The organism is Flavobacterium terrisoli, from assembly GCF_030167905.1.
Classification (GTDB): domain Bacteria; phylum Bacteroidota; class Bacteroidia; order Flavobacteriales; family Flavobacteriaceae; genus Flavobacterium; species Flavobacterium terrisoli.
Genome location: NZ_JARGNA010000003.1, coordinates 288,358 through 346,028 on the forward strand (window position 1 = coordinate 288,358; position 57,671 = coordinate 346,028).

General features: G+C 38.7%; 51 protein-coding genes and 3 tRNA genes (2 of these 54 only partly in view). 44 read left to right on the top strand and 10 right to left on the bottom strand.

Translation table 11 applies throughout. The features are described 5' to 3' along the window. Positions 1–2,223: the 5' portion of a DUF8696 domain-containing protein gene (locus P1K33_RS05320; protein WP_284651858.1), read on the bottom strand. The gene continues 2,184 nt to the left of window position 1, outside the view; 2,223 of the gene's 4,407 nt are visible here — the first part of the coding sequence; the start codon lies at positions 2,221–2,223; its stop codon lies beyond the left edge, outside the window. Positions 2,224–2,387: 164 nt separating this feature from the next. Then, positions 2,388–2,624 (bottom strand): hypothetical protein, encoded by a 237-nt coding sequence (locus P1K33_RS05325; protein WP_284651859.1) that lies wholly within the window; start codon positions 2,622–2,624, stop codon positions 2,388–2,390. A 57-nt stretch (positions 2,625–2,681) separates the two neighbouring features. Here P1K33_RS05325 and P1K33_RS05330 point away from each other — a divergent pair, with 57 nt between their 5' ends. Beyond that, positions 2,682–3,734 (top strand): DUF2891 domain-containing protein, encoded by a 1,053-nt coding sequence (locus tag P1K33_RS05330; RefSeq protein WP_284651860.1) that lies wholly within the window; start codon positions 2,682–2,684, stop codon positions 3,732–3,734. 42 nt (positions 3,735–3,776) lie between these two features. Then, on the top strand, positions 3,777–5,342 hold the full coding sequence (locus tag P1K33_RS05335) for an NAD(P)/FAD-dependent oxidoreductase (protein WP_284651861.1): 1,566 nt from the start codon (positions 3,777–3,779) through the stop codon (positions 5,340–5,342). On the opposite strand, the gene P1K33_RS05340 is transcribed toward P1K33_RS05335, so the two are convergent. Beyond that, positions 5,343–5,954: a hypothetical protein gene (locus P1K33_RS05340; RefSeq protein WP_284651862.1), complete on the bottom strand. Its 612-nt coding sequence runs from the start codon at positions 5,952–5,954 to the stop codon at positions 5,343–5,345. A gap of 102 nt (positions 5,955–6,056) precedes the next feature. Between P1K33_RS05340 and P1K33_RS05345 the strand changes: the two genes are divergently transcribed. From P1K33_RS05345 to P1K33_RS05365, 5 genes are all read left to right on the top strand, one after another. Then, positions 6,057–7,118 carry a hypothetical protein gene (locus P1K33_RS05345; protein WP_284651863.1) on the top strand — a complete coding sequence of 354 codons (1,062 nt, stop codon included), beginning with the start codon at positions 6,057–6,059 and terminating at the stop codon, positions 7,116–7,118. 84 nt (positions 7,119–7,202) lie between these two features. Next, the gene (locus P1K33_RS05350) at positions 7,203–7,727 is read left to right on the top strand and encodes an RNA polymerase sigma factor (RefSeq protein WP_284651864.1); all 525 of its coding nucleotides are present in this window, start codon (positions 7,203–7,205) and stop codon (positions 7,725–7,727) included. Then, on the top strand, positions 7,724–8,641 hold the full coding sequence (locus tag P1K33_RS05355; RefSeq protein WP_284651865.1) for a FecR family protein: 918 nt from the start codon (positions 7,724–7,726) through the stop codon (positions 8,639–8,641). Before P1K33_RS05350 ends, P1K33_RS05355 begins: the two co-directional genes overlap by 4 nt. After that, entirely contained in the window at positions 8,638–10,938 is a 2,301-nt protein-coding gene (locus tag P1K33_RS05360) for a TonB-dependent receptor plug domain-containing protein (protein WP_284651866.1), read from the top strand. The genes P1K33_RS05355 and P1K33_RS05360 overlap by 4 nt, the downstream gene beginning before the upstream one ends. A gap of 103 nt (positions 10,939–11,041) precedes the next feature. Further along, on the top strand, positions 11,042–12,622 hold the full coding sequence (locus P1K33_RS05365; RefSeq protein ID WP_284651867.1) for an NADP-dependent glyceraldehyde-3-phosphate dehydrogenase: 1,581 nt from the start codon (positions 11,042–11,044) through the stop codon (positions 12,620–12,622). 31 nt (positions 12,623–12,653) lie between these two features. Here P1K33_RS05365 and P1K33_RS05370 read toward each other — a convergent pair whose 3' ends face one another. Beyond that, positions 12,654–13,754 carry a bifunctional methionine sulfoxide reductase B/A protein gene (locus tag P1K33_RS05370; protein WP_372508202.1) on the bottom strand — a complete coding sequence of 367 codons (1,101 nt, stop codon included), beginning with the start codon at positions 13,752–13,754 and terminating at the stop codon, positions 12,654–12,656. Between the two features lie 163 nt (positions 13,755–13,917). On the opposite strand from P1K33_RS05370, the gene idi reads away from it, so the two are divergent. The 29 genes from idi (at position 13,918) to P1K33_RS05515 (ending at position 39,706) form a co-directional block, all read left to right on the top strand. Further along, positions 13,918–14,445: an isopentenyl-diphosphate Delta-isomerase gene (idi, locus tag P1K33_RS05375; RefSeq protein ID WP_284651868.1), complete on the top strand. Its 528-nt coding sequence runs from the start codon at positions 13,918–13,920 to the stop codon at positions 14,443–14,445. A 2-nt stretch (positions 14,446–14,447) separates the two neighbouring features. Further along, complete coding sequence (locus tag P1K33_RS05380) at positions 14,448–14,858, top strand: 6-pyruvoyl trahydropterin synthase family protein (protein WP_284651869.1); 411 nt, start codon at positions 14,448–14,450, stop codon at positions 14,856–14,858. Then, positions 14,858–15,301, top strand: coding sequence for a peroxiredoxin (locus tag P1K33_RS05385; protein ID WP_284651870.1), 444 nt, complete (start codon positions 14,858–14,860; stop codon positions 15,299–15,301). The genes P1K33_RS05380 and P1K33_RS05385 overlap by 1 nt, the downstream gene beginning before the upstream one ends. Before the next feature lie 19 nt (positions 15,302–15,320). Continuing rightward, a complete protein-coding gene (locus P1K33_RS05390; protein WP_284651871.1) occupies positions 15,321–16,283 on the top strand; it encodes a type I phosphomannose isomerase catalytic subunit in 963 nt (320 codons plus the stop codon). Between the two features lie 55 nt (positions 16,284–16,338). Next, positions 16,339–16,608, top strand: coding sequence for a hypothetical protein (locus P1K33_RS05395; protein WP_284651872.1), 270 nt, complete (start codon positions 16,339–16,341; stop codon positions 16,606–16,608). A gap of 75 nt (positions 16,609–16,683) precedes the next feature. Then, a tRNA-Thr gene (locus tag P1K33_RS05400) sits at positions 16,684–16,757 on the top strand. 164 nt (positions 16,758–16,921) lie between these two features. Further along, positions 16,922–17,401: a nucleoside deaminase gene (locus P1K33_RS05405; RefSeq protein WP_284651873.1), complete on the top strand. Its 480-nt coding sequence runs from the start codon at positions 16,922–16,924 to the stop codon at positions 17,399–17,401. A 9-nt stretch (positions 17,402–17,410) separates the two neighbouring features. Further along, entirely contained in the window at positions 17,411–18,814 is a 1,404-nt protein-coding gene (locus P1K33_RS05410) for an FAD binding domain-containing protein (RefSeq protein WP_284651874.1), read from the top strand. After that, positions 18,811–21,063 (top strand): xanthine dehydrogenase molybdopterin binding subunit, encoded by a 2,253-nt coding sequence (locus P1K33_RS05415; protein WP_284651875.1) that lies wholly within the window; start codon positions 18,811–18,813, stop codon positions 21,061–21,063. The genes P1K33_RS05410 and P1K33_RS05415 overlap by 4 nt, the downstream gene beginning before the upstream one ends. Positions 21,064–21,139: 76 nt before the next feature. Then, on the top strand, positions 21,140–22,057 hold the full coding sequence (locus tag P1K33_RS05420) for an XdhC family protein (RefSeq protein ID WP_284651876.1): 918 nt from the start codon (positions 21,140–21,142) through the stop codon (positions 22,055–22,057). Continuing rightward, positions 22,054–23,223 (top strand): molybdopterin molybdotransferase MoeA, encoded by a 1,170-nt coding sequence (locus P1K33_RS05425; RefSeq protein ID WP_284651877.1) that lies wholly within the window; start codon positions 22,054–22,056, stop codon positions 23,221–23,223. The genes P1K33_RS05420 and P1K33_RS05425 overlap by 4 nt, the downstream gene beginning before the upstream one ends. A 30-nt stretch (positions 23,224–23,253) precedes the next feature. Next, entirely contained in the window at positions 23,254–24,000 is a 747-nt protein-coding gene (locus P1K33_RS05430; RefSeq protein ID WP_284651878.1) for a sulfite exporter TauE/SafE family protein, read from the top strand. 2 nt (positions 24,001–24,002) lie between these two features. Continuing rightward, on the top strand, positions 24,003–24,254 hold the full coding sequence (locus P1K33_RS05435) for a MoaD/ThiS family protein (RefSeq protein ID WP_284651879.1): 252 nt from the start codon (positions 24,003–24,005) through the stop codon (positions 24,252–24,254). Between the two features lie 11 nt (positions 24,255–24,265). After that, on the top strand, positions 24,266–25,357 hold the full coding sequence (locus tag P1K33_RS05440) for a HesA/MoeB/ThiF family protein (protein ID WP_284651880.1): 1,092 nt from the start codon (positions 24,266–24,268) through the stop codon (positions 25,355–25,357). Further along, the gene (locus tag P1K33_RS05445; RefSeq protein ID WP_284651881.1) at positions 25,344–25,790 is read left to right on the top strand and encodes a molybdenum cofactor biosynthesis protein MoaE; all 447 of its coding nucleotides are present in this window, start codon (positions 25,344–25,346) and stop codon (positions 25,788–25,790) included. Before P1K33_RS05440 ends, P1K33_RS05445 begins: the two co-directional genes overlap by 14 nt. Position 25,791: 1 nt before the next feature. Further along, a complete protein-coding gene (gene moaCB, locus P1K33_RS05450; RefSeq protein ID WP_284651882.1) occupies positions 25,792–26,706 on the top strand; it encodes a bifunctional molybdenum cofactor biosynthesis protein MoaC/MoaB in 915 nt (304 codons plus the stop codon). Then, positions 26,696–27,700 carry a GTP 3',8-cyclase MoaA gene (gene moaA / locus P1K33_RS05455; RefSeq protein ID WP_284651883.1) on the top strand — a complete coding sequence of 335 codons (1,005 nt, stop codon included), beginning with the start codon at positions 26,696–26,698 and terminating at the stop codon, positions 27,698–27,700. Before moaCB ends, moaA begins: the two co-directional genes overlap by 11 nt. A gap of 94 nt (positions 27,701–27,794) precedes the next feature. Next, positions 27,795–29,120 carry an allantoinase AllB gene (allB, locus tag P1K33_RS05460; RefSeq protein ID WP_284651884.1) on the top strand — a complete coding sequence of 442 codons (1,326 nt, stop codon included), beginning with the start codon at positions 27,795–27,797 and terminating at the stop codon, positions 29,118–29,120. Next, positions 29,102–30,121: an allantoicase gene (alc, locus tag P1K33_RS05465; RefSeq protein WP_284651885.1), complete on the top strand. Its 1,020-nt coding sequence runs from the start codon at positions 29,102–29,104 to the stop codon at positions 30,119–30,121. The genes allB and alc overlap by 19 nt, the downstream gene beginning before the upstream one ends. 83 nt (positions 30,122–30,204) lie before the next feature. After that, on the top strand, positions 30,205–31,533 hold the full coding sequence (locus P1K33_RS05470) for a urate hydroxylase PuuD (RefSeq protein ID WP_284651886.1): 1,329 nt from the start codon (positions 30,205–30,207) through the stop codon (positions 31,531–31,533). 7 nt (positions 31,534–31,540) lie between these two features. After that, entirely contained in the window at positions 31,541–32,389 is an 849-nt protein-coding gene (uraD, locus tag P1K33_RS05475) for a 2-oxo-4-hydroxy-4-carboxy-5-ureidoimidazoline decarboxylase (protein WP_284651887.1), read from the top strand. Positions 32,390–32,480: 91 nt separating this feature from the next. Continuing rightward, a complete protein-coding gene (locus P1K33_RS05480; protein WP_284651888.1) occupies positions 32,481–33,818 on the top strand; it encodes a DUF6986 family protein in 1,338 nt (445 codons plus the stop codon). A 101-nt stretch (positions 33,819–33,919) separates the two neighbouring features. Beyond that, positions 33,920–34,627 (top strand): aquaporin Z, encoded by a 708-nt coding sequence (aqpZ, locus tag P1K33_RS05485; protein ID WP_284651889.1) that lies wholly within the window; start codon positions 33,920–33,922, stop codon positions 34,625–34,627. Between the two features lie 70 nt (positions 34,628–34,697). Next, positions 34,698–35,300 carry an alpha-ketoglutarate-dependent dioxygenase AlkB family protein gene (locus P1K33_RS05490; RefSeq protein WP_284651890.1) on the top strand — a complete coding sequence of 201 codons (603 nt, stop codon included), beginning with the start codon at positions 34,698–34,700 and terminating at the stop codon, positions 35,298–35,300. Positions 35,301–35,336: 36 nt separating this feature from the next. Continuing rightward, a complete protein-coding gene (locus tag P1K33_RS05495) occupies positions 35,337–36,161 on the top strand; it encodes a sterol desaturase family protein (protein WP_284651891.1) in 825 nt (274 codons plus the stop codon). A 108-nt stretch (positions 36,162–36,269) separates the two neighbouring features. Continuing rightward, positions 36,270–36,545, top strand: coding sequence for a TIGR03643 family protein (locus P1K33_RS05500; RefSeq protein WP_284651892.1), 276 nt, complete (start codon positions 36,270–36,272; stop codon positions 36,543–36,545). 55 nt (positions 36,546–36,600) lie between these two features. Further along, positions 36,601–36,882, top strand: a complete 282-nt coding sequence (locus P1K33_RS05505; RefSeq protein ID WP_284651893.1) for a TIGR03643 family protein — start codon at positions 36,601–36,603, stop codon at positions 36,880–36,882. A 97-nt stretch (positions 36,883–36,979) separates the two neighbouring features. Continuing rightward, positions 36,980–38,848, top strand: coding sequence for a M61 family metallopeptidase (locus P1K33_RS05510; RefSeq protein ID WP_284651894.1), 1,869 nt, complete (start codon positions 36,980–36,982; stop codon positions 38,846–38,848). Between the two features lie 144 nt (positions 38,849–38,992). Beyond that, the gene (locus tag P1K33_RS05515; protein ID WP_284651895.1) at positions 38,993–39,706 is read left to right on the top strand and encodes a DUF4369 domain-containing protein; all 714 of its coding nucleotides are present in this window, start codon (positions 38,993–38,995) and stop codon (positions 39,704–39,706) included. Between the two features lie 7 nt (positions 39,707–39,713). Here P1K33_RS05515 and P1K33_RS05520 read toward each other — a convergent pair whose 3' ends face one another. Next, complete coding sequence (locus P1K33_RS05520) at positions 39,714–43,019, bottom strand: T9SS type B sorting domain-containing protein (RefSeq protein WP_284651896.1); 3,306 nt, start codon at positions 43,017–43,019, stop codon at positions 39,714–39,716. A gap of 144 nt (positions 43,020–43,163) precedes the next feature. On the opposite strand from P1K33_RS05520, the gene P1K33_RS05525 reads away from it, so the two are divergent. The 3 genes from P1K33_RS05525 to P1K33_RS05535 all read left to right on the top strand — a co-directional run bounded on the left by P1K33_RS05525 (position 43,164) and on the right by P1K33_RS05535 (position 48,436). After that, positions 43,164–45,344: a B12-binding domain-containing radical SAM protein gene (locus P1K33_RS05525; RefSeq protein ID WP_284651897.1), complete on the top strand. Its 2,181-nt coding sequence runs from the start codon at positions 43,164–43,166 to the stop codon at positions 45,342–45,344. Positions 45,345–45,456: 112 nt separating this feature from the next. After that, a complete protein-coding gene (locus P1K33_RS05530) occupies positions 45,457–47,565 on the top strand; it encodes an ATP-binding protein (RefSeq protein ID WP_284651898.1) in 2,109 nt (702 codons plus the stop codon). After that, positions 47,555–48,436 (top strand): hypothetical protein, encoded by an 882-nt coding sequence (locus P1K33_RS05535; RefSeq protein ID WP_284651899.1) that lies wholly within the window; start codon positions 47,555–47,557, stop codon positions 48,434–48,436. The genes P1K33_RS05530 and P1K33_RS05535 overlap by 11 nt, the downstream gene beginning before the upstream one ends. Here the strand turns inward: P1K33_RS05535 and rimO are convergent. The 3 genes from rimO to P1K33_RS05550 form a co-directional block, all read right to left on the bottom strand. Continuing rightward, entirely contained in the window at positions 48,433–49,734 is a 1,302-nt protein-coding gene (gene rimO, locus P1K33_RS05540; RefSeq protein WP_284651900.1) for a 30S ribosomal protein S12 methylthiotransferase RimO, read from the bottom strand. The genes P1K33_RS05535 and rimO overlap by 4 nt on opposite strands. 129 nt (positions 49,735–49,863) lie before the next feature. After that, positions 49,864–51,357 carry an OmpP1/FadL family transporter gene (locus tag P1K33_RS05545; RefSeq protein ID WP_284651901.1) on the bottom strand — a complete coding sequence of 498 codons (1,494 nt, stop codon included), beginning with the start codon at positions 51,355–51,357 and terminating at the stop codon, positions 49,864–49,866. Positions 51,358–51,434: 77 nt separating this feature from the next. Beyond that, positions 51,435–52,379: a hypothetical protein gene (locus P1K33_RS05550; protein WP_284651902.1), complete on the bottom strand. Its 945-nt coding sequence runs from the start codon at positions 52,377–52,379 to the stop codon at positions 51,435–51,437. Positions 52,380–52,479: 100 nt separating this feature from the next. On the opposite strand from P1K33_RS05550, the gene proS reads away from it, so the two are divergent. From proS to rpsT, 4 genes are all read left to right on the top strand, one after another. Continuing rightward, positions 52,480–53,958, top strand: coding sequence for a proline--tRNA ligase (proS, locus tag P1K33_RS05555; protein ID WP_284651903.1), 1,479 nt, complete (start codon positions 52,480–52,482; stop codon positions 53,956–53,958). 82 nt (positions 53,959–54,040) lie between these two features. Then, positions 54,041–54,112, top strand: a tRNA-Glu gene (locus tag P1K33_RS05560). A gap of 22 nt (positions 54,113–54,134) precedes the next feature. Next, a tRNA-Glu gene (locus tag P1K33_RS05565) sits at positions 54,135–54,206 on the top strand. Between the two features lie 149 nt (positions 54,207–54,355). Beyond that, positions 54,356–54,607 (top strand): 30S ribosomal protein S20, encoded by a 252-nt coding sequence (gene rpsT / locus P1K33_RS05570; RefSeq protein ID WP_284651904.1) that lies wholly within the window; start codon positions 54,356–54,358, stop codon positions 54,605–54,607. Between the two features lie 63 nt (positions 54,608–54,670). Here the strand turns inward: rpsT and P1K33_RS05575 are convergent, their stop codons facing one another. Together P1K33_RS05575 and P1K33_RS05580 are read right to left on the bottom strand one after the other, a co-directional pair. Continuing rightward, a complete protein-coding gene (locus tag P1K33_RS05575; protein WP_284651905.1) occupies positions 54,671–55,081 on the bottom strand; it encodes a response regulator in 411 nt (136 codons plus the stop codon). 9 nt (positions 55,082–55,090) lie between these two features. Then, the gene (locus tag P1K33_RS05580; RefSeq protein WP_284651906.1) at positions 55,091–56,809 is read right to left on the bottom strand and encodes a PAS domain-containing sensor histidine kinase; all 1,719 of its coding nucleotides are present in this window, start codon (positions 56,807–56,809) and stop codon (positions 55,091–55,093) included. Positions 56,810–56,972: 163 nt separating this feature from the next. On the opposite strand from P1K33_RS05580, the gene typA reads away from it, so the two are divergent. Next, positions 56,973–57,671: the 5' end (the start) of a translational GTPase TypA gene (gene typA / locus P1K33_RS05585; protein WP_284651907.1), read on the top strand. 1,098 nt of this gene lie beyond the right edge of the window; 699 of the gene's 1,797 nt are visible here — the first part of the coding sequence; it begins with the start codon at positions 56,973–56,975; its stop codon lies off the right edge, out of view.

The window sequence follows — 57,671 nt, forward strand, 5'->3', positions numbered from 1 at the left end:
AACATTATAGTTATAATTGTTAGGATCTAAATTAACGAATCTGTCTGTTGCATCCGGCGCATTGACAATCAGGTTACCTAAGGAAATTGCACCATCAAGAACCCTGAAATTACAATTAAAACCATTCGTGGTTACAGCGCTTTTCTCCGTTGAAACTCCGTCACCCATTTGTAACGTATGATTAACACTCGCTGTATAATGATTGTTTGATTCATAGGTAAATGTTGAAGGAGATTTGTTTACCGTATGAAATGATATGCTTAACGGTAAGCTTAATCCTGTTACAGGCAAACTTGGATTGGTATTGATTGAACCATCCATGTTTACACCAGCGACTACCGTTCCAGCCGGAATACCGTTACCAACAATAACCTGTCCAATTTCAATACCGTCCACAGCATCTACAAAGATATTTGTCGGGAACCAGCAGAACCAACCTATACAGGCTTCAATAGAAGTTATGGTATGCGCTGTTGCTGGAGTTGTACTTGTTACCGCCGGGTCCACAATCGTAATTTTACCTGCGGTTAGGTTTAAGGATGATTCTCCTATTTTGAATAAGGTTTGGTCTGTACTGGTAGCAGCATCACCGTTATGGTTACCGTCTACAATGATATCTCCGCCGATTTGATTGAATGTACTTCCATCGGCATGTAAAACATTACCATTAACAATAAGTGAACCTCCGTTGATGGTATAAGTTCCTCTGTTGGAAAAAGCCGCATTGTTATTGGTACAACCAACGGTTAAACTTGATGATTCACTAACTAAAGTGGCACCGAAAGCAATGTTTACACCTGCTGCAGAACTAACCGAGTTAACGGTTATGGTATGTCCCGGAAGAATAGTTACCGTATCTCCACAAGCCGGAATACTATTAGTGCTCCAAGTTGCTGCGTCATTCCAATTACCCGATTGAACAGAAGTTATCGGAGTGTCTAAAGCAGCATTATAACCTACCTGAAAAACATTGTCTAAATCAGTATCGGCAAGACCAATTCTTGAGGCAAATGGCGTAATGGTTCCCGATTGATGTGTACCAACAACTGTTCCGTCAGCCTTCACAATTCTGGAATTGCCATTCATGATTAAATAAGCTTCCTCAGCAGAAAAAGCGATTGAATGATTTCCCATCGGAAATGTATAATTAGCATCTTTGGCAATAACCCATGCACCTTCGTAAATATCAGTTACCGTATAACCGCCATCAACAACTGAAAATCCGGAAGAAACTCCCGGAGCATCATAATAGGCTACAGAAAGTTCGCCAGCTGTTCCCGAACCTGAGTTGTCTGTAGGTCTTGAAATAAAAGCCGATCTGCTTTTACCGTTGACACTGATAAAAGGAAAGACAGTTCGGTCACTATTGTAATCTATGCCTGAAGGGATAGATGTAAGGTTATCATAGTTACTATACCATCTTCCGATAGTTCCGCTAAGGAATCCATTTCCTGCCATACAAACAGTATTGGCAGTACCATAATTTCCAATGGTCATTTTATTGGTGCCTAACTCAACACGGGCATTTGTAAGTGTAATTGCACTCTTAATTTTGATGTTGTTAAATCCCCATACCACATTTGGCGTGGCTATAGCGGTATTATTAATAATCAATTGATTAATCACCGCTCCGTTGTTGGTATTGTCTGTTGTATAAAAAGTGCCTCCAAATGTTCCCAAACCACTCACGGTTTGAACAGTTGTTCCAATCATATTCAGAACGCCCTGAGGCTCATAACTCGAACCTTCGGATAAATCAATTCTACCGTTATTGGTGATGTTACCGGCAACAGTAAGTTGAATTCCTTTATTATAACTGCCCCAAGGTGCAGAATAAAGATAAATTCCTTTGAATAATCCACCGTTGGCAACGGTCAGATTTCCGTTTACGATAAATTCCCATGAAGCTTCGCTACTGTCTAATTCTCCGTTGATGGTTACATTATTGGCGGTAAACCAATCATTAAGCAAAACAGTGTTTCCTGAACTAATCACGACATGGTCAATTGAAGTTGGCGCAGTTGCTGTACCCCAAGTTGCCGGATCGTTATAATTACCCGATTGTACCGAAGTAAATGTGGTTTGTGATTGCATGCTCATTGCAATGAGCAAAAACATGATAATCGATAAAATCCTTTTTACAAAAGGAGCTTTTTCTTTAGGTGTTTTTAATCCATCATTGCTGAGATGCGAGAGGGATTTTAAAAAGTAATCTGAAGTCATAAAATAGGGTTGGTTTAATTAACAAACCAAATCTAAATACTTATAACCTTTTTATTTTAGGGTACACTATCAAAATGACTGAATTTAGATAGCTAAAATAGACGCGTCTTCCTTTTAAACGGGGCGTTTAATCGTGCTTAGTCTTTGGAATTAAGGTGAATAGGCTAAATATATAATTCACCACGGTGTGGCTTAAGACTATCACGGATTTGTATCATATTTTCATCGGTTACGACCATAAAGGCAATGGCATGCATTTCATTTTTGATTTCAAAACCGGTAATGTTTATCGGAAGTTTCTCAATTGCGATGTATTCCTTTAAATGAATTTCATGATGTTCCGCTGTTTTGGCTGCAGCCGGTCCGCGAAAATCCCAAATAAGTTTTATTTGTCTTGACATAACATTGAAATAGTTTGGCAAAGGTAACTTTTTGCTACATTTGAAAAACCCTTTTTTATGCGATACCTAAATTATTTATTGTTGTTGTGTTGTTGTAGTGCTTTGGCGCAGGAACTGACTTTGCAGCAAGCCAATCATTTGGCCAGTTTACCAATGAAATGCCTGCAACAGGAATACCCGAATAAATTAGGGCAAATGCTTGTTGACAGCACTGAAATAAAATCGCCTAAAGCTTTACATCCAACATTTTATGGTTGCTTTGATTGGCATTCTTCGGTTCACGGACATTGGAGTTTGGTGTATTTGCTGAAAAGATTTCCAAATTTGTCCAACCGCGAATTGATCATCCAAAAACTGAAAACCAATTTGTCCAAAGAAAATGTCCAAGCCGAAATTGATTACTTGAATAAGAAACATGAGAAATCTTTTGAACGTACTTATGGCTGGAATTGGTTGCTCAAATTGCAACTCGAACTCGAAACTTACAACGAACTTTTCGCAGCTGAGTTGGCCCAAAACCTAAAACCGCTTTCCAATATTATCATCGAACGCTATACCGAATTTTTGCCCAAATTACTGTATCCGGTTAGGGTTGGAACCCATACCAACACTGCTTTCGGATTGACATTTGCATGGGATTATGCGGTGCATTCTAAAAACCTGGACTTTCAAAAAAGCATCAAAGACAATGCGGTTCGACTGTTTCAAAAAGATGAAAACTGCCCGTTTAACTGGGAACCAAGTGGTACTGATTTCCTTTCGCCTTGTTTGGAAGAAATGGCTTTGATGCAACGCGTTTTGACAAAGGAAGATTTTTTGGTTTGGCTCAAAAAGTTCGCGCCTCAATTGTTTAAAAGGAAATTTACCTGGGAAGTGGCCCGTGTTTCCGACCGAACTGATGGGCATTTGGTACACCTGGACGGATTGAATTTCAGCAGAGCCTGGAATCTTTATGCGTTGATTCATCAGTATCCAAAGGAATTTTCGCATCTCAAATCTTTAGCCGATTATCACCTGAACTTTTCCCTGCCATCTATTGTTGACGGCAATTATGAAGGCGAACATTGGTTGGCTTCTTTTGCTTTGCGTGCTTTTGAAGCCAAAAAATAACTTCAATTCCTTACTTTTGCCACTTGAAGTAAAAAATAAATCATGCCACAAGAATTACTCATACAAGTTTCTCCTGAAATAGCAGCAAACGAAAGTTTGTTGAATGAGTATGTGGCCAAATCAGTTCGGGTTTCTACTAAATTGGTTCACAAAGTTGTAATCCTAAAGCGATCTATTGACGCGCGTCAAAAAGCAATCAAGATCAATCTTAAGGTTTTAGTTTATCTGATTGATGAAAAATATATTGAGCAAAAAATTGAACTTCCCGAATACCAAAATGTTTCCAATGCTCAGGAAGTAATCATCGTTGGTGCTGGTCCGGCCGGACTTTTCGCTGCATTGCAATTAATCGAATTGGGTTTAAAACCAATCGTGCTCGAACGCGGAAAAGACGTTCGCGGTCGTCGTCGTGACTTGAAAGCCATCAATGTCGATCATATTGTCAATGAAGATTCCAATTACTGTTTTGGCGAAGGTGGTGCAGGAACTTATTCGGATGGAAAACTTTATACACGTTCCAAAAAGCGCGGTGATGTCGACAGAATTTTGCAATTGTTGGTTGGTTTTGGGGCAACGCCCGATATTTTAGTTGAAGCTCATCCGCACATTGGAACCAATAAATTACCACAAATCATTCAAGATATTCGAGAGAAAATCATCGAATGCGGCGGTCAGGTTTTGTTTGAAACCAGAGTTACCGATTTTGTAGTAAAGAACAATGAAATGCAGGGAGTTGTGACCCAAAACGGCGATACGATTTCGGCCAATAAAGTCATTTTGGCCACCGGACATTCCGCTCGTGATATTTTTGAATTGCTCGACAGAAAAAGGATTTTTATCGAAGCCAAGCCTTTTGCGCTAGGCGTTCGTGCCGAACATCCGCAGGAATTGATTGATAAGATTCAATACAGTTGTGATTTCCGTGGTGAGCATTTGCCTCCGGCTCCATATTCGATTGTGAAGCAAGTGAATGGTCGTGGCATGTATTCGTTTTGTATGTGTCCCGGTGGTGTAATTGCGCCTTGTGCTACGAGTCCGGGAGAAGTGGTAACCAATGGTTGGTCGCCCTCAAAGCGTGATCAGGCGACTGCCAACTCGGGTATTGTAGTCGAATTAAAATTCGAAGACTTTAAACCTTTTGCCAAATTTGGAGCACTGGCCGGAATGGAATTCCAAAAAAGTATCGAACAAAAAGCCTGGCTTTTGGCCGGACAGACTCAAAAAGTACCGGCACAAAGAATGGTCGATTTTACCCAAAATAAAATTTCGGCTTCTATTCCTAAAACTTCTTATGTTCCCGGAACGACTTCGGTAGAAATGGGAGAAGTATTTCCAGGGTTCTTAACCCAAATTATGCGAGAAGGTTTTGTGCAGTTTGGTAAATCGATGCGTGGTTATATGACCAATGAAGCGATACTTCACGCTCCTGAAAGCCGAACTTCTTCACCGGTACGAATTCCGCGTGACAATGAAACCTTGGAACATCTGCAAATCAAAGGATTATATCCTTGTGGTGAAGGCGCCGGATTTGCCGGAGGAATTATTTCTGCGGCGATTGATGGTGAAAAGTGCGCACTTAAGATTGCGGCCGCTTTAATGGAGAAATAATTATTTGGTCACACAATGATTGTTGTAAAACCAAACCACTTTTTCTATATCATCTTTTTTAAATTCTTTAGACTCAATTTTTCCAACCAGTTCAGGGCAGTCCTTAAAAAATTCTGAGGCTGCTTTTTTAAAGTTTTTGCTGATGTTGCCTATCGAAGTGATTTTAAAGACTTCAGTATCATTCTGGTGGCAAACATAATAATGAATCACCTCACCGCCACCCATCATCACTCCGGCGCCGACTCCTACGCCTCCTGCGGAATTAAAACTGGCTCCACCACCGTAAAAGAATCCCGAAACCCTGGTGGAATATAGGCAAACTTCACCCACAGCTTCTTCTTTTAACCATAAACCGATTTCCTCTGTTGCAATTTTATAACGGTATGTTCCTATGATTCCGTTTTCCTCCAGGTTTATTTTTTCGATTTTTTCCTTTGAAATTATTTCTGGCTCACTGTCATCAGTCATTCTGAATTTAACATCATCATTGGCCTTAAATCGGCTGACGCCTTCTTTAGTTGTACCATCGGTCAGGTAAACAGTGCATTTTAGCCTTTGTGAAAAACACAAAGCTGAAGAGAGAAATATCAGAATCAAAAAAAAATTTTTCATAACAAAAGAATATTATAAAGGTAAAAGTATAAATTTATTAAAAAAAGTAGGGTGATGGCATTTTGTGTTGTCTAATCTTAAAACACCTAAATTATAAATAAGATGAAAAAGATTAAAATTTTACTGTTGCTATTGACTGTAGCTGTCGCAGGTTTCTATTCTTGTACCGATAATGATCCGGTAGAAAACGAAGCGGTAACCACCAAAAGTATTTCGTTAAGAACCACCTTAAACGAAATTAAGAAAGCCAACAACATCAGTGGCAAAAATGATTTGGAAACACAGGATCAATTCTTCTGTTTCAGTTTTGTTTATCCCATAACACTTTCGTACAATAACGGAACCACGGTTGAGGTTAATTCGGCTCAGGGATTGCTTGATATTTTAGCCACTGAAAATGCTGCATTGTACATCGATGGAATTGCTTTCCCGTTCCAGGTTCAGGAAGAAGGTACCGTTACCACCATTAATAACGAAGCGGAATTTTATGCGCTGATTTTGGGCTGTACTAATTTCCAGACCGTAAACGATTGTGTTTTTGATTTTACCTGTTATGAAATTGTTTATCCGATTTCGATTGTCGACGCCAATAACACAACTGTTGTAATCGAAACACAGGCAGAATTGATGCAATACGTTTCAACTCCAACAGGAACCAGTACTTATCAATTGAATATAGTATTCCCAATTTCGATTATCCTAAACAATGAGACCGTTGTAGTAAACGATTTATATGAATTTTACGAAATCAATAACGATTGTGCAGGAAGCTCTTGTATTTGTACTGCGGATTATAATCCTGTTTGTGTAAATGATCCGGTTAATTTTATAACTATAACTTTTTCTAATGCATGTCATGCAATGTGTGCAGGTTATACTGAAGCAGATTTTGTAAGTTGTGATCCGATACTGACCACCAATTTCGGGAATGGTTTAGGTAGCTGTTTTACCATGAATTATCCGGTACAGATTCAATACCAAGGAGCATTGGTTACGGTCAATAATGACGGGGAACTGTTACAGTATTATTTCCCTAATCAATCAAGTATTCCGGCATTTGTTTATCCTGTAACAGTAAATTTCAATACACCAACCGGTTCTATTGCGGTTACTGCTGCTAACCAAGCCACTTTTGAATCGGCAATAATCACTAATTGTAATTAAGTATATATAAATAAAACTGGGAAAGATCAAATGTTAATTACGCGACACAGCCTTAGCGATAAGGTTGTGTCTGTAATTTTAGCTATGAAAGAAGAAAATCAAAATGTTAAGCTCTGTTCCGAAGCAGTATTCCGCTCGGTATTTGACACTAATTTTAAAGTGTTGCGTAACTTTTTGGTCTATAAATTCAGAGGTGATGTGGAAAGCGCTGAAGATGTAGCCCAAAATGCCTTTGTCAAACTTTGGGAAAATTGCGGTATCATTCAGCCCGAACAAGCCAAAAGCTTTTTGTATACCACAGCTATCAGATTATCACTGAATAAAATTAAGCACAATCAGGTCGTGAATAATTTTGAGGTGAAGTTTAAACCCAAATCATCACACAAAGAATCACCTGAATTTCTGATGGAAGAAACCGAATTGAAAACCCAATTGGAAAAAGCCATCAACGATTTGCCGGAAAAGCAAAGAACCGTATTTTTAATGAACCGTTTTGACAACCAGTCGTATACTGAAATTGCAGCATCATTGGATTTATCGGTAAAAGCAGTAGAAAAACGCATGCATCAAGCCTTGCTGTCCTTGAGAAAAGTAATGAAAAACGTTTGAAAAAACATATGATGGAAGAGATGAACGAAACGTATTTAGCCGATTGGTTGGCCGATAAAATAACCGACGAACAATTGAAACAATTGGTTTCGGAGGAAGATTTTTTGGCTTATCAACAGCTGAAAAATACACTAAGCGGTTTTGAAATCGGGCAACCCGATTTGGAGCAAAACTTCAGCGCGATCAAACAAAAGTTAGCCAATAAAAAAGAAACAAAACCTAAAGTGGTTCCGCTATGGCGTTATGCTTCGGTTGCCGCTTGTTTGTTGGTGATGTTTGGGATTTATCACTTTTTTATAGCTGAGAACACTATTACAACGGCGTTTGGTCAAACCCAAATGATAACCCTCGCAGACCATTCCAAAGTGTCTTTGAATGCCAAGTCAACGTTGGTTTATGGCAACAATTATAGCTACAAACGCACATTGTGCCTCGATGGTGAAGCTTTTTTTGAAGTCGAAAAAGGAAGTCCGTTTACCGTAGTAACATCACTCGGCGACATTCGTGTTTTGGGGACCAAATTCAATGTGATTGCCTTCGGGGATTTCTTTGAAGTGGTTTGCTACGAAGGTAAAGTTCAGGTAACGCAAAAAGGAAAATCAACCATTCTGACCCATGGAGAAAGTGTTCGTTTTTACAATGGCACTTCAGAAAATTGGGCTGACGAAACAACGACCAAACCTTCGTGGATTTCGGGCGAGTCATCCTTTAAAAATGTGCCAATGCGCTATGTGATTGAGCAGTTCAAGAATCAATATAACGTCGAGGTTGACTATCCGATTTCCATCGAAAGAGTAAAATTCACGGGTGCATTTACCCATAAGGAATCAACCGTAGCGCTGCAATCGATTTGTTTGCCGCTGCATTTAAAATTTAACAAAGACAGTGCTGGAAAAATTATAATTTCTGAATGAGAAAACTAGTTTTGTTGTGCTTCTTTTTGTGCTGGATACAGTCGTCCTGGTCACAAAAAAAGGAGCAATTTACTTTTGGTTATTCCAATGCAAAACTCACCAAAGTGCTTTCCGATATCGAGAAAGCTTTTGATGTTAAATATTCCTATGTTGATTCTTTAGTGACTTCACAAAATTTTTCTTTGCCTAAAAAGTTGTATTCCTTAACCGAAATTAATTTCGAAATCGAAAAGCAATCGGCGTTACAAGTGGTTAAAATCAATGACCGGTTTTATTCGGTAAACAAAGCTCCTGAAACGGATGATTCAGAAAAAATCATTCGGCTTGAGGAAGTTGTCGTTGAAGAGTTTTTGGCCAAAGGCATAAAGAAAACCAACCAGCATTACATCATTTCTCCCCAAAAAGTACAAACACTTCCCGGCGTAACCGATGCGGATATTTTATTGTCGCTCCAACAATTGCCCGGAGTGAAAAGCCCCAATGAAACGGCTACAGGATTGTACATCCGCGGCGGCACTTCCGACCAGAACCTGATTCTGATGGACGGCATTCGGCTCTATCATCCCGGCCATTTATTTGGGATGATTTCAAGCATTAATCCCAATGTCGAGCAAACCGTCAGTTATTATAACAAAGCCGTCAATCCTAAGTTTGGCGAAAGGGTTTCCGGTATCATCGACATCAAATCTACAGACCAAATTACTGAAAAACTTAAAGTCAACGCCGGAATCAACGCCCTGAATGCCGATGTTTATATACAAACACCATTGGTTAAAAACAAATTGGGACTGCAGGTTTCCGGGCGAAAATCCTATACGGAATGGTTGCAGTCGCCAACGTTCAACCAATTGGAAAATAAGGTTTTTCAGAATACCAATTTTGAGGATTTTGATAAAGACAATCAGTTCAGATTTTACGATTATTCGGCCAAACTGAATTTTAAACCCAATGCGAAAAGCATGATATCGCTTTCTGGCCTGGTTATCAAAAATGATCTGGATTATAAAAACATCATCAAAGCTGATAGCATCAATAACCAAAGGATGAATATCGAAAATTATGGCTTTAGCCTGAACTGGACGCAAAAATACAGTCGAAAATTTACCCAAAGAGTCTTAGTTTTTTATTCACTGTATAGCTTTGATTACCTGAAAAAACAGGATTATGACATCGATAAATTTGAAGCGTTTAAAAAGCTGAACAGGGTAGTAGATTCGGGTGCCGAACTCAATTTTGGTTACCAGGTCAATGAAAAATCCAATCTCGAATTCGGGTATCAGGTTTTTGGAAACGATATTTCGCATTTGTTCAACAGTTACAATCAGGATATCGGTATCGATTTGAGTCTGAGACATCTTTACAATGTAACTCATGCCGGTTTTGCGCATTACCGACAGGATTTTGGGACATGGAACTTCCAACCTGGTTTGCGCTATAATTACTATAGCCAAATCAAAGCATCCAGTTTCGAACCTCGTTTGCTCATTCAAAAGACGTTGGATAAATCGTTGATTTTGCAAGCTTCTTATGAGCGAAGAAGTCAGGTATTGAGCCAAGTGCGCGAAAATGCCGCCAACGATTTGAGCCTTGAAAACTATGTCTGGGTATTGTCTGATAACGGTAAATATCCAATCCAAAAAGTCAATCAATTCAGTACCGGATTCATTTTCAAAAAGGACAATTGGCTTTTGGATGTTGATGCTTATTACAAGAACATTACCGGAATAACGTCGTTTACCTTAGGCTTTTTGGGCCAAAATGACAATGAAATCCACCACGGTCAAGGTTTTACTAAAGGCGTTGATGTGTTGATTCAAAAGAGTGTAGCATCCTGGCGTGCCTGGATGACTTATACCTATCAGGATTCACAAAACCAATTTGAAGCCTTGAATGACGGCGATTATTTCAGTTCGAATGCCGATATCAAGCACAGTTTTAATGTAGCATTCAATAAAAAATGGGATAACTTTCTTTTCACTACGGGTTGGTTTTGGCACAGTGGAAAGCCATTCAGCACCATAAACGATTCGGGTGAAATCGCTTCCTATAATGCGGAAAGATTACCCGATTACCATCGTTTGGACATTTCGGGCAGTTATCAGTTCCAAAACCCAAAAGGAAATACTTTTAAAATCGGCGTTTCTATTTATAATGTGTACAATCACAAAGACCTTATCAGCAAAGAATTTGAACGCAAATATTCTGATGTTTCCGATTTTATCACACCGCGTTATACGATGCAGAATTATTACACTTTAGGCATTATGCACAACATATTTTTCAGAGTTAATCTCTAAAATTTAAGCCGCTCAATTTTTTACATCGTTATAGTTAATTTCTTTTTCAAAAAGTTGGTTGAAGGTTTTCACAGAAGTAGTAATTTTATAAAAAATCATTTTTATGAATACTATTCCAAGTGAATTTCAAATCACAACCTTACTAAACCAAGATACTTACTTAGTCAACGGAGAATTAAAAAAATGGGCAGGCGAAACCACACCGGTTTTCTCTACTATTTCTTCGACAGAACATTATTCGCCAACCGTTTTGGGATCTATTCCTACGATGGGTGAAAAGGAAGGCAATGAAGCCGTCAATGCCGCTGTTGAAGCTTATAATAACGGACAAGGATTGTGGCCGACGATGAAAGTCAGCGACCGAATCAAATGCATGCAAAATTTTGTCGGTCAGATGAAAACCAAACGCAGCGAGGTAGTGAAGTACCTGATGTGGGAAATCGGAAAATCTTTGGCCGATTCTGAAAAAGAATTTGACCGAACGGTCGAATATATTTATGATACCATTGAAGATTACAAACAGTTGGATCGGGACAGCGCTCGTTTTACCAAAAGCCAGGGCGTGAATGCGATGGTTCGTCGCGGACCGCTTGGCGTTGTGCTTTGTCTCGGACCCTATAATTATCCGCTGAATGAGACTTTCTCATTGCTGATTCCGGCGATTATCATGGGAAATACCGTGGTTTTCAAACCGGCCAAACATGGCGTGTTGTTGATAACACCTTTACTGGAAGCTTTTCACACCAGTTTTCCGAAAGGCGTAGTCAATATTGTTTATGGTAGAGGCAGAGAAGTGGCATCACCGGTGATGAAATCAGGAAAAGTAGATGTTTTGGCACTAATTGGCAATAGTAAATCGGCGGTGGCTTTACAGGATTTACATCCGAATAAGAACCGACTTCGATTGGTTTTAAGTCTGGAAGCCAAAAACCCGGCGATTATTTTGCCCGATGCCGATTTGGATTTGGCGATTCAGGAATGCATCACGGGAACATTGTCTTTTAATGGTCAACGTTGTACCGCGTTGAAAATTTTATATGTACATGAATCAATTGCGGCCGAATTCAACCGAAGATTTTCCGAGAAAGTAGATGCTTTGCCTTTCGGGAATCCTTGGGATAAAGGCGTGGCACTAACACCGCTTCCTGAAAAAGACAAACCCAATTATCTTCAGGAATTGATTGACGACGCACAAGGAAAAGGTGCCAAAGTGATCAATCAAAAAGGCGGGCAACGCACTGAAAACTATTTATTCCCGGCGGTTTTATTCCCAATCAACAAAGAAATGCGGGTGTATCATGAAGAACAATTTGGACCAGTGATTCCAATCCTGACTTTTAAGGATATCCAGGAACCGCTGAATGATATGGCAGAATCGAATTATGGTCAACAGGTGAGTTTGTTTGGCCAGGACATCAAAACCATTGCACCATTGATTGATACGTTGGTGAATTTGGTTTGTCGCGTGAATTTAAACAGCTCATGCCAACGCGGACCTGATGTTTATCCGTTTACCGGAAGAAAAGATTCTGCATTGGGAACTTTGAGCATTCACGATGCCTTGCGTTCGTTCTCAATTCGAACTTTTGTGGCATCCAAAGACAATGCGTATAACAATGCCATCCTGCAGGAATTGCTCAACAGTAAGGAATCGAATTTTATCAATACCGATTATATATTATAACAAAAAGTCCCGAGCAATCGGGACTTTTTTATTACTGTTTCTTTTTCAATCTGTCTTTAAAAACCTTCTCAAATTTTTCCAGTTTGGGTTGGATGACCAATTCACAATAGGGTTGACTTTTATTGTTTTCATAATAGTTTTGGTGGTAGTCTTTGGCTTTGTAAAAGGCTTTAAACGGCTCTAAAGTCGTTACGATTTTGTTCCCAAAAACTTCTTTGTTCAATTCGGCTATGATGCTTTCCGCGGATTTCTTTTGCTCTTCATTTGCATAAAAAATTACCGAACGGTATTGCGTTCCTACATCCGCGCCCTGACGGTTTAAGGTTGTTGGATCATGAACGGTAAAGAACACCTGGAAGATTTCATCCAAATTGGTTTTGGTTTTGTCATACGTAATCTGAACGACTTCCGCAGCACCGGTTCTTCCGGTACAAACTTCCTCATAACTCGGGTTTTCAACCGTTCCGCCGGCAAACCCGGAAACTACTTTTTCCACACCGTCTAAGTTTTCATAAACGGCTTCAACACACCAATAACAGCCACCGCCCAAAACGATGGTGTCAGTGTTACCTTTGCTTTCTGTAGCATCAGGAACAAAATCCAGTGAAATGGCATTCATGCAATAACGTTTTCCGGTGGGCTCCGGTCCGTCATCAAACAAATGGCCTAAATGACTGTTGCATCTGCCACAAAGCGCTTCAATTCGGCGCATGCCATACGAATTGTCGTCTTTGAATGTGATGCTGTTTTTGTTGTCTTGCTCAAAGAAGCTTGGCCAACCGCAGCTGCTCACAAACTTTTGATCCGATTTGAACAATTTCAAACCACAAGCCGCACAATAGTAAGTGCCTTTGGTGTCGCTTTTCCACATTGTTCCGGTAAAGGCTCTTTCGGTATCAGCCTGACGCGCGACAGCATATAAATCGGGTGGCAATACTTTTTTCCATTCGGCATCAGACAGCACTAATTTGGCCGTATCGGTATTAGAATAGTATGGGTTTTCAGGTTTTGAAATTACGTTTTCCATGGCAATCGTTTTAGTTGTTTTGTTTTGGGTTTTGTTGTCTTGGCCACAAGCTGTAAAAGCAAACAGTGGTAACAAAATTAAGAAGTTAAAAATGGATTTTCGCATTGCTATTGATTTTAAATCTACTACAAATTTACATCACATATACGAGTAGAATTGTCTTGTAGATTACAAATTGCAACGATTTAAGGAAAGTTTAACGGTTGTTCGAGTGGCTTGATTATTAAGGCTGATTTTTTTTCGTATTTTTGAAGGATTATTAGAAGCTATGGTCGAAGAGAAAGTAATCTTGGTCAATCCGCAAGATGAACCCATTGGGTTAATGAACAAACTGGAAGCACACGAAAAGGCTGTTTTACACCGGGCTTTTTCGGTTTTTGTGTTGAACAGTAACAACGAAATCATGTTACAGCAACGTGCGCACCACAAATACCATTCACCGTTATTGTGGACCAACACCTGTTGCAGTCACCAACGTGAAGGCGAAACCAATATTGAAGCCGGAACGCGTCGTTTGTACGAAGAAATGGGCATCAGGACAGAGTTGAAAGAACTGTTTCATTTTATCTACAAAGCACCGTTTGACAATGGCTTGACAGAGCACGAACTCGACCATGTGATGATTGGGTATTATAATGACGAACCACAAATCAATCCCGAAGAAGTGGAAAGCTGGAAATGGATGAAAATTGAAGACGTTAAAACCGATATGCTCAAAAATCCGAATATCTATACGGTTTGGTTCAAAATCATCTTTGATGAGTTTTACCATTATTTAGAAGACCACAAACTATAACTATGAGAGTCACCGTTTCCCGTAAGGCACATTTCAATTCAGCCCACCGATTGTATCGTAAAGATTGGTCTATGGAAAAAAATGAAGCTGTTTTTGGCAAGTGCAATAATCCCAATTTTCACGGACACAATTATGAGCTAACTGTTTCGGTTACCGGAGAAATTGATCCCGAAACCGGTTATGTTATTGATACTAAAGTTTTAGCTGATTTGATTAAGGAGCATATCGAATACGCTTTTGATCATAAAAACCTAAACCTTGATGTTCCGGAGTTTGCCGATTTGAACCCAACCGCCGAAAATATAGCTGTTGTGATTTGGAATAAACTTCGTCCACACATTAGCGGTAATAAAGATTTGGAAGTGGTTTTATATGAAACGCCCCGAAATTTTGTAACCTATAAAGGCGAATAATGGAAGTTGGTGATAAAATTCCGCATTTTACATCAACCGATAGTAAAGGCAACGCTTTTGATAGTCAGGATTACACCGGAAAATTTTTGGTGATTTATTTTTATCCCAAAAATGAAACGCGGGTTTGTACCGAACAGGCTTGTTCTTTCCGCGACCAATATGAAGATTTCAAAGCGCTTGGCGCAGAAGTTATCGGCATCAGCAGTGATTCGGTAAAATCACACCAGAAGTTTACCGCCAATCATCATTTACCTTTTATTTTGCTTTCAGACGATAATAAAAAACTACGAAAACTATTTGGAGTTCCTAATGATTATTTGGGTTTAATTCCCGGCCGCACAACTTATGTAACAGATAAGAATGGTGTTGTCCAACTGATTTTTGACAGTACTTCGGGCAAAATTCACATTGAAAAAGCACTCGAAATGCTCAAAACACTATAATTTTACCAAAATTTTAAAAATGACCTTATATCCGCTACAATTTGAGCCGATTTTAAAAGAAAGAATTTGGGGCGGAACCAAGTTGAAAACCTATTTGAATAAGCCAATCACTTCAGAAATTACCGGTGAAAGCTGGGAAATTTCTACTGTTGAAAATGATGTCAGTATTGTTTGCAATGGCGATTTCAAAGGAAAATCATTGAATGAATTGATAACGGAGTTTCCGGCAGAAATTTTGGGAACCAAAGTTTATCAGGCTTTTGGCAAACAGTTCCCGTTGCTTTTCAAATATTTGGATGCCCGAGAAGATTTGTCGATTCAGTTGCACCCGAATGATGAATTGGCCAAAAAACACCACAATTCTTTTGGCAAAACCGAAATGTGGTATGTGATGCAGGCCGATGCGGATGCCCGATTGATTGTAGGCTTCAAAGCAAAATCTTCTCCTGAGGAATACATTCAGCATCTGAATGATAAAAAATTGCTTGACATTCTGGATACCAAAAAAGTGCAGAAAGGGGATGTTTTCTTCCTGGCCACCGGAACGATTCACGCCATTGGTGCTGGAAATGTCATCGCCGAAATCCAGCAAACTTCTGATATTACTTATCGTGTTTATGACTTTGATAGGATAGATGCCAATGGGAATAAGCGTGAACTGCACAACGATTTGGCTTTGGAAGCCATCAATTACAATACGGTTGAAGCCGAACGTAAATATTCAAAAACAGAGAATGTTTCTAATGAAATAGTCAATTGTCAATACTTTACAACCAATTTTATTCCGCTCAACGGAAACCTGAAAGTCCAAAAAAATCAAGAATCCTTCACCGTTTATATGTGTGTGGATGATCACTTCGAATTGATTCATGACGGAAAAACTTATCCATATCAAAAAGGCGATACAGTTTTGATTCCGGGTTCGATGACTGATTTTCAATTGAATGGTCAGGCTTCTATACTAGAAATTTATATTTCGTAGTTTGTATTCTAAAGATTTAGTGTAATTTTGCGCCAAATTTAAAATTTACAAGAAAATGGGAAGTGTTAAAAATTTAAAGAAAGACATCAATTTTGTTTTAGGAGATATCATTGAAGCAGTTTACATCTATGAGATGACAACTTCAGGAAAACCATCTGACAAAACAAACGCTATCATTGATGAAGCGATTGCGTCTTTTGACGGTTTGATCACCAAAGTGAACGCAAAGAAAGTGGAAAATAAAAAGGCACATTTCAAACAAATCAACTCAGAATTAGAACAAGTTGCTAATCAATTGGTTGAAAAAATCAACGCTTTGCAATAGTAAAAAACAATAAAAAAGTGTAAAAATATTTTGGAGAATTAAATTTCACGTATATATTTGCACTCACATTGAGACGCCAGCATAGCTCAGTTGGCTAGAGCAGCTGATTTGTAATCAGCAGGTCGTGGGTTCGAGTCCCTCTGCCGGCTCAATAACAAAACCATCACTGAAAAGTGGTGGTTTTTTGTTTTTATGGGCGTCAATGTTTCAAAAAATTTGTCGCTAAGTCATTTCTATTTGTATCTTTATAAGCTGTCAAAAATTGAAAGGCAGTTGGAATTCGCCCCGAATAACAATTTAAAAATTAAAGTTTATGTGTACGACAAAACAAAGTGAATTTATGCAAGAGGCTATCAACCTGTCTATCGAGAATGTAAAATCGGGAAAAGGCGGGCCTTTTGGTGCGGTAATCGTCAAAGACGGTAAAATTATTGCCCGAGGAGCTAATGGTGTAACTTCTACCAATGATCCAACGGCACATGCTGAAGTAGTAGCCATCCGAAATGCCTGCAAGGAGCTGGGTACTTTCCAATTGGATGGTTGCGAAATCTATACGAGTTGCGAACCTTGTCCGATGTGTTTGGGTGCGATTTATTGGGCAAGACCCGATAAAATGTATTTCGCCAATACCAAAAAAGATGCAGCCGATATCCAATTTGATGACCAATTTATCTACGAAGAATTAGAATTGCCTTATCAAAACCGAAAGCTGCAAACAGAGCAAATGATGCGTGCAGAAGCGTTGGAAGCTTTCCAATTGTGGTCAAAAAGTGTGGCTAAAATAGAATACTAAAATCGGCTCATGATTCAATTTCTCTTAAATCAAAGACTCATCACGACCGACAAACCGGCAAGTACTACGCTTTTGGATTTCATCCGTTATGATGAAAACCTGCGCGGGACCAAAATCGGTTGTCGCGAAGGCGATTGTGGTGCTTGTACGGTTTTAATCGGTTCGCTCAAAGACGGCAAAATGGAATACATCAGCGCCACTTCTTGCCTGACGCCGTTACCCAATGCCCATGGAAAACACATCGTAACCGTTGAAGGAACCAATCTTCCGGATAAACTCAACCAGGCGCAACAAGCAATGGTCGATTGTTCGGGAACACAATGTGGTTTCTGTACGCCGGGTTTTGTCAATTCGATGAGTGGCTATGCGTTGACTTGTTCGGAAGCGACAGTTGAAAATGCCATTAGTGCCATTGATGGCAATATTTGTCGCTGCACCGGTTATAAATCGATTGAAAGAGCTGCCGCCAACCTGACAGAGAAATTAGAAAAGAAAGACCAGCAAAATCCTTTGTCTTGGTTGGTGGCCAATGAATTTGTACCTGAATATTTTTTGGAAGTACCTGAAAAAATTAAGGCTATCCAAAGCAAAGAATACAATTCCAATGGCCAAGTACCAATTGGCGGCGGAACCGATTTGTATGTGCAAAAACATGATGAGTTGCACGAATATGATTTGGATTATTTATTCGACAAGGCAGCACTCAACGGCATTACCTTCAACGGAAACATTTGCACGCTGAAATCTTCAGCAACTGTTACCGATTTGATGGAGAACGAAACCTTGTTGAATGCCATTCCGAATTGGTACCATTACCTAAAATTATTGTCTTCAACACCAATCCGTAACATCGCTACGATAGCCGGAAACATTGCCAACGGTTCACCAATTGGGGATTTTACAATTATTCTCTTGGCTATGAAAGCCGAATTAACATTATCTAACAAAGAGAATGTAAGTCGCAAAGTAATGCTGAAAGATTTTTATTTAGGCTATAAAACCTTGGATAAGAAAGAAGGCGAAATTATCACTGAAATCACTTTTGAAGTACCAAATAACGGAACCAAATTCAACTTCGAAAAAGTCTGTAAACGACAGTATTTAGACATTGCCAGCGTGAATACCGCCATTACTATTTCTACTAATGAAAATGCAATCAGTGATGCACAAGTATCCATTGGTGGCGTTGGACCGATTCCGAAATATTTAGCAAAAACAACTGCCTTTTTGGTTGGAAAAGAATTGAATTTGGCTACTGTAAAAGAAGCCGAAGCCATTCTGCAAACCGAATTATCACCAATAAGTGATGCCCGTGGCACCGAAGCTTACAAAAGATTATTGGCGCGCCAATTGTTCTTTGCGCATTTCATCACACTGTTTCCGGAAACCTTTAAAATGGACGATTTAGTATGATTAATATAGACGCTCATAACCACGTAAAAGGAAAGTCAATCTACTTAGATGATATCCAGGAAATACAAGGAACGTTGTATGCCTTGCCGTTTGACGCGACTGTGGCTCATGCCAAAATCAAAAATCTTGATTTGGAAAGTGCTTTAAAAAGTCATGGAATCGTTACCATTTTAACGGCCAAAGATGTTCCGGGTTTAAACCAAATCGGAGGCATCATTCCCGACGAACCGTTATTTGCCGAAGACGAAGTTCATTTCCGCGGACAAGTCATTGCTTTAATCGTTGGTCAATCCGAACACGATTGCCGAATGGCGGCCAAATTAATCAAAGTCGATTACGAAGAATTACCCGTTATTGTTGACCCGAGAGAAGCACAAGCTAAAGGTAAATTAATCATGCCACCGCGAAGTTTCAAACTCGGCAATACTGCTGAAGCCTGGTCACAATGCGATCACATTATCGAAGGGCGAAGCGACGTCAACGGACAGGAACATTTATACATAGAAACACAAGGCGCTTACGCCCGACCAAAAGAAGACGGTAGCATTATCATATCATCCTCAACACAGGGACCAACAGCCGTGCAAAGAATGGTCGCTCAGGTTTTGGGCATTCCGATGCACAAAATTGAAATAGATACCGTTCGTTTAGGCGGTGGTTTTGGTGGAAAAGAAGACCAAGCAACACCTTGGGCTGTGATGGTCGCTTTGGCAACGCAAATTCTGCACAAACCGGTGAAAATGTCAATGCACCGCATGGACGATATGCGCATGACAGGAAAACGTCATCCGTATTCAGCCGATTTTAAAATTGGGTTAACCAAAGATTTAAAAATACTCGCTTACGAAGTAACACATTATCAAAATGCCGGAGCTGCAGCCGATTTATCACCTGCAGTAATGGAAAGAACATTGTTCCATTCGACCAACTCTTATTTTGTACCGAATGTGATTGCAACGGCATACAGCTGTAAAACCAACTTACCTCCAAACACCGCATTTCGCGGATTTGGCGGACCGCAAGGAAAATTCGCTATCGAAGCAGCGATAGTTAAAGCTGCAGAAACTTTAGGTATTTCTCCGGCAGTTATACAAAAGGCCAATTTGGTCAAAGAAGGCGATGAGTTGTCATATGGGCAGATTCTGACTCAGGTTGAAGCAACCAATGCATGGGAAAGCTGTATGAAAAGCTACGATTATGAAAGCCAAAAACAAAGAGTAGCAGAATTTAATTCGAAAAATAGCAGATTCAAAAAAGGTTTGGCCATCCAACCGATTTGTTTCGGGATTTCGTTTACCAATACGATGATGAACCACGCCCGCGCTTTGGTACACATTTACCACGATGGAAGTGTTGTGGTGAGCACTGGCGCAGTTGAAATGGGACAAGGGGTTAATACCAAAATGCTCCAGATTGTAGTCGAAACCTTTGGAATTAATGCCAATAAAGTCCGGATTGAATCTACGAATACATTACGCGTGGCCAATACATCACCAACAGCCGCCAGTGCCGGAGCTGACCTTAACGGGAAAGCTTTGCAAATGGCTTGTAACGCTTTGTTGGAACGATTAAAAGCAGTCGCGCAAAAAGAATATACTGACCAAATTATCGAACTCAAAGACGAAATGGTCTATGCCAATGAAACTAAAACAGAAATCTCCTGGAAAGATTTGATCCTTCGTGCATTTACCCAAAGGGTTGCGCTTTCAGAAAATGCGCATTACGCAACACCAACGATTCATTACGATAAAACCAAAGAAAAAGGACATCCGTTTGCGTATCACGTTTACGGAACATCGATTCACGAAGTAACCGTTGATTGTTTGAAAGGAACTTATGAATTTGACGCGATTAACATTGTGCACGATTTCGGAAAAAGCATGAATAAGGACATCGACAACGGTCAGATTGAAGGTGGTTTGGTGCAGGGAATCGGTTGGATGACATTGGAAGAAATCATTTATAACGATCAGGGGAGATTGGTTTCGAATGCGCTATCGACCTATAAAGTACCTGATATTTATTCGGTGCCAAAGGTAATCAACGTGCAACATTTGGAAACCGAAGGTCATGAACTCGCCATTAAAAAATCAAAAGCCGTGGGCGAACCACCATTGATGTATGGTATCGGTGCGTATTTTGCCATTCGCAACGCGGTGAAAGCATTTAATCCTGATGCAGATCTGGCTGTGAATGCACCTTATACGCCGGAAAAAGTATTGATGGACTTGTATAGGATGGAGCGTTAAGAAAATATCCGGTGGATATTTTTAGCGAACAGGCCAGATGGCGCGTTGGCATCTAAATCAAAAGAGTTTTCCAATTATGGTTATCGATTTCTATAAAAAGCTTTTAACGATACTAAAAGACGAATCCAGATTGGTCCTGATGGTTGTGATTGCCAATGAAGGCAGCAGTCCGGGACGAAAAGGCTTTAAAATGCTGGTGACTCAAAAACATATGTACGGAACCATCGGCGGCGGCATCATGGAACACAAGTTGGTTGAATTTGCCGAAAATCTTTTGGACAAGCCTCAATTTGAGCCATTTATCAAACACCAAATCCATGACAAATCAGCGCCCAAAGACCAATCGGGAATGATTTGTTCCGGGCAACAGACGATTGCTTTTTATGATATCAATGTTGATTTTATTCCAACGGTAGCCCAAATCATTTTAGAAGAAAACAGTTGGATTGCCTATTCCAATTTGGGAATTACAGTAAATGAAGAAATAACCGAAACGACCGAATGGCTTTTCAAAGAGAAAAATGTATTGACACAAAAAGTCTATATCATTGGTGGCGGACATGTTGGTTTGGCACTGAGTGAAACCTTGTCCAAACTCGATTTCGAACTCCATTTACTCGATGATCGTGAGAATCTGAATACGATGGAAGCCAATGATTTTGTGCAAACCAAACAGGTAGTCGATTTTGAGACGATTGAAAATCACATACCCGAAGGCGATGATATTTACATAGTCATCATGTCTTTTGGTTACCGAACCGATGATATTATTATCCGACGTTTGTTGGATAAAAATTTCAAATATATCGGAATGTTGGGCAGTGTAGCCAAAACAGAAACCTTATTCAAAAACCTAGAAGCCGATGGTTTTGATAAAGAACAAATGGCCAAAGTTCACGCACCAATAGGTATTGACATCAAAAGCGAAACCACGCAGGAAATCGCCATCAGCATTGCGGCACAATTAATCCAAATCAGAAACCAAAACCGATGAGAACCATTAGCGAAGCATTTTCCATTTTGGAAAGCCTCAATTATTACAAAAGAGTAGTTGAACTTCCGTTATTGGATGCCCGCAATCATGTATTGGCGGAAACTTTGTTGTCACCCATCAGTATGCCACCGTTTCGCCAGGCAACGATGGATGGATTTGCTTTGTGTTTACACGAAAGTTTAGAATATGAAATCGTAGGCGAAGTCAAAGCTGGAGATATTTTTACAAATCAACTTCAACCCGGACAAGCGGTTAAGATTTTTACTGGTGCGGCGGTTCCAAATTCTGCGCAAGCGGTAATCCAAATTGAAAAAGTTGCAGTTGAAAATTTGAAGTTGAACCTTCAGGAAAACATAAAACCCGAAGCGAATGTCCGTCAAAAAGGCGCACAAATTGCTGCAAATGATATTGCTTTAGCCAAAGACACTTTGCTCAACACAGCTGCCATCGGTTTCTTAGCCGGTTTGGGTTTTGACAAGGTAAAAGTGTTTCAAAAGCCAAGTGTTGCGATAGTTGTAACGGGAAATGAATTAATCGAAATTGGAAATCCTTTACCGGATGGAAAAGTCTACAACAGTAATACCATTATGCTGCAAACCGCTTTGCTGAATGCGCATTTTGATAAGATTAAAACCTATCAGGTAAAAGACGATTTAGAAAGCACGAAAGTCACTTTAGAGCAAGCGATTGATGAAAATGATATTGTCTTAGTTTCGGGCGGCATTTCTGTGGGTGATTATGATTATGTGGGTAAAGCCTTGGATAGTTTGGAAGTGGAAACCTTGTTTTACAAAGTCAACCAAAAACCGGGAAAACCTTTATTCGCTGGAAAAAAAGGAGACAAAATCATTTTTGCCTTACCGGGAAATCCGGCAGCGAGCCTGACTTGTTTTTATATTTATGTGTTGCCAACATTGCAGCGATATTCAGGAATTTCAGTGTCGTATGTTTCAACTGTTGAGAAAAAAATAGCCCATAATTTTGTAGTCGATAATCCGAGAGCACAGTTTTTAAAGGCATTGGTTTCCAATGAAGAAGTTACAATATTGTCGCATCAGGACTCGGCGATGCTGAACACTTTTGCCGAAGCTAATGCTTTGGTTTATTTGCCCGAAGGAAAATACGAAGTTCAGCAAAATGATAAAGTTCTTGTCTACAGTATTTAGTATATTTACAGTACTTAATTTTTCAAAATCATGTTCGTCAGCGAAATACTAAATTCTCCTTTATTACTGGTTTTACTGGCGGTCGTTGCATTTTTGTATGCGAGCGTTGGTCATGGCGGTGCGAGTGGTTATTTGGCTTTGATGAGCTTGTTTGCCTTTCCGGTGACGTTTATGAAGCCGACAGCATTAGTGTTGAATATATTGGTTTCTGGCATTTCATTTTACTTTTATTACCGCCAAAAAGAATTCAATTGGAAATTTTTTTATCCGTTTGCAATAACCTCGATTCCGTTTTCTTTTTTGGGAGGCATGGTCAACATAGAAACCCATTGGTACAAAATAATTTTGGGAACGGTTTTGCTTTTTGCCGTAGCCAGATTACTGGGTTTATTTGGCAAAGGCCAGAAGGAATTGAAGCCGATTAATCTTCCAATGGCATTAGTCATTGGCGCTATAATCGGTTTTTTATCCGGATTGATAGGCATTGGCGGAGGCATTATTTTGAGTCCGGTGCTGTTATTATTAGGCTGGGCAACGATGAAACAAACCGCTGCGGTTTCGGCCTTATTCATCTTTGTAAATTCCATTTCCGGACTTTTCGGATTTGCGTCACAAGGCGGAACATTACCGGTTTCATCAACACTATTGATTGCAGTGGTTTTGATTGGCGGTATTGTCGGTGGTTATTACGGTAGCAAAAAAATGAATACTATTGCGTTGCGAAATGTATTGGCAATGGTTTTGTTAATCGCGGTTTTTAAATTATATACAATCTAGTTATGGCAATCAAATGTCCGATAAAATATTATGGTATCATCAGCGATATTGTTGGTATGGATGCTGATTTGGCTGAGTTTAACGGTGAAGTTCCGGTCTTGAATGATTTGAAAGTGACGCTGGAAGATGCCTTTGCCGATATGAAAGAAGTAAACTATTTGTTTGCGGTCAATCAGACGCTGGTTTCCGATTTGACTTTGGAACTAAAAGATAACGATGAGATTGCCTTATTGCCGGCATTTTCCGGAGGCTAATTTAAAATACAATGCAAAACAAAAGATACGACAAGCAAATCCAGCTGGCTGAAATAGGCATTTCAGGTCAGGAAAAAATCACCAAGGCTAAAGTTTTAGTCATTGGCGCCGGTGGTTTGGGTTGTCCCGTTTTGCAAAATTTAGCTGCTGCAGGGGTTGGTTCAATTGGAATTGTCGATGGCGATATAGTGGAAGAAACCAATTTGCACCGACAGTTTTTATATACTTTAGCAGATGTTGGAAAAAGTAAAGCGGTCGTGGCCAAAGAAGTGGTTTCAAAGCAAAATCCTGAGGTAAATATTCAGATTTATACCGATTGTTTCAAAGCCCAAAATGCGCTCGAAATGGTTTCCGATTACCAAATCATAGTCGATTGTACCGATGATAACGCGACACGTTATTTGATAAACGATATCGCTTTGGTCAAAAACATTCCGATGGTTTCTGCGTCGATTCACAAATTTGAAGGACAGCTTTCGGTGTTTAATTACCAGAACGGACCAACTTACCGTTGCTTGTTTCCCGAAAGCGAAAATTTGAATCAATTGGCCAGTTGCAATGACAGCGGTGTTTTAGGTGTTTTGCCTAATCTCTTGGGTGTAATGCAGGCCAATGAAGTACTGAAGATTATCCTCGACATTGGCGAAGTGTTAAGCGGAAAATTGCTTTTGTATAACGGTTTAAACAACAATATCCAGGCGATCAGTTTTGCTTTGAATGAAACCGAAAAAGAAAAAGGCATCCAAAACGGATTGGAAGTTCTGAATAATCTGCTCAATATTGGTGTTGGTTCTATCAATGCCAATGATTTTTTAGTGGAATTGACTCAAAAAAGCAATGTGGTGATTGACATCAGGGAAACTTACGAAGAGCCAAAAATGGAAGCCCAAAACATCAACCATGTTCCTTTGGCACAATTGGACGATTTTCTAAAAAGTATCGACAGAAACCAAAAAATTATCCTGTTTTGCCAGGAAGGAAACCGAAGCAAACTCACCTGCGACTATTTAATCAAAAACGGTTTTGCCAATGTGTATCATCTTTCCAACGGGATTCAATCATTGCAAAAGCTAACCCATAATGAAATCCATGACAACAGATAAACCAAGAAAAACAACTTTTATCCACGGACCGATTGCGGCCGATTTTATTGGCGATTCGATTTCGAAACACCAAAGTAAAACGACGATTGGTGCGCACAATATTTTTTTGGGACAAGTCCGCGCTGATATCATTGAAGGAAAAGAAGTTGTTGCGATTGAGTATTCGGCATACGAAGAAATGGCAGAAAAGATTTTTCATGAAATCAGAGAATCGGCTTTCGCCAAATATGACTTAACTTGTATGCACATTTACCACAGTTTGGGATTGGTCAAAGCAGGTGAAATTTGTTTGTTCATTTTTGTTTCTTCGCCAAGACGAAAAGTGGTTTTTGAAGCTTTGGAATTTTTGGTCGAAGAAATCAAAGCCAAAGTACCAGTTTTTGGCAAAGAAATTTTTGAAGACGAAACCTATACCTGGAAAAAAAACACATAAAATGGTTGATATTACCCATAAAATTACCACACTCCGAACCGCAACGGCGCAAGCCATTGTAAAGGTTGGTTCATCGGATACCATACAAGCCATTTTGGACAAAAAAGTACCCAAAGGCGATGTGTTGGAAGTGGCTCGAACGGCCGGTTTGTTTGCCGTGAAAAACACCGCGAGCGTGATTCCCGATTGTCATCCGATGCCGATTGAATATACCGGAATCCATTTTGAATGTTTTGAGGATTTTATCGAAATTGAAGTCTGTGTCAAAACGATTTACAAAACCGGTGTTGAGGTTGAAGCCATGCACGGCGCGTCCATCGTAGCTTTAACGATGTATGATATGCTCAAACCGATTGATAAGAATGTTGAAATTTCTACGGTAAAATTGCTGCACAAAAAGGGCGGCAAAACCGATTTTGGTGCCAAAGAAAATCACAACCTGAATGTAGCCGTAATTGTTTGCTCCGATAGTGTTTCGGCCGGAACCAAAGAAGACGCTTCGGGAAAAGTCATCACCGAAAAATTAGAGAAACTGGGCTTAGTCGTTTCCCAATACGATATCATTCCCGACAGGGTAACCGAAATTCAGGCCAATATTCAAAGCCTGATCAAGAAAAAAACCGATCTAATCATCCTAACCGGCGGCACCGGATTGTCGCACAAAGATGTCACACCCGAAGCGGTAATTCCGTTATTGGACAGAAGAATTCCCGGAATTGAAGAAGCGATTCGCTCTTACGGGCAGGAACGAACACCGTTTGCGATGTTATCACGCAGCGTCGTTGGTTTCAAAGGCGATACGTTGATTATGGCTTTGCCTGGATCGGTTGGCGGCGCTTCGGAATCGATAGACGCGGTGTTTCCATCGGTGTTGCATTTGTTTAAATTGCTGAACGGATTCGACCATGGAAAATAATTTCGATTTACAGGATTCATTTGGACGCGAACACAACTATTTGCGCATTTCGATTACGGAACACTGTAATCTGAGATGCAGTTATTGCATGCCCGAAGAAGGTATTGCTTTGACGCCAAAATCCCATTTGATGACTGCCGAAGAAATTATCCATATCGCCAAAACCTTTGTGGACTATGGCGTAACCAAAATCAGATTGACCGGCGGCGAACCTTTGGTACGAAAAGATGCCGCACCTATCATAGAAGAATTAGGTAAACTGAATGTTGATTTAAGTATAACTACGAATGGAATTTTGGTGCCCAATTTCATTTCGACATTCAAAGCAGCCAATATCAAAACCATCAACATCAGCATCGATAGTTTGGTGGAAGAAAAATTCAATCAAATTACCAGAAGAAAATACTTCGAAACTGTTTTTAAAAACATAGATTTACTATTGTCAGAAGGTTTTAAGGTGAAATTGAATGTGGTTTTAATCAAAAGTTTTAATGATGACGAAATCCTCGATTTTATTGCCTTAACCAGAGATAAAAATGTCCAAATCCGCTTTATAGAATTCATGCCGTTTAGTGGTAACCAATGGGACAAATCCAAGTTGGTTTCCTATGCCGAAATCATGGAAACAATTCAATCCGAATATGCTTTCACCGAAATTGAACGCCTTACAGATGCGCCAAATGATACCGCTAAGAATTTCAAAATCAAATCCCATTTGGGCAGTTTCGCCGTGATTAGTTCGGTTACGAATCCGTTTTGCAGTACTTGTAACCGCATTCGTTTAACTGCCGACGGGAAATTAAAGAACTGTCTGTTCTCCAATTCCGAAACGTCTTTGCTGGAAACCTTACGCGCCGGAAACTCCATTTTGCCTTTGATTCAACAGAATTTGTTATCCAAAAAAGCCGTTCGCGCCGGCATGGATGACGACCTTAAATTCCAGAATCCGGAGCTGTTTTCTCAGAACAGAAGTATGATTGCGATTGGTGGATAACTTTCAAATCAATATTCTTTAATAAAACTTGTAAATTTTTTAATTAAATTTATATTTGCAGGTTCGCCTATGCGAAAAATATAATTTTATAACATTGCAAGAAAGATTACTATATAGTCAAAACGTTTGGGTTGACGGAAAATTACAACCGGCGACCATTCGCATTCAAAACGGAACGATTTCCAATATCTATTTCAACAAACAAGATAACGCTGAAGATTTTGGCGAATTGGTCATTATGCCCGGCGTAATCGATGTTCACGTTCATGTTAACGAACCCGGGAGAACCGAATGGGAAGGTTTTGAAACCGCTACGCAAGCCGCAGCTGCCGGAGGAACAACCACAATTATCGACATGCCTTTGAATGCGAGTCCGGTGACGACAACTTTGAATGCATTTCAACAAAAATTAGAATCGACCAAAGGAAAAATGAATGTCAATGTCGGTTTCTATGCCGGATTGGTTCCGGGAAACACAGCCGATTTACCTGAATTATTGACTGCTGGCGTAGTAGGAGTGAAGTGTTTTTTGACACATTCCGGAATAGACGAATTTCCGAATGTAACCGAAAAAGATTTAGACGAAGCGATGCCGATTATTGCTAAATACAATTTGCCTTTATTGGCACATTGTGAGTTATATGATAAGGAAGTCGAATGTGATTTTGAAAATAATCCAACAAGTTACCAACATTATCTTGCCAGTCGACCAAAAAAATGGGAAAACGACGCCATCGCTTTGATGATTCGCAAGTGTCGTGAACACCATTGCCAGGTGCATATTGTTCATGTCGCTTCCGCGGAAGCTTTGGCCCAAATTGAAGCCGCTAAAAAAGAAGGTTTACCAATCACAGCCGAAACTTGTACGCAATATATTTACTTTAACGCCGAAGCAATTCCGGATGCGAGTTGCATTTACAAATGTGCGCCACCGATTCGGGAGAAAGCCAACAATGACCAATTGAAACAAGCTTTTGTTTCGGGCATTTTGGATTTTATCACGACCGATCATTCGCCTGCTCCGCCAAATATCAAGGAAATGGAAAGCGGTAATTTGAAAAAAGCCTGGGGCGGCATTGCCGGAATTCAGTTTTTGCTCAACGGTTCCTGGACAGCGATGAGAGACACAGTGACTTTGGAACAATTTATACCAATGGTGACTTCAAAACCCGCAGCGTTTATTAAGGCGAAAAACAAAGGAACAATAGCAATTGGAAAAGACGCCGATTTTGTCATTTGGAATCCTGGAGTAAGTGAAACAATCAAGGCAGAAAACATATTATTCAGATATAAAATCAGTCCGTATATCGGGCAAAATTTAAACGGAGTTGTTTCGGAAACCATCGTAAATGGCGAAACCGTGTATCAAAATAAAGTAATAAGAAATAAAAATAAAGGACAATGGCTTTTGCAAAAGTAACAGAGATAGTCAAGGAATCACCGGCATTTACCCAACTAACCGACTTGGCGGCAGAACGCCTGGGCGGAAAAGTATTGTATGCGACCGATGATTTTTTTGCCGAAAAAGAGAATTTGATTTTACCAACGCGTGGTGTGTTCATCACCGACAAATATACCGACCGTGGCAAATGGATGGACGGCTGGGAAAGCCGCAGAAAAAGAACGCCTGGACACGATTGGGCTGTTATTCAATTGGCGACTTCGGGAAAAATTACCGGCTTTGATATTGACACCAATTTCTTTTTGGGGAATCATCCACCACATGCTTCGATTGAAGCAATCAACATTTCCAATGCAGAAGGAATTACCGATTGGGAGAATTTAGCATGGAAAGAGATTTTGCCAAAATCCCATTTGGATGCCGGTTCGCAGAATTTCTACGAATGTGAAAGCGATGAAATTTTCACGCATTTGCGTTTGCACATTTATCCTGATGGTGGCGTAGCACGTTTCCGGGTTTACGGAGAAGTCTTTAAAAACTGGGATGCGGTTTCCACTTCACAGGAATTGGATTTGGCTGCTGCGATTAATGGCGGTCAGGCGATTGCCTGCAACGATATGTTTTTTAGTGCGATGAGCAATTTGATTATGCCCAATCGCGGTGCCAATATGGGAGACGGCTGGGAGACCAAAAGAAACAGAACACCTAATAATCGTGATTGGGTGATTTTGAAATTAGCCCACAAAGGAATTGTGGATAGAATCATAGTCGATACCTGTCATTTTAAAGGCAATTATCCTGATAGTTGTTCGATTGAAGCTTGTGTTTCAGAAACTGACGATGTTGTAAATAGTACCGATTGGAAAACTTTATTACCCCAACAAAAATTGAGTGCTGATCATATTCATGAATTTATTTCCGAAGTAAATGCTTTGGGAACGATCACGCATATTCGTTTGAATATTTTTCCTGATGGTGGCGTAAGCCGATTAAGAATCTTTGGTAAAATCAGTAAATAGTGGTAATCAGTACATTTATATTAATCGTTTTATATGTGATTTACTTCAGTGTTTTAATACTGCTGGGCTATATTTCGTATAAAATGCCGAAGCTTAAAGTCACCAAATCTGAGACCGAAGAAACGGAAGAAATAAAAAACAACAGCCAGAATTATATTTACACCGGAATACTGTTAGCGATTGTCGGAATTTTGGTCAATACTTATATTTTGGTCCAAGGCACACCTTTGGAAAGTCATATGATGGAATGGCTCAATATTGTCATCCGTTTGATGCATATCACTTTCGGAATTGCTTGGATTGGGGCTTCGTTTTACTTTGTATTCCTTGAAAATGCCTTGAATAGGACAGAAGATGTCCGCGATGAATTGGCCGGAAATCTCTGGGCAGTTCACGGTGGTGGATTCTATTATTTGGAGAAATACAAAATCGCACCAAAGACGATTCCAAAGCATTTGCATTGGTTCAAATATGAAGCTTATTTTACCTGGCTTTCGGGTTTTTGTTTGCTGTTTGTGGTGTATTATTTCAATGCTTCCGCTTTCCTGATTGACAAAAATGTAATGGATATTACCGCTACGCAAGGCATCTTAACAGGAATCGGATCTTTTGTTGTTGGATGGATAATTTATGACCAAATGTGTAAATCGGCCTTAATCAAAAATCAATTTTGGTTTTCGATTATCGGTTTTATTTTCCTGATTACGTTTGCGTGGTTTTATTGCCATGTGTTCAGTGCGCGAGCGGCTTATATCCATTTTGGTGCGATGATAGGAAGTTTGATGGTAGCGAATGTATTTTTTGTGATTATTCCCGGCCAAAAGGAAATGGTGCGTTGTGCCAAACTAGGCATTCCATTGGATCCAAGTTTGGGTAAAAAAGCCTTAGCGCGTTCGTTGCACAACAACTATTTCACACTGCCGGTGTTGTTTGTGATGGTGAGCAATCACTTTCCATCGACCTTTGGCTATGAATATCCGTGGTTGGTTTTGGCCATCATTTCGCTCGGCGCGGCAGGCGTAAAGCATTATCTGAATTTAAAGGAAAAGAAACAACTCAATGTTTGGATTTTGCCGGTTTCGGTGGTAATTTTATTGGCGGCTTGTTTTATTACGGCGCCAAGTACGAATCCGAACGAGTGTAAAACTGAAGTGACGATTACCGAAGTGCAGGAAATTGTGCAGAAACGTTGCGTACAATGCCATTCGTCGGCGCCAACCGATGATACTTATAAAGTCGCTCCAAGTGGCGTTATGTATGACACACCGCAGGATATTGTAAAGAAAAAAGACTTAATTATGCAAAGGGTTGTTTTGACCAAAACAATGCCTCAGAATAATAAAACCAACATGACCGAAGAAGAACGAAACCTGATTCGATGTTGGATAGAACAAGGCGGAAGCCTAAAATAATGACGATATGAATTTATTAGCCTTTAATAATTTGCCCGAAGAAACAGCCAAAAGAGAGTTATTTGCCTGTTGCGGTTCAACCCAATGGACCGATTCGATGATGAAACATTTTCCTTTTGTTTCCGAAAAGCAATTGGTGGATTTGTCGGCTCAAATTTGGTATGATGAATGTAATGAAAATGATTGGCGCGAATCGTTTACACACCATCCGAAAATTGGTGATGTGAAAAGCCTGACCGAAAAGTTTGCAGGCAAAGAGCAAGCCGGAGTAGCAGTAGCAACTCAAGAAACCATCCAAGCTTTGGCGAAAGCCAATGGTGATTATGAAGCCAAAAACGGTTTTATCTTTATTGTTTGTGCCACCGGAAAATCAGCTGATGAAATGTTACAAATTCTTTTGGATAGATTAAAAAACACGCCCGAAGAAGAACTCCATATTGCCATGGGCGAACAGCAAAAAATTTCCATCATTCGTTTTAAAAAAATGTTACCTGATGGTGATTTCAGTTTCCTGAAAGTAAGTCAAATTACGACACATGTTTTAGATACAGCCGTTGGTTTACCCGGAAAAAACATCTCTATAAAATTGCAGGCGAAGCGAAACAATATTTGGCAAACCATTGCGCAAGGCATCACCAATAATGACGGCAGGATTCCCGATTTATTGCCACAGGAACGCAACCTAAAACCCAATACCTACAAAATGGTTTTTGACACCGGAAGCTATTACAAAAAACAAAACCTAAAAACGTTTTATCCCGAAGTGGAGATACTGTTTACCACTTTTGATGAAACCCATTATCACGTGCCATTGTTGGTCAATCCGTTCGGATATAGTACTTACAGAGGAAGCTGAAAAAGAAAATAGACCCGAGGCGCAGCCGAATTGTATGGAGCGCAGCGGAATAAATATAGAACAAAGAGAATAGATATTAAAAATCAGAATTATGACGATTCCTAATAATAAGAAAGAACAATTGTTCCAAAGTTTATCCCAGGCAAACAATACTTTTAACGAAGTATATCCCGGCGACCGAAGTGAGCGCCAACCGGTACACACTTTGTATGGCGGAGCCAATCTTTTCAAATCGGATGCGCCGATTGCCTTAGGGCATCGTGCTTTGGAAATCTTGGAAACCTATGCACCGAATCATGAAGTTTTCGGAAAAGCTTTTGGCTTGACCGGTGGCAATGATTTCAGCAAACGCATTTATGATAAGGTGGTGGCCAAATTAAAATCGGAAGCCATAGAAGATTTTCGTATCGATTTTGAAGACGGTTATGGCAACAGAAGCAATGAAGAAGAAGATGCAACTGCGGTTAGCGCTGCCAAAGAAGTAGCCAAAGGAATGGCAGACAAAACGCTTTCGCCATTTATAGGAATCCGAATCAAACCTTTTACCGAAGAAATGAAAGAAAGAGGTTTGCGTACCTTGGATATTTTCGTTTCGACTTTGGTAAAAGAAACTAACGGTAAATTACCTGAGAATTTTGTGGTGATGTTGCCAAAGGTTACGATTCCGGAACAACCGGAAACTTTGGCCAATTTTTTCACCATTTTGGAAGAAGAATTAGGTTTGACCAAAGGCATTTTGAAAATGGAAATGATGGTTGAAACTACACAAGCTATCATGGATATTAACGGAACCAATCCATTATACAGATTCATCAAAGCGGCTCAAGGTCGTTGTATCGCGATGCATTTTGGAACCTATGATTATACTGCCAGTTGCAGCATCACGGCCAAGTACCAAGAAATGGATCATCCCGTTTGTGATTTTGCCCACCATATGACCAAAGTCGCTTTGGCACACACCGGAATCTGGTTGAGCGATGGCGCAACGAACACGATGCCTATCGGTCCACACCGAGGCGATTTGACTCCCGAGCAGGAAGAAGAAAACCGTCAAGTCGTTCACCGTGCCTGGAAAAAAGGATATGATCATATTCGTCATTCTTTATGGAATGGCTATTACCAGGGTTGGGATTTGAATCCGGCACAATTCCCGATGCGTTATGCTGCCGTTTATGCTTTCTTCCTGGAAAGTTATGACGATGCAGTTGACCGTTTGAAAACCTTTGTGGAAAAAGCGGCGCGTGCTACGCTAATCGGAGACGTATTTGATGATGCGGCAACCGGTCAGGGATTATTGAATTACTTCCTTCGCGCCTTAAACAGCGGTGCGATTACCGAAGAAGAAGTGTTGGCAACTGGCCTGACATTAGACGAGATTCGCGGTCGTTCTTTCAAGAAAATTTTGGAAAACAGAAAGGCAAATAGTTAACAATCAAATGTTATTAAGTATCTGAAAATGAGTGAATGCTCATAAGTTTTTAATGGTAAATTAGCTAGTAAATAGATTAACTAACCATTAAAACTAAACTTATGAGAAAATTATTCGCAGAATTTTTCGGTACCTACTGGCTCGTTTTTGGCGGCTGTGGTAGCGCTTTGTTTGCCGCAGGAATTCCTAATCTGGGAATCGGATTTGCTGGTGTTTCTTTAGCCTTTGGATTAACCGTTTTGACAATGGCTTACGCTGTGGGTCACATTTCGGGCGGACATTTTAATCCGGCGGTGTCTTTCGGACTTTGGGCCGGTGGAAGATTTTCGGCTAAAGAGTTATTGCCTTATATCATTTCGCAATGCTTGGGCGGAATTGCTGCAGCGGGAACTTTGATGTTCATCCTTTCAGGAAAATATGACCAAGTCATTGACAATACTAAAGCCGGTGCTTTTGCCACCAACGGTTATGGCGCTTTTTCGCCTGATGGTTATTCGATGGTAGCTTGTTTTGCGGCAGAATTTGTCCTAACGATGTTCTTTTTACTTGTAATTCTGGGTGCAACAGACAAATTGGCCAACGGTAAATTTGCAGGTGTCGCTATCGGTTTGGCGTTGACATTAATCCATTTAATTAGTATTCCGATTACCAATACTTCGGTAAACCCAGCGCGTTCTTTATCGCAAGCTGTTTTTGCCGGAGGTGAACCATTAACTCAGGTTTGGTTGTTTTGGGCAGCGCCAATTGCAGGAGCAGTAGTTGGTGGATTTATTTATAAATTACTTTTAGAGAAAAAAGAAGATTTATAATTTCAATATAAGTTAATCAGTAAAGAGAAAAGAATGAAATTATTTGTTCTTTTCTCTTTATTTTTGAAATATGAATTCACTTTTTCCCAAAGAAAAAATCACGTTTAAGATTCCGGATGCCGAAATCGAATACTATCCGAATTTCTTTGACGTTGCTCGGGCCAATGAACTTTTGGAGAAGTTAAAAGCTGATATTCCCTGGCAGCAGGATTCAATAACTGTTTTTGGAAAAACACATCCGCAACCGCGATTGACTGCACTTTTTGGCAATGAAGGCAAACCATATGGTTATTCCAATATCGTCATGCAGCCGCACCATTGGAATCCGTTATTAATGTTTATTAAAAATGAAGTCGAAGAGATTTGCGGTGAGAATTTCACCACAGTTTTGCTTAACTATTACCGTGACGGCAAAGATAGCAACGGTTGGCATGCCGATAATGAACGAGAATTAGGCCGAAATCCGGTCATTGCTTCGGTGAGTTTTGGAGCTGAGCGAAGCTTTCAATTGCAGCACAATACCATTAAAGAACAAAAATTGAAAATCAATCTGGAACACGGAAGTTTGCTGATTATGAAAGGCCCAACACAGCATTTTTGGAAACACCAAATTCCTAAAACGGTCAAGCCAATTGGCTCCAGAATCAATCTCACTTTTCGCATTATCAAGTAATTCCCATTTTCATTATATTTGAATAAAAACAATTTGATGAACGAAATCATACTATATTTTAAGGACATTCCTTCTTCACACAGGGCGCTTATTTTAGCCGGTGGCATTACTATTTTCTGGCTGATTGAAAGTGCGGTTCCATTTATCAGATTTGGCTATAACAAATGGCAACACGCCGGAATCAATATCTTTTTTACCGTTACAACTATCATTGTCAACTTCTGTTTGGCTTTTGTTTTGGTCAATGCTGCACAATGGACGGTTGACCATCATTTTGGTTTATTGAATTGGCTGCCAGAAATGAATATTTGGTTATTTGCTATCGTTGGTTTGCTGCTTTTGGATTTGATAGGAGCTTATCTGCCTCATCTTGTAGAGCACAAAACCAGATTTCTGTGGCGTTTTCATTTGATTCATCATACCGATACCTGGATCGACACGACTTCTGCTAATCGCCATCATCCAGGCGAAAGTGTATTGCGTTTTATTTTCACCACTGCCGGTGTTTTGATTATTGGCTGTCCGATGTGGATGGTTTTTATGTATCAGACTTTGTCGGTTGTGGCAACACAATTCAATCATGCCAACATTGTTCTGCCAAAGAAACTGGATAAAATCTTAAGCTATTTTATTGTTTCACCCGATATGCATAAAGTCCATCACCATTACGTTTTGCCTTATACAGACAGCAATTATGGCAATATTTTTTCAGTTTGGGACCGATTGTTTGGGACTTTCAAAACTTTGGACAGAGAGAAACTGGTTTATGGCGTTGATACCCATATGAAGCCCGAAGAGCATAATAATTTAAGGAATTTATTGTCGATTCCTTTTCAGCGATACCGTTCGCCGGATTCTTAAGATTCAAAAAAAAACAAGCAGCCAATTACCAACTAATTATTTTTTTTATTAATATTGAAATACGAATTGATCAGTTGAAATCTATTTTTAAATAATGCTTTTACAGAAATGAAAAAAAGTAAGCTTGCAGACTTTGACAACGAACAAATTGAAAGAGTTGTCAGTATGGCTCAGGAGGAAAGAAAACCTTTTGAAGTAATAAAAGAAGAATTTGGACTTACCGAAAATGAAGTAACCGAATTAATGAGAAAACGTTTATCGAAAGATAATTTTGAGCTTTGGAAAAAGAAAGCGACCGGAAGTAAGCCAAAGCCAAAACCGATCATTGACGATTTCGATGATGATTTAGAAGGAAAATACTATATCAAAAATAAATTTGACTAAAATTTTAACTCTTGTTCAGCAAGAGTTTTTTTATTTAATGCCGATTTTTGTCTTCATGAAAACAAACTTGTTTACAGAACTGCAACTCGACAGAATCATAGAAATGGCTTGGGAAGACCGTACGCCGTTTGAAGCAATTACTTTTCAGTTTGGCATTTCAGAACAAGAAACAATTGAAATTATGCGTCGCGAGATGAAACCTTCGAGTTTTAAAATGTGGCGCCAAAGAGTTCAAGGAAGAACCACCAAGCACGCCAAACTTCGAACAAATGGTATAGATAGATTCAAATGTTCACTTCAAAGACAAATTACCCACAACAAAATCTCCAAACGTTAATCGGCATGGTTTTAGTTAATCAATTCTAAAATGTTAAAATAAGTGTAACTATTAGTTACATTTGAGGACTTATTCAGAAAAATATAAATTATCAGCAATGAAAAAACTAATTTTAAGTGCCATTGTAGCTTTATCTGCATTCAATTTTAATGCTGTCGCTCAAAAGAAATCTACCGCTTCTGCCCAACAGGTGAAAGTAGCCATAGATTTAAACCAAGTGGTAGACGATAAAGTGATGGTAACGATTACCCCGCCAACTTTTACATCAACTGATGTTGTTTTCCATATACCGAAAACTGTTCCGGGAACTTATTCAGCAGACAATTACGGAAAATTAATCGTTGATCTGAAAGCTTTAGACAAAAGCGGAAAAGAATTAACGGTAACCAAAACCGATGAGAATTCATGGAAAATCAGCAATGCTAAAACGCTTTCAAAAGTTACTTATTGGGTAAATGATACCTATGACACTGAAACCGGAAGAGGTTTCGGGAAAGATGAGATTTTTTCACCGGCCGGGACCAATATCGATCCAGGAAAAAACTTTATGTTGAATAACCACGGATTCATTGGCTATTTTGATGACAAATTAGAGATTCCTTATAATGTTACGATAACACATCCGGCAACACTTTTTGGTTCAACTTCTTTGGTTGACGTTAATAAAAGTGATACCGTTGACAATTTTATTGCCTCAAGATATTTTGAATTGACAGACAACCCAATCATGTATGCCAAACCTGATTATGTGACTTTCAATGTTGATGGAATGGAGATTTTGTTTAGCGTATATTCTGCTAATGGAACACATACCGCGAAATCACTTTTAGCTGATTTGGAGAAAACCATGCGTGCTCAGAAAGCCTTTTTGGGACCAATCAATAACAACAAAAAATATACGGTTCTTTTGTATTTGTCTGACATGCAGAAAGCTGACGCAAAAGGATTTGGTGCTTTAGAGCATCACACCTGTACCACAGTGGTTTTCCCTGAAATGATGCCGGCAGCGGCTTTGGGCGAACAAATCAAAGACGTGGTTTCTCACGAATTTTTCCACATTGTAACACCATTGAGCATTCACTCAAAAGAGATTCAGTTTTTTGATTATAACAATCCTAAAATGTCAAAGCATTTATGGATGTATGAAGGTGTAACTGAATATTTTGCCAACCTGTTCCAGGTGAATCAAGGCCTAATTGATGCTGATGAGTTTTACCAAAGAATGGTTGGGAAAATCACCAACGCTTCAAGTATGAACGATACGATGCCGTTTACTGAAATGAGCGCCAATGTTTTGGTTCAGCCTTATAAAGATCAGTATTTGAATGTTTACGAAAAAGGCGCTTTAATCGGAATGTGCATTGATATCATCATCCGTGAGAAAAGCAACGGGCAAACAGGTATTTTAGATTTGATGCAAAAATTATCAAAGGAATATGGTCCTAATAAACCATTTAATGATGAGGAACTTTTTGCTAAGATCACTTCTTTGACTTATCCTGAAGTTGGTGAATTTTTGACAACTTACGTTGCCGGCCCAACACCGATTCCATATGACACTTATTTTGCTAAAGTAGGTGTAGGTAAATCAAAAGTGAGTATTCCTATGAATCCGTTTCTGAAAGATCAATCGACGCCTTACATTACCGTTGATGGAAAAACAAAGGAAATCATTGTAATTCCAAGTTCTGACTTGAATGATTTTATGAAAGCGTTAAGTTTGAAAGGTGGTGATGTCATTCTTGCCATCAACAGTAAAGACTACAATCTTGACAATATTTACGATATGATTATGGAAAGTCAAAACTGGAAAGTGGATGACGCCATAACAGTTAAAATAAGAAGAGACGGAAAAGAAGAAATCATCAATGGAAAAGTAAAATTGTCTACAGAAGAAGTTGAAGGCTACGGAGTTACTGATCCTTCCAAAGAGCAATTGAACAACGCCTGGTTAAAAGGAAAATAAAATAATTTTATTATAGATTAAAACCTCAATTTGGTCATCAAATTGAGGTTTTTTTTTAGTATTATTGCCACTCGAGACCGATAGGTCGACCCGAAGCTTTAGCTGAACGGGCGAAGCAATTGAACGTAGTTAAAATTTTAAAACATGCAAAAATCATTTTTGGCCTTATTATCAGTGTTGGTTTTAGTATCCTGTTCGGAGAAGAAATCAAACAAAGATTTTGTGCTCAACGGAAATATCAAAGGATTAAAAAGCGGAACATTATATATTCAAAGAATAAAAGACACACTTTTGGTGCCAATTGATACGATTAAAATTGATGGAGATGCTCATTTCGTCAGCGAATTTGATTTGAAATCGCCCGAAATGTTATACTTGTTTTTAGATCGTGGTGTGACCAATTCAATTGATAATAACATTCCGTTTTTTGCTGAAAAAGGCGTGATGAATTTGGAAACATCCTTGGATTTTTTTACTGCTGATGTAAAAATTACAGGTTCAAAAAATCAGGCATTGTATGAGGATTACAGGAAGGGAATGTCAAGATATGTAAACTACGACTTGGATTTGGTGGAGAAAAAATTTAAGGCCTTCAAAGCAGGAAATCTTGACGAAGTCAATAAAATAAATGAAGAGCAACAGAACATTGTAAAAAGAAAATACCTTTATACTACAAATTTTGCGGTGAATAATTCAGACTATGAAGTAGCGCCTTTTGTTGCCTTGAATGATATTTATGATATCAACCTGAAATACCTGGATACGATTCAAAAATCTATGTCGCCAAAAGTAGCCCAATCTCTTTATGGCAAAAAACTTAACGAATTAGTGGCTGAAAGAAAAAAGATTGAAAAATAAGATTTGATTATCTTAACATGGCAAAATGTCCTTTGTGGATTCTGCCGTCATTTCGAATAACATAGAACCAATAATCATCGGAAGGCAATTGTCTTCCGTTGTAGTTTCCGTCCCAAGCCTGATTGTTTTCCATAACCGTCAGTAATTTTCCATAGCGGTCAAAGATTAACACTTCAAAATTAGGCTCGAATTGGGAGAATTTAATGCTCCATCCATCATTGTTGCCATCGCCGTTGGGTGTGAAGAATTTAGGATAGTTTAATAAAAATACTCGTTCGGTATCTATTCCACATTCTTTTTTATCTCTAACGGTTACCAGATAAGCTCCATTTGGTAAACCATTGAATACATTACTGCTTTGAAAATTAATACCATCAATTGAATATTCATAATCTCCCAAACCGGTAACATTAACTGTAATGCTGTTTTCGGTATCTGTCCAATCAACAGTGTCGATGGAAGTTATGGTTGGGGCATTTGATAAAACTACTGTAAAATATTCTGTGGTAAGGCAAGAACCGGTACCATGATTTAGCCCGACAGTTAGGGAATAATCCCCAGGAGTGGATACTACGATTGATGATGAGCTAATTCCAGTTGACCAAGCATATAAATCAAAACCGAGCGGTGCCGAAATGGTTACACTATTATTTTCGCATAACGATATCTCATCCGGCAAAGTAATAACTGGTACGCTAACCAAATTTAATTCAAATTCTATAATTTGATGACATCCGTTAATATTGTCAATCCTAACATAAATAATGCTTTGACCTAAAGGAACTAAATAGTTGGTTGCTAATTGCTCAGTGTTGATTAGGTTTTCAGCACCATTAAATGAAGAATAATATGAAAAACTATTCCCTGCTAAACTAGTGATTTGAGCATTATATAATGATAAATCAAGAATTTGGCTGCCATCATTTCCAATATCACAAAAGGTAACATTATAATCTATGGCATTCAAAGAGAAAATTAAACCAACAGTAATAGACAATCTGTTTATGCTTTCACAGCCATTGACGGTTTGAGTAGCAAAATAAGTTGCTCCATCTGCTAACAAAGTATTAGATGGTAAAACAATTGTACTACTATTAGAACTGTACCAATTTATGGTGGTTCCTGTTAAGACAATATCATCTAAAGTTGGGTTTTGTGAAGCGCATAATGTTTGTGGACTATTTCCGGTTGGAGTTGGCGTGTTTTGAATGGTAATGGTAACAGGAACCAAAGAACTCTCACAACTGTTCAACGTTTGGGAAGCATAATAAGTGACGCCATTTTGCAACAAAGTTGTTGAACCCAATAAATTTCCTGCCGTTGGGGTATCGTACCATTTTATATTTTGACCGGTTATAGCTATGTCACTTAGGGTCGCATTTTGTTGGATGCAGAAGGTTTGGGGGGAAATAACATTTGGAATAATAGATGGAGTTACAGTTACATTAATCGCTGTTCTGTTGCTTTCACAACTATTTACAGTTTGTGAAGCGTAATAATTAGTATTATCAAGTAAGACAGTTGTATTAGGTAAAATATTTGTGCCGGTTAAAGTATCATAGAATGTTAAGTTTTGTCCGGGAACAATTAAATTTGATAAAGTAGCATTTTCACTTTCACAAAATGTTTGATTTCCAGCAACTGGAGCTAACGGACTTTGATTGATAGTAACAGTTACTGCTAATCTTGGACTTTCAGGGCAGTTACCAACTTGCTTTGCTGCATAATAAGTTTGTCCGTTTATCAAAAGTGTATTGGTCGTTAGCGGCGTAGTTGAAGTCAATGAACTGTACCATCTGATTGAGCCAAAGTTTGGAGATAAACTGCTTATGGTAGCATTTTGACCAGAGCAAAATGTTTGATTGCCATCACCAGTTGGCATTAAATTATCACAAGGGCCTAATTTTATGACAAAGCCATCATCATATAAAACACCGTTGTGAACTGCATCAAAATTTTGGATATTGGCAGAAGGATCCAAATCTGCATTACCGGCAAAATAACCACAGTAATACTGGTAATCATTTTTTATTTTAATGCCAGAAAAACGAAGTTTGTAAGTGGCAAATAGAGTTCCGTTTGCACGACCTAATCTGAAAGCAGTTTCAAAGTTTCTGTTGGAATCGAATTTGACAACATAACTTTCCCCATGCTGGGATGAAATGCCGCCATCCAATAAAAAGGTATTGGGTGAAGGATCGACATCGATGATTCCCATAAATGATGTAGCAAAATAGTAATTGTTGTTCGCATCCGATTCGATAACACTGAAAAAGGAATTGGGTTCAGGGTATTCCTTGTGATCAATATATACACCATTCGAATTTAGCCACAAAATAATACCTGTTTCTGTTGCATTTATGACATTGGATGATGGGTCAACATCTACCGGATTATTGGAAACGAAATGGCTAAATGTTATAACATAGTTTCCATTGTCTGAAATGTGAAATCCGGAAGGCATAATGTTTTCGAAATTTTTTTCCCAAATTTCATTGCCATTGGCATTATCCAACTTTATTAGTTTTTCCTCATAATAAGAAGGGATCGAAGGATTAGTGGATGGGACAAAAATGTGGTAAAGCAGATTTGGATTGTTGTCAGGGCCTATTTTTACAGATTCAAATTCGGTGTGTTGCCAGTCATAAGTTTTAGTCCAAATGATATTTCCGTTTGAATTCATTTTAACCACATAATTTCCCAATCCAACTGCCGATAAATTGAAAGCAGGATTTTGTTGGCTCAAGGTGATGTTGCCTACAAAACGTCCGGTAAGAAAAATGTTGTTTGAACTATCTAGATCAAACGATGAAGGGTCGATAGACGATTGCTGATTATTCAAATCCTTAATGCTTTTTACCATCAATTCATTTCCCGAAAGATCAAGCTTTACAATCACTATATTGGGGTTAGAGATAACCGTGTTTCCAGAATATTCCCGTAGCACCATCAAAGCATAAATATTATTGTCTGTGCCAATTTTCATATCTATGACATAATCACTAGTACTTCTGACCATATTAAAAACTTTACCCCAAACGTAGTTTCCATCGGGGTCTAATTTTACCATATAACAAATATTACCGCTAATGTTAATTGTATTGTTTTCAATTATTTCAGTAGCAAGTCCAGGATTAATGTCAAAATAATAAGAAGTACTTTCTCCCAGCAAATAGCTGTTGCCATCATCATCAACATCCATGGCAATTATACGATCAGTCTCACCATTTCCGAGTTGTCTTGCCCATTGAAAATCCTGGCCAAAACTTATGATTGGAATTAAAAGGAAAAAGAAAAATATTTTTTTATTCATAAAGAATCTTATAAAGCGCCAAAAATAAAAATAATATTCGGAAAACATAAGAATTAATTTACCTATTTATAAATATTAATTGAACTTGAAAAGTTTGTCAAAACAATTAAAATATAAAGTAATTTTGCCCTTCTGAATCACTCTATGAAAGACATCCTGCTCATAACGCCACCGTTTACCCAACTCAATACACCTTATCCGGCAACGGCTTATCTCAAAGGTTTTTTGAATACCAAAAACATTTCGGGTTTTCAAATGGATTTGGGTATCGAAGTGATTCTGGAAATGTTTTCCAAAGAAGGTCTTTTGAACTTATTTGGAACCAACCCAAAACCTGAAACTTCCAACTCGGAACGAATCCTTTGCCTGCAACAAGATTACATCAATACAATAGATGCCGTAATCTCTTTTCTGCAAGGCAAAAACCAAACTTTAGCCCGTCAAATCTGTAGTGGCAATTTTCTTCCGGAAGCATCGCGTTTCGATCAGTTGGATGATATGGAATGGGCATTCGGGTCAATGGGAATGCAGGACAAAGCCAAACATTTGGCCACATTATATCTTGAGGATTTATCCGATTTCATAGTAGAATGTGTCGATGAAAACTTTGGTTTTAGCCGCTATGCGGAACGTTTGGGAAGAAGCGCCAATTCGTTTGATGAAATGTATGTGCATCTGCAAAATGACCTGACCTATATTGACAAAATCACACTCAAAATCCTGAAGCAAAGACTCATTGAAGCCCAACCCAAATTGGTTTGCATTTCGGTACCGTTTCCGGGTAATTTATACAGCGCTTTTCGGTGTGCACAATTCATCAAAAAATATTTTCCTGCAATAAAAGTCTCCATGGGCGGAGGATTTCCTAATACGGAACTCCGTGATTTAAAAGACCAAAGGGTTTTTGAATTTTTTGATTTTATCACTTTGGATGACGGAGAATTGCCAGTTGAGCTACTTCATAATTATGTCACCCTGAGCGCAGTCGAAGGGATTTTTAAAAGAACATTTCTCCTAGAAAACAATGAGGTCGTTTATAAAAACAATTCAACTCAATCCGATTACAAACAAAGTGAAGTTGGCACGCCCGATTATTCCGATTTGTTTTTGGACAAATACATTTCGGTGATTGAAATCGCCAATCCGATGCACAGTTTGTGGAGCGACGGCCGATGGAACAAACTCACGATGGCGCATGGTTGTTATTGGGGTAAATGTACTTTTTGTGATATTTCTTTGGATTATATCAAATTATATGAACCGATTTCGGCCAAAATTCTCGTGGACAGAATGGAGGAAATGATGGCTCAGACTGGCGAAAACGGATTCCATTTTGTGGATGAAGCGGCACCGCCGGCTTTGATGCGCGAAGTAGCTCTTGAAATTCTTCGTAGAAAAATTGCAGTGACTTGGTGGACCAATATTCGTTTTGAAAAAAGCTTCTCGCGTGATTTGTGTTTTCTGCTGAAAGCTTCCGGCTGTATTGCGGTTTCCGGCGGTTTGGAAGTTGCGTCTGACCGATTATTGGAACTGATTAAAAAAGGCGTAACGGTTGAGCAAGTCGCACAAGTAACCCGTAATTTTACCGAGAACGGCATCATGGTTCACGCTTATCTGATGTATGGTTATCCGACACAAACAGTTCAGGAAACTGTGGATAGTCTGGAAATGGTGCGTCAATTATTTGAAGCCGGTGTTTTGCAATCGGGTTTTTGGCACCAATTTGCGATGACAGCGCATAGTCCGGTTGGGATGTTTCCCGAGGAATTTGGTGTCATTCCGGAGCAGAACAATATTACCTTTGCCAACAACGACATTCAGTTCAAAGACAAAACCGGAATCAATCACGATAAATTTAGCTTTGGACTAAAGAAATCGCTGTTCAATTATATGCATGGTATTTGCTTTGACTATGAGTTGCAGGATTGGTTCGATTTTAAAATTCCGAGAACTACCATAGCTTCAGATTTTATTCTTGAATGTCTGGAGAAGGAAGACCATTTGGAGGTTAAACCAACAGCCAAAGTCTTTTGGTTGGGCGGAAAACCACAGACAGAAGCTTTTGCCAAATCCAAAAAAGGGCATGCCTGGGAAATGATGAAATTGGTCTTTTTCGACAAGAAAGATACTTTTGAGATTAGTTTGGAAAAAGACAAAGCCGAATGGTTCTTAAAGGCAATTGACTTACTTCAAATCAGCAATCAAAAGACGCTGACTTTTGCCCAACTCAAAGCTGATTTCGAAATGCAATTTGAGGATTTCGAATTGTTTTGGTTTTCAAAACCCTTGAAAACCCTTAAGGAATTTGGGTTATTACTGCTATAAGTTGACTTATAAATTCTTGATAACTTGTTCATTATTTTTATTTTGCAAGTCTGTATTAATCCTTTTTTAACATATTTTTAGATTCTAAATATATAAAGAGAATAGGCGCAAAATGAATGTTAAAAAAACCTTTCCTAAAATACTTTGGTTAATAATTTCTTCTAGCATCTTTTTTATTATTCTTTATTTTACTCTTTTCTACTATACCAAAAAAGCAGAAAATCAGGTTTATAAAGATTCTGTAGAACAGTTTGATAATGAAATACATAAGCTTCTTGATTTGGAGTCAAAGCCCATTTTGGTCGCTATTAACAATGACACCAATTGGGATGAGTTTGTCAATTTTATCACCACAAAAGACAAGGGTTGGTTTGACGAAACCATTGGCAACGAATTAGAGATTTACGATGCAGAATATTTAGGAGCTTATGATGCTGAAAAAAACTTTATCATAAGAACACCAACGCCAAGGATAAAAACATTGGATTTTATTCCGAAAGTGGCGATGGATATGCTCACCGTCGAAGGAATTAAAAAGTTTTACTTAAAAATTCCTGAAGGAATTGTTGAAGTTACCGGAGCCGCAATTCATCCATCCGATGATCCACTGAAGAATAAGACAAAGACTTCAGGTTACTTTTTTGTAGTCAGGTTGATGGATGCAGCTTTTTTCAAAAATTTGGAACACATTACCAGTTCCGAAATTCAAATGGTCAGTGCCGATTTTGATGCAGAAGTTGAAAAGCATAAAATTTCATCAATATTTGAGTTAAAGGATTCTCAGGGCAAAGTGATTGGTCATCTTTTGTTTAAAAGGAACTTCGAGGTTTATTTTGAAAACACCACTAACTTGCTGTATATCATCATTGTGACATTCTTTATCAGTTTGTTGATTAACCTGATTTATACCAGAAGATTGGTTTATTATCCATTGGATTTGGTGCGCAGGGTTTTGGAAACCGGAAATAAAAAAGCGATTAAATTGCTAAAGGAATCAAACGGTGAGTTCAGTTATATTGGGAATTTATTCGAAGAGAACAACAATCAAAAGCTCGAGTTGATTACGGCCAAAATCAAGGCAGAAGAAAGCGACCGTTTAAAGTCTTCCTTCCTGGCCAATTTATCACATGAAATCAGAACGCCGATGAATGCCATTAATGGTTTTACGGATTTGATTATCAATACCGAAATCAATGAAACGGAAAAACTGGAATACCTGAATGTCATTGAAAAAAGCGGTAAAAACCTGGTTTCCATCATCGACGATTTGATTGAAATGTCAAAAATTGATTCCAATCAGCTTACCCCTAATTTTACATTGGTGAATCTGGAATCTTGCGTTAACGAACTCTACGAAACGATTAAAGTTACCATTCAGAACAAGGACATTGAGTTCATTTTGATTAAAAGCTCAATGCCGGCGGAATTCAATATAGTGACTGATGATATCAAGCTCAAACAGGTGATCATCAATTTGTTGACCAATGCAATTAAGTTTACCGATACAGGTATGGTTACTTTTGGTTATGAAATCGATGAAAAGAACGAGCTGATTCATTTCACGGTCAGAGACACCGGACTCGGAATTGATGAAGGTGAGCACAAAAACATTTTTGACCGATTCAAGCGTGTTGACAGCGATGTTTCTATCAAAGTTGGCGGTTTGGGATTGGGCTTGGCGATTTCAAAAGCGTATGTTGAATTGCTTGGCGGAACGATTTCTTTGGAGTCTAAAGTGGGCGAAGGTTCTACTTTTTACTTCTCTATTCCGTTACAGTATGCCAAAGTGGAACATATCACGGTTCGTCCAATCAATAACCTTGAGTTTAAAAAATCAGAAGACAAATTGATTTTGATAGCCGAAGATGATAACATCAACTTTTTGCTGTTCCAAAAAATGATGCAGAACAAAAATTATCAAATCATAAGAGCAGTTAACGGACAGGAAGCTGTTGAAGTGTGTTTGAATAACCCGAATATCGACTTGGTTCTGATGGATATAAAAATGCCGATAATGACCGGTTTTGAAGCGATTGAACGCATTCAGCCGATACGACCAACCTTGCCAATCATTGCTCAAACGGCTTATTCTTCTTCAGAAGACAAAGCCAAAATTGAAGAAGCCGGATTTACCGATTATATCACAAAACCGTTGAACAGGGAACGATTGTTCGAATTGCTGACAAAATATTTAGAAAAAGAAGACCATAATGAATTATAAAAAAATAACAGCCCTTTTGTTTTTCGGGCTGGCATCAATCCAATCCTTTTCACAGGAAGATAAAGCAGTAGTTGACAGCGTTGCTCAAGAAGAAAATGATAAAAAACTTTCCCTGAATTTAGATATTGTAAGCCGTTACCTTTGGAGAGGCCAATGTTGGGGCGGTAATTATGTTTCGTTGCAGCCAACCATTGAATATGCGGTTACGCCAAAACTGACTTTGGGTTTTTGGGGCACCACCAATTTTAAGGATGACTATTTTTACCCTGATGGTGTCACTTACTATAAAGGGTATCAGGAGATTGATTTTTATGCCTATTACCAAATCAATGACTTTTTGCAATTCCAGGTTTGGGATTACTATTGGCCGTCGGTCAGCAGGGTAGAAGGTGTTGATAATGGTTTTTTCAACTACGGAAGCGATGGTTCAAAAACGGTGGATGCCATTTTGTATTTTGATTTTTCCGAAGGATATAAATATCCTTTTAACGCAACCATAAGTACTTTGGTTGCTGGAAATGATTTCCGATATGACAACAATGGAGAAAATCCAAAGCAAAATTATACGACTTATCTGGAATTAGGTTATACTTTTAATTTGTTTGGAAAAAGTACCTTAAAAGCCATTCAGAATATTGAATTAGCGCCTACGGTTGGTGTAGTTTTGAATAACAAATCAGAGTATTATTCCAATGCAGATTATGACAAAGTTTCCTTTACCAATTTGTCTTTAAGTGCTACCAAGGAATTTGATCTGGGCAAAGGATTTTCCATGCCGATTGCGTTGACTTATACGCATAATGGAGCTACAAAAAACACAGAAGCTTTCGGGAAAAATTTTGTAATAACGACGCTGAGTTTTAGTTATTAAATCGGTTCGCCATAAAGGTCGAATTCTGTAGCGTCAATAATTTTTACATTCACAAAGTCACCAGTTTTTACGTAGAATTTACTGGCGTCAATCAATACTTCGTTGTCAACATCCGGACTGTCAAATTCGGTTCTTCCAATGAAGTGCTGGCCTTCTTTTCTGTCGATGATGCATTTGAATGTTTGCCCGATTTTTTCCTGGTTCAAATCCCATGAAATTTGGGACTGCAAATCCATGATTTCAGCTGCACGAGCTTGTTTTACTTCTTCGGGAACATCATCTTCCAAAAGATAAGCATGCGTGTTTTCTTCGTGAGAATAGGTGAAACAACCCAATCTTTCAAATTTCATTTCCTGTACCCAATCTCTCATGGTTTCAAAATCTTCCTGAGTTTCGCCAGGATAACCAACGATTAAAGTCGTTCTGATGGTCATGCCCGGAACGGCTGCGCGGAAATCCTGTAATAATTTTGTCGTTTTAGCTTGGGTTGTTCCGCGACGCATTGATTTCAAAATATTATCTGAAATGTGTTGCAGCGGAATATCGATATAATTACAGATTTTTGGTTCGCGTTTCATCAAATCCAATACATCCATCGGGAAACCTGTCGGGAAAGCATAATGCAAGCGAATCCATTCGATGCCTTCAACTTTGACCAAGTTTTCAAGCAATTCGGCAAGATTTCTTTTTTTGTATAAATCCAAACCGTAGTAAGTCAAATCCTGGGCAATCAGAATCAATTCCTTTACGCCATTTTTGGCTAAGCCTTCGGCTTCTTTTACCAATTTCTCAATAGATTGGGAAACGTGTTTGCCACGCATAATCGGAATGGCACAGAAGCTACACGGCCTGTCGCAGCCTTCGGCGATTTTTAAATAGGCATAATTTTTTGGTGTAGTCGTTAAACGTTCGCCCAATAACTCATGCTTGTAATCAGCGCCTAATGCTTTTAGCAATAATGGCAATTCGGTAGTGCCAAAATATTGGTCCACATTCGGGATTTCTTTTTCCAAATCGGGCCTGTATCTTTCAGAAAGACAGCCTGTAACGAAAACTTTATCTACGATTCCTTTTTCTTTTTTATCGGCATATTCCAAAATGGTGTTTACCGATTCTGCCTTGGCATTGTCAATAAATCCGCAAGTGTTAATCACCACAATATTACCTTCTTGTTCATGCACTACATCTTTGCCGCTGGCTTTTAATTGCCCCATTAACACTTCACTGTCGTAAGTGTTTTTAGAACATCCAAGGGTAATAACGTTGATTCTGTTTTTCTTTAAAGACTTAGTTCTCATAGATTTAATTCCGAATTATTTGGAGAGCGTGCAAAATTACGCTTTTATTTCTAATTTGTTTGGTCACTTTTGAAAATAAAAAAACCATCCCGTTTTTGGGATGGTTTATGATAAGGTATTCTGTGTTAATTAGAAATTGACAGAGTAACTAAAAGTTATATTATTGTTGTATCTGCTGATTCTTGCCGGATCAGTCATGCCTGAAGAAAGAAATGCCTGATTGCTGTTTCTGTGGTCATAAGAATAGGCCAAATCGAATCGGCTTTCGCCAAAAGTATAACCAATACCACCGCTATAACCGGTTAAGTCACCAAAAGTCTGATCTACTTTATATGGGCTTTCATCAAAACGATAACCGGCTCTTAAGCTCACTTGTTTGATTTTGAATTCACCACCAACACGAATTTCCATAGCGTTGTCTAAAGCATTGCTCATAAAACTGTTTATACCGGCATAATCGCTTTTAGGTCTTATTCTGGTGTTACTGTAATCTTTGTTGGATACATCTACACTAATTAGTCCTCTTTTGCCAATAATATAAGCCAAACTTCCGGTCCATTTTGAAGGAGTTTGGACAGTGTAAGGATCGTAAGTGATTGGATCCGGGTAAGTGTATATTTTTGAACCGATTCCGTTGCTGTCTATATGATAAGTGTATACTCCTTGTTGTAATTCATCGGTTAATCGATACCATTTTGGTGACTCATAAGCTAATCCGATACGAAGGCTTTTAATAGGTTTTACGATAGCGCCTAAGTTAAAAGAAAATCCTGATCCGGTTGTCCAAAGTCTGTTTTCAAACAAAATTTCTGAAATCGTAGATCCTCCTATGTTTGTTGGGTTTGCGTTGTCTTCATAGACTGCAGATATTTTTTCAATATTCACAAAATGAAAATTCAAATTGGCGCCAAGAAATAGTATGTCTTTATAGGCAGCTGCAAAGTTTCCGGTCAGTTTACCATTATAACCGGTTGTCAAAACTTGGTTTTCCTGATAATAATTTCCACCGACAGGTACATTAGAGTCGTAAGTTGTGCTGGTTACAGGATCAAAAATATAATTATTATACCCTAAAAAAGCTTGTTGCTCATAAAAATTCATGTTATAATAATTTTCATTCTCCAGTACATCCGTTGGAATTCCCTGAGCAATATTTACAAAATAATTGCCAATTGAATTATAAGGGTTAATTCCTGCAGAAAGCACACTGTTATTGAAATTATTAGTGTTTTCATAATTTAAGCCAACCGCAATTTTCTTCCAATTGTTTTTGCTCTCGGCTCCATCCTTGAATATGAATACAGCACCAAGTTGATTAATGTCTAAAGTACTGTCGGTATCATTTATTGAAGTGCCAAAATAACGGGATTTGTTTTTGGCATTATAAATCGAGCCGGTAATGGTGGCGAAGTTATTGTTGAAAAGGACAGAGCCTGCAGGGTTAATCCCGATGGCTGACAAATCGCCGCCAACAGCACCAAATGCACCTCCCATAGCCTTGAATCTAGCTGTTCCGGTGAGATTGTCAACCGCTAACCGAATCGCTTCATCAGGTGTGGTTTCCTGTGCTTTAATATTGGAGAAAGTCATTCCAATGCATAATAATAGTAGAGTTTTTTTCATAGCAATTTTAATTTTTGTTCAAAAAAAACCTATGCAATAGTTTTAGTAAAGCATAGGTATATGATAAATTAGGTGTATTATCTTCTTCCTCCTCCTCCGGATGATCTTCCTCCACCATAACTTCCTCCACCGCCACCAGATGAAGTGGAGCGTCCGCCGCCATAGTTGGTGCTTGGAGCGTAAGAACGTGGAGTTGATTCGGTTCTTACATTGCCTCTAGGTGTTGAGGTGTTTGTATTTGGTCTTGGTGAGCTATTGGTATTGCTGTAAGTATTGCTTCTGACCGGGTTTACGGTATTGCTTCTTGAAGGGTTAAAACCGGAGTTGCTTCTTGTAGGGTTGAAGGTAGAACTTCTGGTATTGGTAACATTTCCTCTTACGCCTGAATAAACATTGTTTGAATTTCTGGTGCCATATCTAGAATTACCAACTCGGTTTCCGGCATATCCATAATTATTTCCTCTTCTTCCACCGTAATAATGGTGGTAGTGATTATTGTAGTAACCATTGTATCCATATCCGTACCAATTGTTGTATCCGTAATAACCGCCATACCAAGGGCTGTACCAACCACCCCAACCAATACTCCAACCAGGACCATACCAGCTGTTCCACCCCCAATAATTACCATACCAGTAATTATTCCAATAACCATAACCCCAGTTATTGTCATAGACATTAACGACTACAGTTTGAGGATTGCTTCCCCAGCCTGAATTGTTTTCGTTATAATTTTGGGTATTGTTCGCTACTGAGTCATTGCTTACAGAGCTATAGCTGTCAACATTAGTAAATACTTCAGCATCTTTATTTAAGTCGCTAAAGTATTCCTGGTATTTATCGCTTTGAGAATTGTCTTTAGAGGCAGTCTCTTTTTTCTTGTTTTCACCGTTTCCGTATACACCATCTCCGTCGTAATAGGAACTGTTTTGATAGGAACCACATGAGGTAATTGTAATTGCCAAAATCCCTAAGAGGGAAAATAGGGACAATCTTCTACTGAATAAATAATAAGTTTTCATATCTATAGCATTTTTATTGTTGGACTATACAAAAATAGTTAGTTTTGTCGAACTATTTAGTTAAAAAAAGTTAAACAATTTTTATGCCAATTTATTCAATATGAGTAAGAACTTAACAAAAAGAGACGAAGATTATTCCAAATGGTATAACGAACTTGTGGTCAAGGCTGATTTAGCTGAGAATTCAGGAGTTAGAGGTTGTATGGTTATCAAGCCATATGGCTATGCAATTTGGGAAAAAATGCAAGCAGAATTAGACAGAATGTTCAAAGAAACAGGTCATAGCAATGCCTATTTTCCTCTTTTTGTGCCCAAAAGCATGTTTGAAGCCGAAGAAAAGAATGCTGAAGGCTTTGCCAAAGAGTGTGCGATTGTTACTCATTACCGTTTAAAAAATGATCCTGATAAACCGGGGAAATTAATGGTTGATCCAAATGCCAAATTGGAAGAAGAGCTCATTGTTCGTCCTACCAGTGAGGCGATTATATGGTCAACTTATAAAAATTGGGTGCAATCCTATAGAGATTTACCATTGCTGATTAACCAATGGGCTAATGTGGTGCGTTGGGAAATGAGAACCCGATTATTCCTGAGAACAGCAGAGTTTTTATGGCAGGAAGGACACACGGCACATGCTACCAAAGCTGAAGCGATTGAAGAGTCTGAAAAAATGATGCATGTTTATGCGGATTTTGTAGAGAACTTTATGGCCATTCCGGTAATCAAAGGATTAAAGACAGAAACCGAGCGTTTTGCCGGTGCGGAAGAAACTTATTGTATTGAAGCTTTAATGCAGGATGGAAAAGCATTACAGGCAGGAACATCACACTTCTTAGGACAAAATTTTGCCAAAGCTTTTGATGTGAAGTTTGCCAATCAGGAAGGCAAGCAAGAGCATGTTTGGGGAACGTCATGGGGCGTTTCAACCCGTTTGATGGGTGCGTTGGTAATGACACATTCCGATGATAACGGCTTGGTTTTGCCTCCAAATTTAGCGCCAACCCAAGTGGTGATTGTGCCAATTTTCAGAACTGACGAAGAATTTAATGCTATTTCAGAAGTAGCGAATGAATTGGTTGCCCAATTCAGAAAACTAGGTATCTCGGTTAAGTTTGACAACAGAACGACTCAAAAACCAGGCTTTAAATTTGCAGAATGGGAATTGAAAGGCGTTCCGGTTAGGATTGCCATTGGACCAAAAGATTTAGAAAATGGAACGTTTGAAATTGCGCGTCGTGATACGTTGACCAAAGAGGTCATTGCCAAAGACGGTGCGGTAACTTTCATTGCCGACTTATTGGAGCAAATCCAGAAAGATTTGTTCAATCGTGCGCTGGATTTCAGAAATACACACGTTACTGAAGTCAATTCGTTTGAAGAATTTAAGGATGTTTTGGAGAACAAGACCGGCTTTATTGCTGCACATTGGGATGGAACTCCTGAGACGGAAGAAAAAATCAAGGATTTGACCAAAGCAACCATTCGTTGTATTCCTTTAGACCAAAAAGAAGAGGAAGGAATCTGTGTTTTTTCAGGGAACAAATCCACTGGTAGAGTGCTGTTTGCAAAAGCATACTAATAAAAATCAGAAAAAATATTTTTTTGCTCTTGTGTGATTGAAAAATAGTTGTATTTTTGCAACCGCAATTTTAAGCAAAGATGGCCCGTTCGTCTATCGGTTAGGACGCCAGGTTTTCATCCTGGTAAGAGGGGTTCGATTCCCCTACGGGCTACAAAAAACATCAAAGGCTTAATGGCCCGTTCGTCTATCGGTTAGGACGCCAGGTTTTCATCCTGGTAAGAGGGGTTCGATTCCCCTACGGGCTACAATTAGTTGTAAATTAGTTTTATAAAGCAAACGTTCAGTGTCTCGAATTTTGTTTTATTAGTTAAAACCAAAGTGATTATTTTAATTGTGGGAGGTTTTTCTTTTTTAACTAAATGTTTATTATTAATTACAATTAAATTACAAGAAAATGGCAAATCACAAGTCAGCTTTAAAAAGAATCAGAAGCAACGAAAAGAAAAGAGTGTTGAACAGATACCAACACAAAACAACCCGTAATGCTATCAAGGCATTAAGATTGGCTACAGACAAATCAGAAGCTTCTGCAAAATTGTCTACTGTTATTTCTATGATTGATAAATTAGCTAAGAAAAATATCATTCATGATAACAAAGCAGCTAATTTAAAATCTAAGTTAACTAAACACGTTTCTAAGTTATAATCTAACTTATAATAGCATAAAAAAAGCACTCAAAACTGAGTGCTTTTTTATTTTATATCAATCTTACATTCCGGGTTTTAAATTCTCCAACATTTCTTTGGTTATGGGCTTTGAAAGGAAGTCAATAACCATTGGGTAATTCTTTGCCTTTATCACATCCTGTGGATCAATCGTTGACGAAAGCACAATAAACTTCGCTTCTTTAAACAAGTCCTGATAGCCATTTTCAAGATAATGATCCAAAAACTCCCAACCATTCATGATTGGCATGTTCAAATCCAGAAAGGTTAATCTCGGGTAAGACAAATTCTGATCCTGTTGATACTGAGGTGCCAATTCATTAAAATACATTATAGCTTCTTCACCGTTTTTGGCAGTGAGTACTTCATGCGCAAAAGCACCCCTTTCAATGACTTTTTTGCAAAGCATCAAGGTTATGGCATCATCGTCTATACAAAGTATTTTATCAAGCATTTGAATAGATTAATTGTTTTTGAATATGATGGTAAAAGTGGTCCCTTTGCCTACAGTACTCGTTACATTTATTGTTCCTCCCATGGCTTCTACCTGTGATTTTACCAAATACAACCCCAGTCCTTTGCTATCGGGATGATTGTGAAATCTTTGGTACAAGCCGAAAATTTTGTCTTTGTTCCTAACCAAATCAATGCCGATTCCGTTGTCTTTAAACGTCAGGATCAAATTGTCATCTACCACTTTTGAAGAAATGGTTACGCGCAATTGTTTGTTCTCTGATCTGTATTTTATGGCGTTGGTCAGTAAATTTAAAAAAATACTTTCTAAGTAGGACTTATTAATATTCAAAATTGTTACTTCTTCCAAATCAATCTTCAGAATCGGTTTGTGCAACCCAATCAAAAAGCTCAATTGGTTGAATACATTTTCAAATATTTCCTTAATCAGTACTTTCTCTTTCTGTATTGATGGATTGTCTTTGATGATTACCACTTTAACCAAATCGTTGATGGTTTCATTTAACAAATGCGTTGATTTTGTAAAGCCGGCAATGATTTCTTTTAATTCCGGATCTTCTATCGGCATGTCTTCCACCAAATTCAGCAAACCGGTCAAATTGGACAACGGTGCTCTCAGATTATGGGAAGTGATATATGAGAATTGTTTTAAATCCTTATTGTTTTGTGTCAATTCTCGAATAAGCTGTTCTCTTTCTTTGACCTTATTCTTTTCTTCAGTAACATCTCTCTGAATCGATATCCAGTGGGAATGTTCGCCATCTTTGTTGGTCACGGGAATCATCGAGAAGTTAATCCAGAACTCTTCACCGTTCTTTTTATAACTTATGCTTTCCACAAAACATTCTTTATAATCCTGAATGGCGTTTTTTAGTTTGTCAAATTCAAGAATATCCGATTTTGGACCAAAGAACATTACAGGTGATTTTCCGATAACTTCATTGGCCTTGTAGCCTGTCATATCGGTAAAGGCAGAGTTTACGAAAATGATGTTCGGAATTACTTCGGTTGAAGTGTCGATATCGGTAATCATGACCGCGTCTTTGGTTTGGGTAATTACCGTTTCGAGTAATCTCAATCGCTGCTCTTCTTCTTTTTGCTTGGTAATATCCTGAATCGCTCCAATCATCCTGATAGGTTTGCCTTCTTTGTCTTTGACCAAAAATCCTCTATCAAAAACATATTTATAACTGCCATCCGCACATTGAAAACGGTATTCATCCTGCCATTTTTCTGTTTTTTGTTCCAAAAAGGAGTAGAGTTTCACCGACATCTTCAAACTGTCTTCCGGATGAATTCGCTCAAACCACCATTTCGAGGTTTTACCGACTTCTTCTTTCTTGTACCCAAAAACACCCTGGATTCCTTTGTTCCAAATAAAACTGTCATCTTCAATTTTCCAGTCCCAAATAGTATCACTCGTCGCCTTGGCTACAATGTCATAACGCTCATTGGATTCAAGGATTTCATTATTGGTCACTTTTAGTTTTTCAAAAACAGACTTGTTCTTTTCATCGTTTTGATACAGGATGATTTTTAAAATAATCCCCGAAATCATAATGAAAATAAAATCTCTGATATAAAAATAAAAGGAGGAATTCTCAGGAGAAGCATTGATATAATCTAAAAAAATTTGGTGACCGAGTATGGCCACAAACATTAAGATAAGGACGTATGTTAATGTTATTTTATTAGAATTATTTTTCATTACTCCAAATATATAGATTTTCAAATAAGTTTGAAAATTTAGCCAAAAACTTATTAAGGTTTTTATAAACCATTAGCCCTAATTTTAATAAAGTGTAAACTAATTTGTTATTGGTTTTTTATCTAAAAATAAAGTGTACCTTTGCACCCACAAAAAAGCACACATGGAATCTATCAGAAACATTGCAATTATTGCTCACGTTGACCACGGAAAAACGACTTTGGTTGACAAAATTATGTATCACTGTCAATTATTTCGTGAAAACGAGAATACCGGTGATTTAATTCTTGACAACAATGACTTAGAGCGTGAAAGAGGAATTACGATTACTTCTAAAAACGTTTCGGTTGTATATAAAGGAACCAAAATCAACATTATTGATACTCCTGGTCACGCCGATTTTGGTGGAGAAGTAGAGCGTGTATTGAATATGGCTGATGGTGTTTGTCTATTGGTGGATGCCTTTGAAGGGCCGATGCCACAAACGCGTTTCGTGTTGCAAAAAGCAATCGACTTAGGATTAAAACCTTGTGTGGTAATCAATAAAGTGGACAAAGAAAACTGTACTCCGGAAGAAGTACACGAAAAAGTTTTCGACTTAATGTTTGAATTAGGTGCAGAAGAATGGCAGTTGGATTTCCCAACCGTTTACGGTTCGGCCAAACAAAACTGGATGTCGGATGATTGGAAAAATGTAACCTCAAACATCGAACCTTTATTGGATATGGTGGTTGAACACGTTCCGGCTCCGAAAGTTTCTACAGGAACACCTCAAATGTTAATCACTTCTTTGGATTTCTCATCTTTTACCGGTCGTATCGCTATTGGAAGATTGGAAAGAGGAGAATTGAAAGAAGGAATG

Excerpts from the sequence above, each read along its gene's own strand:
- P1K33_RS05490 (WP_284651890.1), top strand. The coding sequence starts at position 34,698 with ATGAATTCACTTTTTCCCAAAGAAAAAATCACGTTTAAGATTCCGGAT.
- P1K33_RS05480 (WP_284651888.1), top strand. The coding sequence starts at position 32,481 with ATGACGATTCCTAATAATAAGAAAGAACAATTGTTCCAAAGTTTATCC.
- P1K33_RS05370 (WP_372508202.1), bottom strand. The coding sequence starts at position 13,754 with ATGCGAAAATCCATTTTTAACTTCTTAATTTTGTTACCACTGTTTGCT.
- P1K33_RS05440 (WP_284651880.1), top strand. The coding sequence starts at position 24,266 with ATGCAAAACAAAAGATACGACAAGCAAATCCAGCTGGCTGAAATAGGC.
- P1K33_RS05330 (WP_284651860.1), top strand. The coding sequence starts at position 2,682 with ATGCGATACCTAAATTATTTATTGTTGTTGTGTTGTTGTAGTGCTTTG.
- P1K33_RS05470 (WP_284651886.1), top strand. The coding sequence starts at position 30,205 with ATGCCGAAGCTTAAAGTCACCAAATCTGAGACCGAAGAAACGGAAGAA.
- P1K33_RS05325 (WP_284651859.1), bottom strand. The coding sequence starts at position 2,624 with ATGTCAAGACAAATAAAACTTATTTGGGATTTTCGCGGACCGGCTGCA.
- P1K33_RS05365 (WP_284651867.1), top strand. The coding sequence starts at position 11,042 with ATGAATACTATTCCAAGTGAATTTCAAATCACAACCTTACTAAACCAA.
- P1K33_RS05530 (WP_284651898.1), top strand. The coding sequence starts at position 45,457 with ATGAATGTTAAAAAAACCTTTCCTAAAATACTTTGGTTAATAATTTCT.
- P1K33_RS05335 (WP_284651861.1), top strand. The coding sequence starts at position 3,777 with ATGCCACAAGAATTACTCATACAAGTTTCTCCTGAAATAGCAGCAAAC.
- P1K33_RS05420 (WP_284651876.1), top strand. The coding sequence starts at position 21,140 with ATGGTTATCGATTTCTATAAAAAGCTTTTAACGATACTAAAAGACGAA.
- P1K33_RS05390 (WP_284651871.1), top strand. The coding sequence starts at position 15,321 with ATGACCTTATATCCGCTACAATTTGAGCCGATTTTAAAAGAAAGAATT.
- aqpZ (WP_284651889.1), top strand. The coding sequence starts at position 33,920 with ATGAGAAAATTATTCGCAGAATTTTTCGGTACCTACTGGCTCGTTTTT.
- P1K33_RS05545 (WP_284651901.1), bottom strand. The coding sequence starts at position 51,357 with ATGAAAAAAACTCTACTATTATTATGCATTGGAATGACTTTCTCCAAT.
- P1K33_RS05520 (WP_284651896.1), bottom strand. The coding sequence starts at position 43,019 with ATGAATAAAAAAATATTTTTCTTTTTCCTTTTAATTCCAATCATAAGT.
- moaA (WP_284651883.1), top strand. The coding sequence starts at position 26,696 with ATGGAAAATAATTTCGATTTACAGGATTCATTTGGACGCGAACACAAC.
- P1K33_RS05495 (WP_284651891.1), top strand. The coding sequence starts at position 35,337 with ATGAACGAAATCATACTATATTTTAAGGACATTCCTTCTTCACACAGG.
- P1K33_RS05380 (WP_284651869.1), top strand. The coding sequence starts at position 14,448 with ATGAGAGTCACCGTTTCCCGTAAGGCACATTTCAATTCAGCCCACCGA.
- P1K33_RS05510 (WP_284651894.1), top strand. The coding sequence starts at position 36,980 with ATGAAAAAACTAATTTTAAGTGCCATTGTAGCTTTATCTGCATTCAAT.
- P1K33_RS05405 (WP_284651873.1), top strand. The coding sequence starts at position 16,922 with ATGTGTACGACAAAACAAAGTGAATTTATGCAAGAGGCTATCAACCTG.
- P1K33_RS05415 (WP_284651875.1), top strand. The coding sequence starts at position 18,811 with ATGATTAATATAGACGCTCATAACCACGTAAAAGGAAAGTCAATCTAC.
- P1K33_RS05425 (WP_284651877.1), top strand. The coding sequence starts at position 22,054 with ATGAGAACCATTAGCGAAGCATTTTCCATTTTGGAAAGCCTCAATTAT.
- P1K33_RS05435 (WP_284651879.1), top strand. The coding sequence starts at position 24,003 with ATGGCAATCAAATGTCCGATAAAATATTATGGTATCATCAGCGATATT.
- uraD (WP_284651887.1), top strand. The coding sequence starts at position 31,541 with ATGAATTTATTAGCCTTTAATAATTTGCCCGAAGAAACAGCCAAAAGA.
- P1K33_RS05385 (WP_284651870.1), top strand. The coding sequence starts at position 14,858 with ATGGAAGTTGGTGATAAAATTCCGCATTTTACATCAACCGATAGTAAA.
- proS (WP_284651903.1), top strand. The coding sequence starts at position 52,480 with ATGAGTAAGAACTTAACAAAAAGAGACGAAGATTATTCCAAATGGTAT.
- P1K33_RS05360 (WP_284651866.1), top strand. The coding sequence starts at position 8,638 with ATGAGAAAACTAGTTTTGTTGTGCTTCTTTTTGTGCTGGATACAGTCG.
- P1K33_RS05575 (WP_284651905.1), bottom strand. The coding sequence starts at position 55,081 with ATGCTTGATAAAATACTTTGTATAGACGATGATGCCATAACCTTGATG.
- P1K33_RS05500 (WP_284651892.1), top strand. The coding sequence starts at position 36,270 with ATGAAAAAAAGTAAGCTTGCAGACTTTGACAACGAACAAATTGAAAGA.
- P1K33_RS05395 (WP_284651872.1), top strand. The coding sequence starts at position 16,339 with ATGGGAAGTGTTAAAAATTTAAAGAAAGACATCAATTTTGTTTTAGGA.
- alc (WP_284651885.1), top strand. The coding sequence starts at position 29,102 with ATGGCTTTTGCAAAAGTAACAGAGATAGTCAAGGAATCACCGGCATTT.
- P1K33_RS05505 (WP_284651893.1), top strand. The coding sequence starts at position 36,601 with ATGAAAACAAACTTGTTTACAGAACTGCAACTCGACAGAATCATAGAA.
- rpsT (WP_284651904.1), top strand. The coding sequence starts at position 54,356 with ATGGCAAATCACAAGTCAGCTTTAAAAAGAATCAGAAGCAACGAAAAG.
- P1K33_RS05580 (WP_284651906.1), bottom strand. The coding sequence starts at position 56,809 with ATGAAAAATAATTCTAATAAAATAACATTAACATACGTCCTTATCTTA.
- P1K33_RS05550 (WP_284651902.1), bottom strand. The coding sequence starts at position 52,379 with ATGAAAACTTATTATTTATTCAGTAGAAGATTGTCCCTATTTTCCCTC.
- P1K33_RS05340 (WP_284651862.1), bottom strand. The coding sequence starts at position 5,954 with ATGAAAAATTTTTTTTTGATTCTGATATTTCTCTCTTCAGCTTTGTGT.
- P1K33_RS05535 (WP_284651899.1), top strand. The coding sequence starts at position 47,555 with ATGAATTATAAAAAAATAACAGCCCTTTTGTTTTTCGGGCTGGCATCA.
- rimO (WP_284651900.1), bottom strand. The coding sequence starts at position 49,734 with ATGAGAACTAAGTCTTTAAAGAAAAACAGAATCAACGTTATTACCCTT.
- P1K33_RS05350 (WP_284651864.1), top strand. The coding sequence starts at position 7,203 with ATGAAAGAAGAAAATCAAAATGTTAAGCTCTGTTCCGAAGCAGTATTC.
- P1K33_RS05410 (WP_284651874.1), top strand. The coding sequence starts at position 17,411 with ATGATTCAATTTCTCTTAAATCAAAGACTCATCACGACCGACAAACCG.
- P1K33_RS05515 (WP_284651895.1), top strand. The coding sequence starts at position 38,993 with ATGCAAAAATCATTTTTGGCCTTATTATCAGTGTTGGTTTTAGTATCC.
- moaCB (WP_284651882.1), top strand. The coding sequence starts at position 25,792 with ATGGTTGATATTACCCATAAAATTACCACACTCCGAACCGCAACGGCG.
- P1K33_RS05525 (WP_284651897.1), top strand. The coding sequence starts at position 43,164 with ATGAAAGACATCCTGCTCATAACGCCACCGTTTACCCAACTCAATACA.
- idi (WP_284651868.1), top strand. The coding sequence starts at position 13,918 with ATGGTCGAAGAGAAAGTAATCTTGGTCAATCCGCAAGATGAACCCATT.
- P1K33_RS05345 (WP_284651863.1), top strand. The coding sequence starts at position 6,057 with ATGAAAAAGATTAAAATTTTACTGTTGCTATTGACTGTAGCTGTCGCA.
- P1K33_RS05445 (WP_284651881.1), top strand. The coding sequence starts at position 25,344 with ATGACAACAGATAAACCAAGAAAAACAACTTTTATCCACGGACCGATT.
- P1K33_RS05430 (WP_284651878.1), top strand. The coding sequence starts at position 23,254 with ATGTTCGTCAGCGAAATACTAAATTCTCCTTTATTACTGGTTTTACTG.